This is a genomic window from Psychrobacter sp. PL15, from assembly GCF_035984995.1.
Classification (GTDB): domain Bacteria; phylum Pseudomonadota; class Gammaproteobacteria; order Pseudomonadales; family Moraxellaceae; genus Psychrobacter.
This window is the reverse complement of record NZ_JAXCIB010000003.1, coordinates 115,343-173,013: the sequence shown is the minus strand read 5'-3', so window position 1 is coordinate 173,013 and position 57,671 is coordinate 115,343. Positions and strand designations below refer to the sequence as shown.

General features: G+C 43.8%; 44 protein-coding genes and 1 riboswitch (2 of these 45 running past the window's edge). Of the genes, 33 read left to right on the top strand and 11 right to left on the bottom strand.

Annotated features, from left to right (window positions below; all coding sequences use genetic code 11):
* A protein-coding gene (gene pnp / locus RCH20_RS03760; protein WP_327192757.1) for a polyribonucleotide nucleotidyltransferase crosses the window boundary here: on the top strand, positions 1 to 692 show its end. 1,405 nt of this gene lie to the left of the window's left edge; the window shows 692 of its 2,097 coding nt (coding positions 1,406-2,097); the start codon falls outside the window, past its left edge; it ends in the stop codon at positions 690 to 692.
* Positions 693 to 1,217: 525 nt separating this feature from the next.
* Here the strand turns inward: pnp and RCH20_RS03755 are convergent.
* Together RCH20_RS03755 and RCH20_RS03750 are read right to left on the bottom strand one after the other, a co-directional pair.
* The gene (locus RCH20_RS03755; RefSeq protein WP_209955928.1) at positions 1,218 to 1,475 is read right to left on the bottom strand and encodes a YheV family putative metal-binding protein; all 258 of its coding nucleotides are present in this window, start codon (positions 1,473 to 1,475) and stop codon (positions 1,218 to 1,220) included.
* Positions 1,475 to 3,676, bottom strand: coding sequence for a M3 family metallopeptidase (locus RCH20_RS03750; RefSeq protein ID WP_327192645.1), 2,202 nt, complete (start codon positions 3,674 to 3,676; stop codon positions 1,475 to 1,477). Before RCH20_RS03750 ends, RCH20_RS03755 begins: the two co-directional genes overlap by 1 nt.
* A gap of 602 nt (positions 3,677 to 4,278) precedes the next feature.
* On the opposite strand from RCH20_RS03750, the gene RCH20_RS03745 reads away from it, so the two are divergent.
* From RCH20_RS03745 to RCH20_RS03730, 4 genes are all read left to right on the top strand, one after another.
* On the top strand, positions 4,279 to 5,391 hold the full coding sequence (locus RCH20_RS03745; protein ID WP_327192644.1) for an AOC03_06830 family ribosome hibernation factor: 1,113 nt from the start codon (positions 4,279 to 4,281) through the stop codon (positions 5,389 to 5,391).
* A gap of 268 nt (positions 5,392 to 5,659) precedes the next feature.
* Positions 5,660 to 6,472: a glutathione S-transferase N-terminal domain-containing protein gene (locus RCH20_RS03740; protein WP_327192643.1), complete on the top strand. Its 813-nt coding sequence runs from the start codon at positions 5,660 to 5,662 to the stop codon at positions 6,470 to 6,472.
* Positions 6,473 to 6,880: 408 nt separating this feature from the next.
* Positions 6,881 to 7,639 carry an endonuclease/exonuclease/phosphatase family protein gene (locus RCH20_RS03735; protein ID WP_209955922.1) on the top strand — a complete coding sequence of 253 codons (759 nt, stop codon included), beginning with the start codon at positions 6,881 to 6,883 and terminating at the stop codon, positions 7,637 to 7,639.
* A 141-nt stretch (positions 7,640 to 7,780) separates the two neighbouring features.
* Entirely contained in the window at positions 7,781 to 8,788 is a 1,008-nt protein-coding gene (locus RCH20_RS03730; RefSeq protein WP_327192642.1) for an NADP-dependent oxidoreductase, read from the top strand.
* A gap of 286 nt (positions 8,789 to 9,074) precedes the next feature.
* Here RCH20_RS03730 and RCH20_RS03725 read toward each other — a convergent pair whose 3' ends face one another.
* The 3 genes from RCH20_RS03725 to RCH20_RS03715 are packed head-to-tail and all read right to left on the bottom strand — an operon-like array spanning position 9,075 to position 12,733.
* Positions 9,075 to 9,815: an alpha-ketoglutarate-dependent dioxygenase AlkB family protein gene (locus RCH20_RS03725; protein WP_327192641.1), complete on the bottom strand. Its 741-nt coding sequence runs from the start codon at positions 9,813 to 9,815 to the stop codon at positions 9,075 to 9,077.
* Entirely contained in the window at positions 9,815 to 10,768 is a 954-nt protein-coding gene (locus RCH20_RS03720) for an alpha/beta fold hydrolase (protein ID WP_327192640.1), read from the bottom strand. The genes RCH20_RS03725 and RCH20_RS03720 overlap by 1 nt, the downstream gene beginning before the upstream one ends.
* A 48-nt stretch (positions 10,769 to 10,816) precedes the next feature.
* The gene (locus RCH20_RS03715; RefSeq protein WP_327192639.1) at positions 10,817 to 12,733 is read right to left on the bottom strand and encodes an ABC transporter ATP-binding protein; all 1,917 of its coding nucleotides are present in this window, start codon (positions 12,731 to 12,733) and stop codon (positions 10,817 to 10,819) included.
* A gap of 304 nt (positions 12,734 to 13,037) precedes the next feature.
* Between RCH20_RS03715 and RCH20_RS03710 the strand changes: the two genes are divergently transcribed.
* Positions 13,038 to 13,982, top strand: coding sequence for an EamA/RhaT family transporter (locus RCH20_RS03710; RefSeq protein ID WP_327192638.1), 945 nt, complete (start codon positions 13,038 to 13,040; stop codon positions 13,980 to 13,982).
* A 240-nt stretch (positions 13,983 to 14,222) separates the two neighbouring features.
* Positions 14,223 to 15,113, top strand: coding sequence for a fructose bisphosphate aldolase (locus RCH20_RS03705; protein ID WP_327192637.1), 891 nt, complete (start codon positions 14,223 to 14,225; stop codon positions 15,111 to 15,113).
* A gap of 109 nt (positions 15,114 to 15,222) precedes the next feature.
* Here RCH20_RS03705 and thiC read toward each other — a convergent pair whose 3' ends face one another.
* Positions 15,223 to 17,190: a phosphomethylpyrimidine synthase ThiC gene (gene thiC / locus RCH20_RS03700; protein ID WP_327192635.1), complete on the bottom strand. Its 1,968-nt coding sequence runs from the start codon at positions 17,188 to 17,190 to the stop codon at positions 15,223 to 15,225.
* A 335-nt stretch (positions 17,191 to 17,525) separates the two neighbouring features.
* Positions 17,526 to 17,650, bottom strand: a riboswitch (TPP riboswitch).
* A gap of 505 nt (positions 17,651 to 18,155) precedes the next feature.
* Here thiC and pstS point away from each other — a divergent pair.
* From pstS to phoU, 5 genes are all read left to right on the top strand, one after another.
* Positions 18,156 to 19,310, top strand: a complete 1,155-nt coding sequence (pstS, locus tag RCH20_RS03695; RefSeq protein ID WP_327192634.1) for a phosphate ABC transporter substrate-binding protein PstS — start codon at positions 18,156 to 18,158, stop codon at positions 19,308 to 19,310.
* Between the two features lie 117 nt (positions 19,311 to 19,427).
* On the top strand, positions 19,428 to 20,384 hold the full coding sequence (gene pstC / locus RCH20_RS03690; RefSeq protein ID WP_209955907.1) for a phosphate ABC transporter permease subunit PstC: 957 nt from the start codon (positions 19,428 to 19,430) through the stop codon (positions 20,382 to 20,384).
* Between the two features lie 178 nt (positions 20,385 to 20,562).
* A complete protein-coding gene (gene pstA / locus RCH20_RS03685; protein WP_327192756.1) occupies positions 20,563 to 21,411 on the top strand; it encodes a phosphate ABC transporter permease PstA in 849 nt (282 codons plus the stop codon).
* 210 nt (positions 21,412 to 21,621) lie between these two features.
* Positions 21,622 to 22,539 (top strand): phosphate ABC transporter ATP-binding protein PstB, encoded by a 918-nt coding sequence (gene pstB / locus RCH20_RS03680; protein ID WP_327192633.1) that lies wholly within the window; start codon positions 21,622 to 21,624, stop codon positions 22,537 to 22,539.
* Positions 22,540 to 22,767: 228 nt separating this feature from the next.
* Entirely contained in the window at positions 22,768 to 23,490 is a 723-nt protein-coding gene (gene phoU / locus RCH20_RS03675) for a phosphate signaling complex protein PhoU (protein WP_209958819.1), read from the top strand.
* A gap of 32 nt (positions 23,491 to 23,522) precedes the next feature.
* Here the strand turns inward: phoU and RCH20_RS03670 are convergent, their stop codons facing one another.
* Positions 23,523 to 23,819 (bottom strand): oxidative damage protection protein, encoded by a 297-nt coding sequence (locus tag RCH20_RS03670; protein ID WP_327192632.1) that lies wholly within the window; start codon positions 23,817 to 23,819, stop codon positions 23,523 to 23,525.
* A 443-nt stretch (positions 23,820 to 24,262) separates the two neighbouring features.
* Positions 24,263 to 25,636: an argininosuccinate lyase gene (gene argH, locus RCH20_RS03665; RefSeq protein WP_327192755.1), complete on the bottom strand. Its 1,374-nt coding sequence runs from the start codon at positions 25,634 to 25,636 to the stop codon at positions 24,263 to 24,265.
* A gap of 131 nt (positions 25,637 to 25,767) precedes the next feature.
* On the opposite strand from argH, the gene RCH20_RS03660 reads away from it, so the two are divergent.
* From RCH20_RS03660 to RCH20_RS03635, 6 genes are all read left to right on the top strand, one after another.
* The gene (locus RCH20_RS03660) at positions 25,768 to 26,919 is read left to right on the top strand and encodes a histidine kinase (protein WP_327192631.1); all 1,152 of its coding nucleotides are present in this window, start codon (positions 25,768 to 25,770) and stop codon (positions 26,917 to 26,919) included.
* Positions 26,920 to 27,067: 148 nt separating this feature from the next.
* A complete protein-coding gene (locus RCH20_RS03655) occupies positions 27,068 to 27,805 on the top strand; it encodes a LytR/AlgR family response regulator transcription factor (RefSeq protein ID WP_209955896.1) in 738 nt (245 codons plus the stop codon).
* A gap of 252 nt (positions 27,806 to 28,057) precedes the next feature.
* Positions 28,058 to 29,086, top strand: coding sequence for a hydroxymethylbilane synthase (hemC, locus tag RCH20_RS03650; RefSeq protein WP_327192629.1), 1,029 nt, complete (start codon positions 28,058 to 28,060; stop codon positions 29,084 to 29,086).
* 122 nt (positions 29,087 to 29,208) lie between these two features.
* Positions 29,209 to 30,303, top strand: a complete 1,095-nt coding sequence (locus RCH20_RS03645) for a uroporphyrinogen-III synthase (protein ID WP_327192628.1) — start codon at positions 29,209 to 29,211, stop codon at positions 30,301 to 30,303.
* Between the two features lie 156 nt (positions 30,304 to 30,459).
* Positions 30,460 to 31,500: a hypothetical protein gene (locus tag RCH20_RS03640; protein WP_327192627.1), complete on the top strand. Its 1,041-nt coding sequence runs from the start codon at positions 30,460 to 30,462 to the stop codon at positions 31,498 to 31,500.
* 84 nt (positions 31,501 to 31,584) lie between these two features.
* Positions 31,585 to 32,085: an acyl-CoA thioesterase gene (locus RCH20_RS03635; protein ID WP_327192626.1), complete on the top strand. Its 501-nt coding sequence runs from the start codon at positions 31,585 to 31,587 to the stop codon at positions 32,083 to 32,085.
* A gap of 233 nt (positions 32,086 to 32,318) precedes the next feature.
* On the opposite strand, the gene ribBA is transcribed toward RCH20_RS03635, so the two are convergent.
* The gene (gene ribBA / locus RCH20_RS03630) at positions 32,319 to 33,428 is read right to left on the bottom strand and encodes a bifunctional 3,4-dihydroxy-2-butanone-4-phosphate synthase/GTP cyclohydrolase II (protein ID WP_209955886.1); all 1,110 of its coding nucleotides are present in this window, start codon (positions 33,426 to 33,428) and stop codon (positions 32,319 to 32,321) included.
* A gap of 288 nt (positions 33,429 to 33,716) precedes the next feature.
* Positions 33,717 to 35,006, bottom strand: coding sequence for a replication-associated recombination protein A (locus tag RCH20_RS03625; protein WP_327192625.1), 1,290 nt, complete (start codon positions 35,004 to 35,006; stop codon positions 33,717 to 33,719).
* Positions 35,007 to 35,242: 236 nt separating this feature from the next.
* Here RCH20_RS03625 and RCH20_RS03620 point away from each other — a divergent pair, with 236 nt between their 5' ends.
* Entirely contained in the window at positions 35,243 to 35,770 is a 528-nt protein-coding gene (locus RCH20_RS03620) for a type IV secretion protein Rhs (protein WP_327192624.1), read from the top strand.
* Between the two features lie 185 nt (positions 35,771 to 35,955).
* Complete coding sequence (locus tag RCH20_RS03615; protein WP_327192754.1) at positions 35,956 to 36,903, top strand: hypothetical protein; 948 nt, start codon at positions 35,956 to 35,958, stop codon at positions 36,901 to 36,903.
* Positions 36,904 to 37,034: 131 nt separating this feature from the next.
* Here the strand turns inward: RCH20_RS03615 and gltA are convergent, their stop codons facing one another.
* Positions 37,035 to 38,315, bottom strand: a complete 1,281-nt coding sequence (gene gltA, locus RCH20_RS03610) for a citrate synthase (protein ID WP_327192623.1) — start codon at positions 38,313 to 38,315, stop codon at positions 37,035 to 37,037.
* 1,072 nt (positions 38,316 to 39,387) lie between these two features.
* Here gltA and sdhC point away from each other — a divergent pair.
* The 13 genes from sdhC to RCH20_RS03545 all read left to right on the top strand — a co-directional run.
* A complete protein-coding gene (gene sdhC, locus RCH20_RS03605; protein ID WP_209955879.1) occupies positions 39,388 to 39,774 on the top strand; it encodes a succinate dehydrogenase, cytochrome b556 subunit in 387 nt (128 codons plus the stop codon).
* Positions 39,775 to 39,794: 20 nt separating this feature from the next.
* Positions 39,795 to 40,181 (top strand): succinate dehydrogenase, hydrophobic membrane anchor protein, encoded by a 387-nt coding sequence (gene sdhD / locus RCH20_RS03600; RefSeq protein ID WP_327192753.1) that lies wholly within the window; start codon positions 39,795 to 39,797, stop codon positions 40,179 to 40,181.
* Between the two features lie 396 nt (positions 40,182 to 40,577).
* Positions 40,578 to 42,428 (top strand): succinate dehydrogenase flavoprotein subunit, encoded by a 1,851-nt coding sequence (gene sdhA, locus RCH20_RS03595; protein WP_209955874.1) that lies wholly within the window; start codon positions 40,578 to 40,580, stop codon positions 42,426 to 42,428.
* 197 nt (positions 42,429 to 42,625) lie between these two features.
* Entirely contained in the window at positions 42,626 to 43,336 is a 711-nt protein-coding gene (locus RCH20_RS03590) for a succinate dehydrogenase iron-sulfur subunit (RefSeq protein ID WP_209955872.1), read from the top strand.
* A gap of 1,255 nt (positions 43,337 to 44,591) precedes the next feature.
* Positions 44,592 to 47,459, top strand: coding sequence for a 2-oxoglutarate dehydrogenase E1 component (locus RCH20_RS03585; protein ID WP_209955870.1), 2,868 nt, complete (start codon positions 44,592 to 44,594; stop codon positions 47,457 to 47,459).
* A gap of 131 nt (positions 47,460 to 47,590) precedes the next feature.
* The gene (odhB, locus tag RCH20_RS03580) at positions 47,591 to 48,862 is read left to right on the top strand and encodes a 2-oxoglutarate dehydrogenase complex dihydrolipoyllysine-residue succinyltransferase (RefSeq protein ID WP_209955867.1); all 1,272 of its coding nucleotides are present in this window, start codon (positions 47,591 to 47,593) and stop codon (positions 48,860 to 48,862) included.
* A 298-nt stretch (positions 48,863 to 49,160) separates the two neighbouring features.
* Entirely contained in the window at positions 49,161 to 50,609 is a 1,449-nt protein-coding gene (lpdA, locus tag RCH20_RS03575) for a dihydrolipoyl dehydrogenase (protein WP_209955866.1), read from the top strand.
* Positions 50,610 to 50,744: 135 nt separating this feature from the next.
* Entirely contained in the window at positions 50,745 to 51,911 is a 1,167-nt protein-coding gene (gene sucC / locus RCH20_RS03570; RefSeq protein WP_209955864.1) for an ADP-forming succinate--CoA ligase subunit beta, read from the top strand.
* Between the two features lie 137 nt (positions 51,912 to 52,048).
* A complete protein-coding gene (gene sucD, locus RCH20_RS03565; protein ID WP_209955862.1) occupies positions 52,049 to 52,924 on the top strand; it encodes a succinate--CoA ligase subunit alpha in 876 nt (291 codons plus the stop codon).
* A gap of 134 nt (positions 52,925 to 53,058) precedes the next feature.
* Positions 53,059 to 54,096, top strand: a complete 1,038-nt coding sequence (galE, locus tag RCH20_RS03560; RefSeq protein ID WP_327192622.1) for a UDP-glucose 4-epimerase GalE — start codon at positions 53,059 to 53,061, stop codon at positions 54,094 to 54,096.
* Between the two features lie 130 nt (positions 54,097 to 54,226).
* Positions 54,227 to 55,141 carry a UTP--glucose-1-phosphate uridylyltransferase gene (locus RCH20_RS03555; RefSeq protein WP_327192621.1) on the top strand — a complete coding sequence of 305 codons (915 nt, stop codon included), beginning with the start codon at positions 54,227 to 54,229 and terminating at the stop codon, positions 55,139 to 55,141.
* Entirely contained in the window at positions 55,134 to 56,855 is a 1,722-nt protein-coding gene (pgi, locus tag RCH20_RS03550; protein WP_327192620.1) for a glucose-6-phosphate isomerase, read from the top strand. The genes RCH20_RS03555 and pgi overlap by 8 nt, the downstream gene beginning before the upstream one ends.
* A gap of 69 nt (positions 56,856 to 56,924) precedes the next feature.
* Positions 56,925 to 57,671, top strand: partial view of a UDP-glucose/GDP-mannose dehydrogenase family protein gene (locus RCH20_RS03545; protein WP_327192618.1) — the 5' portion only. Its footprint extends 663 nt past the window's final position; 747 of the gene's 1,410 nt are visible here — the first part of the coding sequence; the start codon lies at positions 56,925 to 56,927; the stop codon falls past the right edge of the window.

Genomic DNA, 57,671 nt, shown 5'->3' with positions numbered 1-57,671 from the left:
TGGGTCTGGTTAAAGAAGGCGAGCGCTTTGCCGTATTGTCTGACATTTTAGGTGATGAAGATCATCTTGGCGACATGGACTTTAAAGTTGCTGGCTCTAAAGACGGTATCACTGCGCTACAGATGGACATTAAAATTGAAGGCATTACCCCAGACATCATGGAGCAAGCGCTCAAACAAGCCCATGCTGGTCGTATCCATATCTTAGATGCGATGAATAAAGTACTGCCCGCAAGCCGTACTGAAATCAACGCACATGCGCCTAACTATGCAGTGATTGAAATCAACCCAGATAAAATTCGTGAAGTTATTGGTAAAGGCGGCGCAACCATTCGTCAGCTAACCGAAGAAACAGGCGCGGTTATCGATATTGATGACGGCGGCACGATTCGTATCTTTGGTGAAAATAAAGCCGCGACTAAAGCTGCTATTAGTAAAATCGAAGCCTTAACTGCAGAAGTCGAAGTAGGTAAAATCTATGAAGGTACGGTTGCTCGTATCGTTGACTTCGGTGCTTTCGTTAACGTCCTACCAAATACTGATGGCCTAGTCCATATCTCTCAAATCGCAGAAGAGCGCGTAGAGAATGTGTCTGATTATCTCAAAGAAGGTCAAATCGTTAAAGTATTTGTCCAAGACGTTGATAACCGTGGTCGCATTAAATTGACTATGAAAGGCATTGAACAGAGCTAAGTGACTATTCTATTAATGTAGCACTAGAATGTCGCCTCAATAAAAAGAACCGCTTTGAATCACTTATTATTAGTGCTCAAGGCGGTTTTTTTATGGGCTTAAAATTTGAGTATGATCCGTCATTTAAAAACAACTGAGACATGTTAATAATTTACAAGCTGATATCTAAAGTGGAATACTTTATGGGGGCATGAGTGAATTGTAGAGCTGCCATAATATAGTTAAAATACCTCAAAAACACTACGGTACTGCTGGTATAAGCTTTTTACAGCCTCTGTCCGCGTAGGCACAGCAAGTAAGAAAAGCTTATACCAGCAGTAGGTTATGTATCGATATTACTTTTCATTGACTATAGATATCTCGTGACAGTAAGTGGTATAAAAAACAGTCTAAGACCTTAAAATCCAAAATAAAAAACCTATCTATAACAAAAAGCCTATCTATTGATAGGCTAATGTCTTAAATATTATTTAAGGGTCAACATAAGAACTCAGGTTTTGATTTTAAGTATTCTGTCTGGAAACTTTAGATTTTAAATTTCACAGTACCGCTTGTGCCGGTCGCCATGACATCACGCGCAAGCTGGTCTTCTGCATGGTTTTTGGCACTAATTTCATCAGGGTCAGGACGATGTTCTGTATGCCCACATTGGGTACATTCAATATATTCATCAGGCTCAGGTGTCACGATATTGACTTGCACTACCGCATCTGCCGCTTCACATTTAGGGCAGCGAACCCCTGCTAAAAACTGCCGTTTTGGGCGCGGAGACTTATAGCGCATTAGCTGACCTCGCGTTTGATCTGCGTATTAGCCGCCTCATTTTGAGTCGCGTTACTAAAGCCACTATGGCGTAATAAGGCATCAATACTAGCACTACGACCACGAAAATTCTCAAAGTTAGTCTTAGCAGGTAAGCTGCCACCCACGGATAAAATAGTGTCACGGAAAGCTTTACCCGTTATAGGATTAAAGATGCCTTCTTCTTCAAACTTACTAAAGGCATCTGCAGATAGTAGCTCCGCCCATTTGTAAGAATAGTATCCCGCTGCATAACCACCGGCAAAGATATGACTGAAGCCATTAGTAAAACGGTTGTAGTCAGGGGTTTCCATAATAGCAATATCACTGCGCACATTATCTAAAGTCGCGAGAATACCGTCATAATCTAAAGCTGGCGTGTGCGCGTGAATCAGTAAGTCAAAAAGTGAAAATTCTATCTGACGTAGAGTCTGCATACCACTTTGGAAGTTTTTGGCTGCTAATAAGGCGTCAAGCTTGTCTTTGGGTAATGGCTCACCGGTCTCTACATGACTACTGATGAGTGCAATGCCTTCAGCATCCCACGCCCAATTTTCCATAAACTGACTGGGTAGCTCGACTGCATCCCACTCTACGCCATTGACACCGGCGACATCACCAACAGTAACCTGGGTTAATAAATGATGCAGACCATGACCAAACTCATGAAATAAGGTTAACACTTCATCATGGGTGAGCAAGCTTGGTTTGCCGTCAAGCGCTGGGGTAAAGTTGCCGACCATGAAACAGACCGGTAGCTGATGATGGTTCAGCTCCTCATGACTATAACGGGACTGAAAACCACTCATCCATGCGCCGCCACGCTTACCACTGCGAGCAAATAAATCAAAGTAAAAACCACCAATCAAGGTGTCTTTTTCATCAAATAACTGGTAAAAACGCACATCGTCATGCCAGCGTGATACGACAGTTTCACTAGCGTTAGAAGCACTTTGTTCACGCACTGTAATACCGTATAGGCGCTTAACAATGGCAAATAAACCATCAATGACTTTTGGTAATGGAAAGTAGGGACGAATCTCTTCTTGCGATAAGCTGAACTTATTTTGTTTGACCTTTTCGGCAATATAGGCGCTATCCCACGGTTGCAAGTCTGTGATGTCATAATCGCGTGCGCATTCTTGTAGTTGTGTTAAGTCTTGTTTGGCAGTTGGTGTTGCTTGCGCCGCTAGACTGCGTAAAAAGGTTTCAACTTCCGGTACATTGTCTGCCATCTTAGTCGATAAAGACACCTCAGCGTAATTAGCAAAGCCTAGTAATTGGGCTTTTTGCTCGCGCAGTTGCATGATTTGACTCATGATGTCAGCATTATTTAGTGATTCACCTTTGCTATTAGTATGATTATCAAATTCCGAGGCACGAGTGACATAAGCACGGTATAACGTTTCGCGTAAACTGCGATCATTTGCATGAGTCATGACTGCTAGATAAACAGGGATATTTAAGGTAGCCACATAATAAGGGGTAGGCAGGGCATCACTCTCAGCTTGCGAAAGTGAGCCATTGGCCAACTCGCGTACTTTATATTGGGCACCAGCATCGGCTAATAGCGCTAAACCACCGTCAGTCAAGCCTGCCAACTGTGGTTGTTCAATAGGTAGCACATAAGCTTGGGTGGCATCCAAAATATGGTCTGAGAATGTCGCAGACAAGGTCGATAGCTGGCTTTGAATAGCGGCAAACGTATCTTGCTCAGATTTTGGTAACGCCACCCCTGATAACTCAAAGCTTTGTAGAGCCAGTTCAAGCGCCCGCGCTCGAGCAGGTTCCAGCTGCGCTAAAAATGCCTTATCATTAATAATGGCTTGATAACGAGTAAATAGGGGTTGATGTTGCCCGACCCGAGTGCCATAAGCAGATAGCTTCGGCAGCAGCTCATGATGCACATGACGAATATCATCATTGCTCATTACGCCATTAAGATGCGACAAAATACCCCAACTGCGATCCAATGCCAGATTGATATGATCAAAGGCCATGACATCCGCTAGTGCCTGCTTGGCGCTGATGCCAACAGCACCTTCATCATTATTCGTTATCGATGCCAGCTCATCTAAAAAGGTATTAGCCTGATCAATAGCCGTGGTTACTTGCGTCTGTAGGTCGCTTGGATTAGTAGCGGCAAAGTCAACAAGGTGCAAATCCGAATTAAGAGTAGTCATAAAGAGATCCAATATTAATAAATGGTGTTATTTATAATTAAAATTTTGTAGGTCGTGGCTGCAGATTGCTAAGAATGGTCTAAATATTAACGGCTACTTAAAAGATGGGTATAGAGGGGTAAGAATGCAAGCCTAGGCCTACTGCACATACATATTATCTATACTCTCAAGTACTCAACGCCTAACTACTGAGATTCTCTAGTACTTATACTTTCAAATCCTAGTTTTTAAGTTGTACAAGTCATAACCTGCCTAAGTATTCTGCCTGAATAGCAGAAGCCTAAGCAAATGAATTTATAAATACCCAATATTGACTAACTTGCTTACAAAGTGTCATCATTTGCTTGCAAACTAACCCTACAGCCAGCAGGGTGAAATTGGTAGGATGAACACAGTGGAATATAAATATTATATTACTGAGAATATTACGCTGATGAGTGTTACATTAATAACAGGCCGTTATTAATTTAGGAGGTTAATTCTATTATCATCTTAATCCCTAGCAAAAAAAGTAAATAATAAATATTTAATAAAGCTAACTTATCATGTTAGTAATCAAATATGATTAAGTCTCAAAAACAATAAAATATGGAGAACTATTTATGAAAGCAACTCTAAAAAGTTTACGTGAAACCAAAGCCAATCCAGCGGTAAGTATCTTTGTGAAGACTCACCGTGAACATCCTGAAAATGAAAAAGATCCTATCGCGCTAAAAAATCAGCTAAAAGTAGCCGAAGAACGCTTAATTAAAGAATATGATAAACGTACTGCGACCACCATCTTAGATAAAATTCATGCTGAAATTAAAGAGTTAAATCATAATTATAACCTCGATACTTTAGCTGTTTTTGCAAGTACTGACGATGTGCAAATTGTTCGTATGCCTATCGATACTGTAGAGCGTGTGGTAATTTCAGATCGTTTCGCTACTCGTGACCTAGTACGTGATATGGCCAGTGCCGTGCATTATTATACTGTGGTGCTTACTCGTGATAAGGCCCGCTTAATTGAAGCGTCGAACGACCGTGTCGTGGTTGAAATGGACAAAGATTCTAATAGCCAAAACCATATGGAAAGTATCCCATTCCCTATCGAAAATAATAGCTTATACACGACTGGTGATGGCGGTTCAGATCGTTCAGCAGACAACGAAAACAGTTATCTAAAAGAGTTCTTTAACCGTGTTGACAAAAGTGTACAAGAACTGTGGGGCGAACACAAAATGCCGCTAGTGATCGTCGGTGATGCGCGTAATATTAGCTATTATCAAGATGTATGCGACCGTCCAGATAATATCATCGCTACTGTTTCGAATCTGACTGAACTTGAAGAAGGCAACGCCCAACATATTATTGATGGCGTGCAAGAAGCGGTAGAAAAATATCGTACGTCACTACATGAAGCGGCATTGAGCGAAATTGACAAAGCCCGTGGTGCTCAGATGTTACGCACTGACCTGCAAGAAGTTTACCGTGCTGCTTATCAAGGTGCTGGCGAGACTTTATACGTTCGTCGCGGTTATATGCAATCCGCCAAGATTGACGAAACAGCGCAGACCTTGATCATGGCGGATGACACTGCCACAGAGGGCGTAACCGATGATGCCATTGGCGAAATTATCGAACATGTGATTCATAATGGTGGCAAAGCGGTATTCATGCCTAAAGACATTATGGGCGAAGACCAACCTATTGCGTTAGTTACTCGTTATTAATGATTGGTAAAGAATAAGCAGTAAGCATTAAGCACGTCATAAGGGCATTGGTTCGTTGAGAGTCAATGCCCTTTTATATTGGTCAGTCTAAAAACAGTCCAAAAATAATTTTTAGCAGATACCACTGAGAATAAATAGGCGGTACTAAAATCAATAGCAATCAGCGCTACTAAACATACATCACTTGAATGCTAATAATATAAAAAATAATACAAATAATAGCCTTGAGTCGCAATTACAAACAACAGTTATGACAATAAGGACACTGATGATGGGTTTTTCAAATAATATGATCGGGTATAAACTAAAAAGCCTACAAGCCACTACTTCGACATTACTACGAGGTGGGCGAGGCAATATGGGTACCGCAGCGCCGATGCAGCCTGATGAGTCTCTCATCTTGTATGAACATGAAGCTTGCCCGTACTCGCGCCGAGTACGTGAAGTCATGACTCATTTGAACCTCGATTATGAAAGTCGTCCTAGCCCGTGTAAAGGTCATGTTTATCGTGATGAGCTCAAAGAACTGGTGGGTAAAGCGCAAGTACCGTTTCTAATCGATGACAACACGGGTGATAAAATACTAGACTCACAAGCCATCATCGATCATCTATTTACCCATTACTCTAAAAAAAGCGCTACCCCTGAGAACTATCGAGCCTCTAATGGAGACAGTGCCACTTTGAGCAATAAAGCGACTAGTATTGCCTCGATGATGCGTGGTGTTAAAGCGGACCATCCGAAAAAGAACTTAGCGCGTGGTAAACCTAAAGAACCGCTACAGTTATATGGTTTCGAAGCCAGTCCATTTTGCCGTTTGGTACGCGAAAAATTAAGCGAGCTTGAAATAGGTTATATCAACCACAGTGTTGCGCGCGAACAAATACAGGATATCGGCGGCTTTGGGATGCGTTTAAATCTTGGCGAATACCATCCTATTAAAGGGGGTAAACGCGAGCGCATCATGAATCAAGTAATGGACGGTAAGCTACAGTTTCCTTACCTGATTGACCCTAATACTGACGCTAAGATGTATGAATCAGCAGATATTATTGATTATTTAGATAAAACTTACGGCTAGTATGGATAGGCGCAAATGCTAGTTTTACCTAGCAATCGACGGTATATAGCAAGACTAAATCGCCGAAAATGCAGTCATAGGGCAGTCAGTAATCAGGGGCGAATAGTGAGACTTAGTTTTAATGTCTGATTTCTCACTCTTTTGATAGACATAATAATTTAATAGGATTAGTAGACGGGGTCGTTTGATCAAGCGGCTTGTTATTAAAATTCTAGTAGTGACGGTTTGTTACTTTTTATTGGTTAGCCTGATTGTTTTGCTAATGATGGTCTATGATAGTCATAAGTTCAATGTTAGGTAATATCGTTATGGCTCTTTTATGAGTGCTTTTATGAGTACTCTCATGAGTACTTTATTAAAATTATGATGATAACTATCTCCAATCCTTATTCCATGAATACTGAGTATATGAATACTACAACCTCTTTGGTCCTGACCAGCTATAACATCCACAAAGGTATGTCGCCACTGAACCGCCAAGTAAAAATACAAGGCATCGCCCAAGCGTTGGAAGCAGTGGGGGCAGATATATTGTGTCTACAAGAAGTGCAAGGGCAAAATCTTAGGCGTAACATACAATACAACGAATATCCTGACCAGTCGCAGCACGAATGGTTCGGTGAGTTCTTACAGCTACAAAACAGCTACGGTAAAAACTCGGAATACGAAAACGGTCATCATGGTAATGCCGTACTTAGCCGCTTTCCATTAGACCCCAAACATAACGTCAATATCACGGTTAATAAGTTGGAGCAACGTGGGGTCTTGCACTGTGAGGTGCAACCAATAGGCTGGGATATGCCAGTAGTGGTCTTATGCGCGCATTTAAATCTGTTTGAGCGTGACCGGATCAAGCAATATCAGGCAATTAGTGACTATGTGCGTAATGCGATTGCCCCTGACCAACCGCTGATTCTGGCCGGTGATTTCAATGATTGGAAGAAGATGTCTTGTGATAAGCTAGCAACTAGCCTTGGCTTGACAGAAGCATTTAAATCCTGTCATGGTAAACTACTACCGACCTTTCCAGCAAAGTTGCCCGTTCTGAGCTTAGATCGCATCTATGTACGCAATTTGATTGTAAAGGATGCCTGGGTACATACGGGCAAGCCGTGGTCTACGCTATCAGATCATTTGCCTATTAGTGCAGAGTTGGCTTTGCCATAAATACATTACTGGTACCCATTTATTCAAGTCTATTTAAGAAAAAAGCCCGTTTAAATAATTGAAACTATTTAAAAGGCCTGCAAAGCAAACAATAACGCTTAATAAATAACCCCGATATATAAAATATAAGGATGTATTACTATGTCTAACGCTTCTAATCAGCAGCTACCAAGCAGTCAACATGCGGTCGTTATTCTTGAATTTGGCGAGCCTGAAGTTATGAAATACCATGACGGTGTTGCTATGCCAGAGCTTGCTGAAGGACAAGTACTAATAAAGGTAGCTTATGCAGGTATCAATCCGGTCGACTACAAAACACGCCAAGGCAAAGGCTGGGGCGCGGATAATATTCGTAAAAATAAATTTGATCATAATGAGCCTGCCATTTTAGGCTTTGATGTTGCAGGTGAAGTAGCCATCAGTAATAGCGATCAGTTCGCTGTTGGTGATAAAGTTGCTGCCCTTACCTTTGATGGCGGTTGTTATGCTGAATATGTGGCGGTAGACGCCAAGCTACTGGCTAAAGTACCAGAGGGAGTGACTCTAAAACAAGCTGCTGCGCTACCTTGTGCTGGCCAAACCGCGCTACAGTTTATAGCGTTTGCCGATATTAAAAAAGGCGAGCACGTGGTGATGAATGCGCCAGCGGGTGGGGTCGGTCATTTATTAATTCAGCTATTAATGGAAAAAGTGGCGCAAGATGATATTAAAGTAACCGTTATTTGCTCACCAGAAAAATATCATAAACTGGCTGATCTAATAGACAAAAATCAGCTTGCCGGTTGGATTGACTACACTAAAGACGAGGCATTCCCTGACTTGCAAGCCGACGTATTACTTGATTTAGTCGGTGATGAAGCAGGTGTACGTGCGCTTGGTGTCCTCAAATCAGGTGGACGGGTTAATGTGTTACCCACCATTTGGGTGGATAAGCTTAAAGGTGCAGGCAATGAGAAAAACCTAATTGTGGCCGGTTACGCTGCTCAGCGCAGTGGTGAAGATATGGCGCGTGTGCTACAGCAAGTCGCTGATGGCAAGTTAACCTTACATATTCAGCAAAGCTATCCATTGTCAGAAGTCGTTGCGGCTCACCTTGAGCTACAAAAAGGTGGTACCTTTGGCAAAATCGTCTTAGAAGCCTCTGTATAAAAACAGCAAAAAGGGTATGCTGACCAATTTCAGTATATTACTACAGCTGCATACTTTTACCCTTTGTGCGTGGGTGCTGTACATGCCCTATTATTACCTTGTTAGCCTTATTGACCCTCGTTGTTTTAGTGTAGCGGTTAATACGGCAGTATAAACGACGGTAAAACTAGGGCTAGTCATCCATTAGATGGATCTCAATTATAGTGATTTCAATTATAGCGATTTCAATTATAGTCATCCAAACCTGTGCTATCTAAACTTGTACTATCTAAAATGGCGAGTTTTGTTAAGCTGTAATCATACGCCGAAAAGTAAGGCTAATCCGACCTTCATTAACTTTTTTAGTTTTAGTAATACTGTGTTTCCAATACTGCTGAGTAACGCCTGCCATCAAGATAATCTGTCCGGAGGTAAGATACAGCTCTACTTTGTCTTGTCTCTCTTCACCTGTAACTGGTTTATGCTTAAATAACATTTTACGAGTTGCCCCCAAAGACAGGGCTGCTATTAAAGGCTGCGGGCCAAGCTCTTTTTCATCGTCTGCATGATAGCCCATACCCTCATCACCTGAAGGATAGTAATTAAGCAAACAAGCATTAAAATAGGGACGATGGTCTTGAGTGATATGATCTTGACCATTAGTGCTAACCATATCAGCCGCACCAACCACATCAAGATTTAGAGCGCGTATTTTGTCTTCGATAAGTTGTTTCACGTGAAACACTACAGGATGCCAACCTGTGGCCTGTCGGGTATGCCCAGCGTAGCGATAGCTCAAACCCTTATCACCCATCCAAACAATTTGCCGCTTAGTGATATGAGTCTTGCCAAACAAGGTAACGACATCAGATTGCCAAGGCAGGGTGGTTAATAACGTCTGGTATAGCTCATCAATATTATCAACCACTGCTTCTGAAGGTAGCGATCTTAAAAGTCGCTGTCCTATTTCTATCCGCCCTAAATCGTAAAGCTGGCCATCATAAGGCAATAAATTCTCAGTAGGATGGGGCGCAAATAAATCGTCCATTAGTTCGACTTTATCTTATTGTGCGCCGCTGTTTTACTCTTTTGAGCTTGAGCGCCTTTATTATTATCATACTGGTCATAGCCATTTAAGATAAGACGAGCACATTCTATAGGCGCTTCCATGGGTAGCAAGTGGCCGTAATCGGGCAAAGAGATAATGCGCTCAGCAGGGACAAATTTTTGCCACTGTTTTCTGACTTTATCATTAATAAATAGCGTGGGCTTGCCAGTAATAAGCGTATAAGGGCAACGTAGCTTTTTGAGGGCCGCATCAATATAAGGGGTGCCAAAATAGTTGGCCAGCTCTTGCTCAGGAGTAAACATCAAGGCATAACTGTCATCTGTCTGTGCGACTAAGCTTTGTTCAGCGAATACTTGTAAATGCTCATTGCTAATACGACGATAGGCACGCAGCGCACGCAGGTACTCATAAAAGGCTTGCACACTTGGCCAGGTGGTTTGTTTGGTTAATGTGCTTTTGAAAGGTTCACGAGTCATTTTGAGGGCGCGTGGCATTAGGTCATACAGTAGCGTTTGCGCCTTGGTGAAAGTCACTGGTTCTATGAGATATAACTGTGAAAACAAGTCAGGACGCTTGGCCGCAGCAATAGCGGTGGCAGTTGCCCCTTGCGAATGACCAATACCAACGATAGGAGCCTCTTGGGTCTTTTCTAAAAACTCAATCAGCATATCGGCATCTTGGGCGCGAGTGAGTCGTCCACTGGTCGGCTTATCGTACCAGTAACCACGCATCGCCAATGATGAGATGTCAAAACCTGAACCCAGCGCCTTTAATAACGGTGTATAGGCACCGACTGTGAAACCATTGCCAGCATAAAAGTGCGCCGGCACCCGTAAGTTGGCATCTGAATCAGCCGTCTCATCAAGTTCACTCAAATCGTAATAGCGCGCTTGTTGCCCGTTAATAGCAATACTTTTTGCAAGTTCTTCCATAATGATGCCACATCCTTGTGTTGTTTAATTCAGCGAAGTTCTGGCCGTTTAGCTGTCTTCCCCTAAGAAGCCACCACTTTGACGATGCCATAATCGGGCATAAACGCCATTTAATGCCAGTAGTTCATTGTGGCTGCCTTGCTCAATGATACGCCCTTTATCCATCACTACCAATCTATCAAGTGCTGCAATAGTCGATAAACGGTGGGCGATAGCAATCACAGTTTTGCCGGTCATGATATCGTTTAAGCTTTCGGTAATGGCAAATTCAATTTCAGAATCAAGGGCACTAGTGGCCTCATCTAGTAATAGAATAGGCGCGTTTTTGAGCATGACCCGTGAGATAGCAATGCGTTGACGTTGACCGCCAGAGAGCTTGACCCCACGCTCACCGACTTGAGTATCAAGGGCAGTGTTGCCTTTATCGTCATATAATTCTTTGATAAAGTCCCATGCCTGTGCTTGCTTGGATGCAAATATGATTTCATCATCGGTAGCATCAGGGCGGCCGTAGGCAATGTTCTCACGGACAGTGCGATGCAGTAGCGAGGTATCTTGGGTCACCATACCGATTTGTCGACGTAATGACTCTTGGGTAACCTCATTAATCGCTTGCCCATCGATATAAATTTTGCCGCTATCCACATCAAAAAAGCGCAGTAGTAGATTAACTAAGGTTGATTTACCGGCACCTGAGCGTCCAACTAAGCCTATCTTTTCGCCTGCTTTGATATTTAAATGAAAGTCATCCAGCAGTCTTACGCGTGAGGTTTCTAGCGTTGTTTCTGCTGTCTTAACCACATCAACTTTTGCACCTGTTTGGATCGCAGCCACACCATTCTCACCCTCGTAGCTGAAGTCCACATGATTAAAAACTATATTACCATTAGTGACTTTTAGGGCTGGGGCGTTGGGTTTATCCACGATGGTTTGCGGTGCAGACAAGGTACGCATGCCGTCTTGAACGGTACCGATACTCTCAAACAAACTTGCCGTCTGCCACATGATCCAGCGGGTCAGGCCATTTAATCGCAAGGCCATCGCTGTTGCAGCTGCAATAGCACCAACACCGACCGCACCTTGCTGCCATAAATATAAGGCAATGCCAGCCGTGCTGCTAACCAAGATCACACTGATAAGGTGGGTGGAGACTTCCAAATAGCTGACCCAGCGCATTTGTGCGTGGACGGTTCCCAAGAACTGGCCCATAGCATTTTTAGCATAACCCAGCTCACGGCGTGAATGACTGAACAGCTTGACGGTCATGATATTGGCGTAAGCATCGGTGATACGTCCCGTCATCAAAGCGCGCGCGTCAGCTTGGACAACAGCGGTCTGCTTGAGCTTGGGGATGAAGTACCACATGGTCAGCCCAACCAGCACAAACCAAACCACAAACGGTATCAATAACAAGCTGTCTAAATTAAATAGAATGACGCTTGTCGTTATAAAGTAGACGGTGACATACATAAACATATCAGCGACCGTCATCACAGTCTCGCGTACTGCTAGAGCCGTTTGCATCACTTTGGCAGAGACCCTACCCGAAAATTCATCTTGATAAAACTGCATGGATTGACTAAGCATGCGCTGATGAAAACGCCAGCGCATTTGCATTGGAAATACGCCTTGTAGGGTTTGAAAATGAATAAAGGAAGATAAGGCAATCCAAAAGGGACTAATAATTAGTACGGCGAGCATCAGCAGCATCGTATCGCCTTTTTCGGCCCATAGATTCTGCGGCGTATAAGTACCGAGCCAATCGACTATATTGCCAATCCATGCAAACAGCATGGCTTCATAAATCCCGATACCCGCGGACAAAATCATAAATAGCAATAGCCAGCCACGTAAACCTTTAGTACACGCCCAAAGAAATTTTACCAGGCCCTCACGAGGCAGGGGCATTGGCGTGTCAGGGAAGGCCGAGAGACGCGATTCAAAAAATCGAAATAGAGAATTCATAGGCAGTAGCAATACGCCAAGATAAACGTTACCTGGCGCTGTGACTTTTATTAGTGGGATAGCCGTGTATTTTACCAAAAATTCGCAATCGCGCCTGCATGGTAATTGTAATTTGAACGGAGCAGGCACTTATTGCTAATTGATTGAATAGTGCGCGACTTATTAGACGAGAATAAATAGATTGCTGAAAATGAAATACTTTGTTACATTCCATATTTTGTCTTAATTAAGCAGTGCTGGTTTACGAGTGCTGAATTAAATAACAATGGATGAAGAGCATAGCAATTCAATAAGGTAGAAGTTCATGATGTATTTAACGATTGCGGTGCTATGCAGTGTTGCCGTCTCTGTACTGCTTAAGGTATTAAGACAACAAAATATAGATATCCGCCAAACCATTGTTGCCGGCTATCCGGTGGCCTTTTTGCTGACTTGGGTATTGCTCAAACCTGAGCTTAGTGGCGTTGCTGAGCTTGGCGGTGCCTGGGCTATTATCATTGCACTTGGGGTACTATTACCAGCGGTATTCGTGATTCTTGGTCGAGCCATTGCAGCGGTCGGTATGGTCGCCACTGATGCGGCCCAACGCTTGTCATTGATTATCCCTATTATCGCTGCGTTTATCTTATTTGGTGAAGTATTAACGGGCACGCGTATTTTTGGCTTGGCTTTAGGGTTTTTAGCGCTTGGGGCACTGGTCTATCGCCCGCAGCAGCCAGCTACTGTTAATGATACTGCTAGTGTAAATATGAATGGTGCAAACTTGAGTAGTGCCGGTACAAACAATACCAGTATCAATAACCCGTCTAATAATGGGATCAATAAAAATGTACTTCGCACGCCTCTGTGGCTGTTTGGCGTGTGGGTAGGCTACGGTATTATCGACATTTTATTCAAACAGGTTGCTAAACAAGGCGCTGCGTTTCCACTGACGTTATTTGTCAGCTTCGGGCTGGCCGGCTTACTATTGTTTCTCTATTTGCTTATCACCCGTGTACGCTGGCAAGGTCGAGCATTAGTTGCTGGATTACTGCTCGGCGCGTTAAATATGGGAAATATTTATGCTTATATTCGCGCGCATCAAGTATTGTCTGACTCACCCAGTATTGTCTTTACCGGCATGAACGTCGGTGTCATCGCTGTGGCTACCCTGATTGGGGTCGGCGTATTCAAAGAGTCGCTCAACCGTATCAATGTGCTAGGACTAGTATTAGCAATGAGCTGTGTCGTGGTACTGTTTTTAGCCTGATGGTTTTAATATAAAGGTAAGTTTTTATGATTTCTCAAATTTAGCTGCTTTAACTTATCAGATATAGGCACCGCGCGTGTCCTATGGTAAGGTTATCTACAAACGGCTAGCCTTATATGATCAGGCTCGTATAAACTGACAAACGACTAGCCTTATATGATCAGGCTCGTATAAACTGACAAACGACCGTTTACCTTTGTAACATTTGATCTTTATTAATAAAAATAGGACGCTCATTCAATGGAATATCAACAGCAATTACAACGTATAAAAAATGGTTCAGGATTCATCGCTGCACTTGATCAAAGTGGTGGCAGCACGCCCAAAGCGTTAGAAAATTATGGCGTTACTGGCGACGACTATGATAATGACGAGGCCATGTTTGACCTTGTGCATGAAATGCGTGCGCGGATTATGACTTGCGAGTGCTTTGATGATAAACGTGTCCTTGGTGCGATTTTGTTTGAAGACACTATGGAGCGTGAGGTTAATGGCAAGCCTACCGCTAACTATTTATGGGAAGACAAAAATATCGTGCCTTTTTTAAAGGTAGATAAAGGCTTAGCAGAACAAATGAGCGGCGTGCAAGTGATGCGCCCAATGCCCAATCTAGACTTATTATTAGACAAAGCCAAGAACTATCCGGTATTTGGTACTAAGATGCGTTCGGTCATTTATGAGCCCAATGTTGATGGGATTGAGTTAGTCGTACAGCAGCAATTTGATGTCGCTAAGCAAGTTATCTCAAAGGGCCTGATGCCAATCGTCGAGCCAGAAGTTGATATCAACAGTACCAAAAAGCATGACTGCGAGCTGATACTTAAAACCAATATCTTACATAATCTTGAGCGTTTAGATGATGGTAAACAAGTGATGTTAAAGCTGACCTTGCCTGAAGAAGCTGGGTTTTACCAAGAGCTGATTGACCACCCAAAAGTGCTTAAAGTAGTGGCTTTATCTGGTGGTTATAGCCGTAATGACGCTTGTGCTAAGCTCAAGAAAAATCCAGGTATGATTGCCAGTTTCTCACGTGCCTTTACTGAAGGCTTGAGCAAACATCAAAGTGATAAAGATTTCGCTGATACTATCAATACTTCGATTGATGAGATTTATCAGGCGTCAAAAGTGTAAAGTCAAAGAGCAAGCTAGAAACATAAAAAAGCCCCGCCAAATAAGTTCTTTTATACTTAAATTGCGGGGCTTTTTCTGTATTGAACTAACGTAGCGCTAATCAATTAGCTTACGCTTCTTTACTTTTTAGCCCCGCTGCATATTCACGGACGTTTTGGGTGATTTTCATTGAGCAAAATTTAGGGCCACACATCGAGCAAAAGTGAGCAGATTTGTGCGCGTCTTTTGGCAAAGTCTCATCATGGAACTCACGCGCCGTATCCGGATCAAGCGCCAGATTAAACTGGTCATCCCAGCGAAACTCAAAGCGTGCTTTTGATAGGGCATTATCACGCGCCTGTGCTCCGGGATGGCCTTTGGCAAGGTCGGCCGCATGAGCCGCAATCTTATAAGTGATGATACCGTCTTTGACATCCTTTTTATTGGGCAAGCCTAAATGCTCTTTAGGTGTGACATAACACAGCATCGCCGTACCAAACCAGCCAATCATTGCCGCGCCAATGGCACTAGTAATATGGTCATAACCGGGTGCAATGTCGGTGGTTAACGGCCCTAGGGTATAAAATGGGGCATCGTCACACAGCTCAAGTTGTAAGTCCATATTTTCTTTAATACGGTTCATAGCCACGTGACCTGGGCCTTCAACCATTATCTGCACATCGTGTTTCCATGCAACTTTAGTCAATTCACCCAATGTCCTAAGCTCGCTAAATTGCGCTTCGTCGTTGGCATCTTGCAAGCAGCCAGGGCGCAAACCATCACCTAAGCTAAAGGCCACATCATAGGCTTTCATAATCTCGCAGATATCTTCAAAATGAGTATATAAGAAGTTTTCCTGTTGATGTACCAAACACCACTGCGCCATGATTGAGCCACCACGCGAGACAATGCCCGTCAAGCGTCCGGCTGTCAGTGGCACATAATCTAATAACACGCCAGCATGAATAGTGAAGTAGTCAACGCCTTGCTCAGCCTGTTCAATGAGCGTATCGCGGTATATTTCCCAGGTTAAATCTTCAGCGACACCATCGACTTTTTCTAACGCTTGATAAATAGGCACGGTACCAATCGGCACTGGTGAGTTACGAATCAGCCATTCACGGGTTTCGTGAATATGGTTGCCGGTGGATAAATCCATGATGTTATCCGCACCCCAACGCGTCGCCCAGGTCATTTTGGAGACCTCTTCATCAATAGAAGACCCTAATGCCGAGTTACCGATATTGGCATTAATTTTCACTAAGAAATTACGGCCGATAATCATTGGTTCGGATTCAGGATGGTTAATATTATTGGGGATAATGGCGCGACCTGCCGCCACTTCACTACGCACAAATTCAGGCGTAATAACAGTAGGGGTACTTGCGCCAAAAGTCTCACCATCATGTTGGCGCATATCCGTTGATTCATGCTGCTTTTGGGTTTCGCGAATGGCGATATATTCCATTTCAGGGGTAATAATACCTTGGCGTGCATAGTACATTTGCGTGACATTGCCAGTTTTACCAGCGACATCTTTGGCACGGCGCGGTTTATCAATATGGGCGAATCTTAGATTGGCAGTGCTTATGTCGCGGGCACGCGTCTGTCCGTAGCTGCTTGATAGGCCAGCCAGCTGTTCAGTATCACCGCGTTCGTTTATCCAGCCTTCGCGCAGTTTTGGTAGGCCTTTAGTGAGATCAATAGTGGCGTTGGGGTCAGTATAGACGCCTGAGGTATCATAGACATAAAATGGCGGATTGTGCTCGCCTTCTTTGTCACCCGTACCGCCCACCGGCGTGTCGGCTAAGCTGATTTCACGCATCGGTACTTGAATATCGGGCCTTGAGCCTTCGATATATACTTTACGGGAAGCGGGGAGAATACGGTGTAAGTCGCGGGCGTCTTCTTCAAAACGGGCATCAGTAGCAGCACGATGAGCCGGGGTTTTTAGGGCATCTGCTTTTTTATCCGCTTTATCTTTAGTCGCGTTAGCGGCATTTGAGAGGTTAGCTGGGATATAGGTATCGACGGCGTGTGCGTCTATCTGTGCATTAGCGTTTGGCGTGTTTTTTAAGGTATCTATTGCAGTAGTCATATGCTGTCCTAGCGTGTTGTGTTGTCCATTGTTAAAGGCAACACCGCCAGAATCTGCGGGGGTAAGCGATAGCTACGTAGGCAAATTCAATCATAGATTTAAAGTCACTGCGCTAACAAACATAATGATAGGGCATAAATCTAACTTGATTGTTGGGCGCTACTTATTATTAACCGCCATACTCTTTATCAGTCAGTTTATCAGCCGGTTTATCAGCCAGTTTATCAGCTGGTGAGTTATTTACTGGCTTATTAGCCAGCGAACGCTAGCGACTGAACTTGGGCTAAAAAGTGATTCTAATAATAAGGCATTTCTGCGCGCCCTTTGCAAGACGATAACATCAGCTTAGACTTCCCTGCGTCGGTACTAACCGCATCAGGTTCGGCGGGTGATCTCTCAGCGATGTATTAATGACTGCTTATGAATCAGTCATTGATACATCGCACCCCGAGTCTGTCAGTGTTGTAAATCAACTTTATACTAACAAACTTCTGCTATGACTGCTAATGATATTTAGTCTTATAAAAAATCCTCTCAGGCTGTGTTACTTCCTTAAAATATTCTATTCCTACTGTTTAGCCATTCAATTTAGTCATATAGTCAATGAAAAGTAATATCGATACATAACATACTGCTGGCACAAGTTTTTCTTGCTTGCTGTGCCTACGCAGACAGAGGCTGCAAAAAGCTTATACCAGCAGTACCGTCGCGTTTTTAAGGTATTTTAACTATACCATTCAATTTAGTCATGCCATTCAGTGCTATGCAATTTTAGACTGGTTATTAAAAACGGGTTTAGTCACAGCAAAAATCTTCTAACTTGACGGTTATTGTTTTTTTACAGTTGCTATTACGGTTGTCATCAAACTGTCATCAAAGCTTGGCACACTGCAACGCATGTCAGGGATCATACTATCTAGTGCAGTTATTAAACCTTTGCAGTTGTCATACTTCAGGAGTCTTATATGCGTTATTCATTATTAGCAGTGGCCGTCAGTTGTACCTTAGTGCTTACGGCATGTGATAAATCAACCGACACCACTGTAGCACCCGCGACTGACAGTAGCGCAGCCGCGAATAATAGCGCTGATAGTAGCGGATCAAATAACGCCAGCTCTGCTAGTAGCGATCAAGTATCCATGAATATCACTGGCGCCGGTGCGTCGTTTCCACAGCCTATATACGCCAAATGGTCAGCCGATTACAACGGTGCTACCGGTGGGCAAGTCAATTATCAATCTATTGGCTCGTCAGGTGGTATTAAGCAGATAGTCGCAGGTACTGTTGATTTTGGTGCTTCAGATGCGCCAATGACGCCAGAAGAATTAACGAAAGAAGGTCTAATTCAATTCCCAATGGTCATTGGTGGCGTGGTGCCAGTGGTTAATATTAAAGGCATAGAGCCTGGTGCATTAAAGCTTGATGGCAAAATGCTAGCCGATATCTATTTGGGTAACATCAGCAAGTGGAACGATCCTGCTATCGTGCAGTTGAATCCAGATTTAAGCCTGCCGGACAGTCCCATTACTACCGTATTTCGCTCAGATGGCTCAGGGACAACCTTCAACTTTACTGATTATTTAGCCAAAGTATCTCCCGATTGGAAAAATAATGTGGGGGTCGACAAGACTGTTAAATGGCCAACTTCTGATCGTGGTGCGGCAGGTAAGGGTAACGAAGGCGTAGCAAGCTATGTCAACCGAATGGACAATGCAATTGGCTATGTTGAATACGCTTATGCCAAACAAAACAATATGTCACATGTGGCACTCAAGAATGCCGCTGGTAATTTCGTACAACCTTCTATAGAAAGCTTTGCCGCCGCTGGCGATATTGATTGGTCGCAGCAAGCAGGCTTTTATAAGGTTATTACCAACTCTGAAACTGCCGAGGCATGGCCGATTGCCGCTGCAACTTTTATTTTAGTACATAAGCAGCCGCAAGATCCCAAGCAAGTTGCTGGTGTACTGAACTTCTTTAGCTGGGCTTATGATCAAGGTGATGATGCAGCAACTGCGCTTGATTATGTCCCGTTTTCTGATACCGCTGTTGCTTTATTCAAAGACAGCTGGCAGCAAGTAGTGGGCAAAGACGGTAAGCCGGTATATACCCCACAATAATCTCTGATTCATTTGCCCACACGCCTATGGTTTTCTGATAAGCAGATCATAGGCGTCGCTCATATCTAAATTGTTTATATCCAAATCACACCTATTAAAGCAACTATTGAGGTGGTCATGGCAGGATTTAATTTGCAGACACAACTGAACAAACAGAAACGTTGGGATGCAATATTTGTCAACACTACCAAAGTGGCGGCACTCTTTGTGTTGTTAAGCTTAGGGGCAATTTTATTGTCGCTGGTTATTGGTGCTTGGCCAAGTATGCAGGCGTTTGGGCTAGATTTTTATACTAGTAATAACTGGGACCCGGTCGCGAACGAATACGGGGCTTTAGCGCCAATTTATGGCACCTTGGTCACCTCAGCCATGGCGCTGGTTATAGCAGTTCCTATCAGCTTTGGTATTGCGATATTCTTGACTGAACTGTGTCCACCATTTCTCAAAAAGCCGCTAGGCATTGCTATTGAGTTATTAGCGGGTATCCCTTCTATCATTTACGGTATGTGGGGATTGTTTGTATTTGCCCCCTTCTTTGGTAATCATATCCAGCCATGGCTAACAGAGAACCTAGGCGGTCTACCGATCATCGGCAAGCTGTTTGTCGGTGTCCCGATGGGTATTGGCTTATTTACCGCTTCCTTAGTACTCGCCATTATGATCATTCCTTTTATTGCCGCCACTATGCGCGACGTATTTGCGGTCGTACCGGCGCTGTTGAAAGAATCTGCATACGGTATGGGCGCTACCACGTGGGAGGTAATGTTCAAGATTGTCTTACCGTACACCAAGGCGGGTGTGGTCGGTGGCATTATCTTAGGGTTAGGGCGCGCACTGGGTGAAACCATGGCCGTAACGTTTTTGATTGGCAACACCTTTAATATTAGTCCCAGTATGTTCGCTTCGGGGGTTTCTATTACCTCAGCGTTGGCCAACGAATTTGCTGAAGCATCCGATCCGCTGCATCTATCGGCGTTGCTACATTTAGGACTAATATTATTTATGATTACCTTTATCGTTCTAAGCATTTCGCGATTATTACTACGCGGCATGGATAAGCGCGCTGGACAGTAAGTTTTGGATGTTTTAAAAGTAGCTTTGCCATCTTAGCGTAGGCATCCACATTCAAACGTACCATAAAAAATTTGTCATAGAAAATCGTCATATAAAAAGCCTAGAAGGTTAAAAATAACAAGGAATCTGCTGCATGACCGCATTGTCTGCCATTACTTCAGCCTCGACTAAGCCCATTATGGCCAGTGACCAAGGTCTATATCGCCGCCGTAGGCTATGGAATAAGGTAGGGCTAGGTTTTGCGGCTTCAGCCATGATATTTGGCTTGTTTTGGCTGTCATGGATTTTGATTACTTTGGGTATTGAAGGGTTTAGCGGTCTGGTGCAGATGCCAGTGTTCACGGCCGATACGCCACCGCCGATGACTGATGGTGGTTTGCGTAACGTCATCGTCGGCTCGCTAATGATTGCCAGTACTGGATTATTTATTGGGGCGCCGATTGGCATGTTAGCAGGGATTTATTTAGCAGAATTTTCCCACGGCAATTGGCTGGGACAAGTCATACGTTTTTTAAATGATATTTTATTGTCTGCACCATCGATTGTAATTGGTCTATTCATCTACGCATTATTGGTCAAAAATTATAGCTTTTCTGGCTGGGCAGGCGCGTGTGCACTGGCCTTAATTGTCATTCCGGTAGTGGTAAGAACTACCGAAAGTATGCTGCTACTGGTGCCCAATACTTTACGTGAAGCGGCTTATGCACTAGGAACACCAAAATGGAAGTTGGTGCTGGGCGTCACTGTTAAAGCCGCAAGGGCCGGTCTAACCACTGGCATATTATTAGCGTTTGCGCGTATCACGGGCGAGACGGCACCTTTGCTATTTACTGCTTTGAACAATCAATATTTCAGCTTAGATATGGGCAACGCGATGGGTAATATGCCCAATACTATTTATCAATTTGCCATGAGTCCTTACGACAACTGGCACACCTTAGCATGGGCGGCCGCATTATTAATTACTTTGACTGTGCTCACTTTGAACGTAGCCGCACGCTATATCGGCGGCAAAGAATATAACTAATACTTACCTAATTTCTTAACTTATACATTTAATTTAGAAACGGAACAGGGTCACTGGAATGAATTTTTTGCAGCCTCTGTCACGCTTGCGAACAGCACGCCAGAAAAATTTATACCAGTGGCACGTTGCTATAAGTGACTCTCTTTTATTTTGAACTGACTGTATTTCACATTAAAGAATTTCATATTAAAGATAATAAGGAACATGACCATGACAGATACTGCTACCCGACCAGCAAAAAACAAAATTAAGACTCCTACGCCTGTCCCCACTTTGAGCGACCCGCGTGTGCATGTTCTCGCGCCAGTAACCACTGCCCGTACAGCAGGTGAACAGGCATCTGCTACATTTAATGAATTTGCAGCCACTGTGCCTGCTGCAAAACTCCAAGTCCGTGACTTAAATTTTTATTACGGGGACTTTCGCGCTTTAAAAGACATTTCCCTTGATATTCCCGAAAAGCAAGTAACGGCATTTATCGGACCTTCTGGCTGTGGTAAGTCAACGCTACTGCGCACTTTTAATCGCATGTATGACCTATATCCTAATATGCGTGCTGAAGGTCAGATTTATTTGGATGGCAATGACGTATTGGCCAAATCAATGGATGTCAACTTACTGCGCGCTAAGGTAGGCATGGTTTTCCAGAAGCCCACGCCGTTTCCGATGTCCATTTTTGATAATGTGGCTTTCGGGGTGCGGTTGTACGAAAAGATGTCGAAGGCAGAGCTTGCCGAGCGGGTAGAATGGGCTCTTAAAAAAGCGGCACTGTGGAATGAGGTCAAAGACAAGCTGTCTGCTTCAGGCCTATCTTTATCCGGTGGTCAGCAGCAACGATTGTGCATTGCACGCGGCGTGGCAACCAAGCCCGAAGTTTTATTATTAGATGAGCCAACCTCAGCGCTCGACCCCATCTCAACGGGGGCCATCGAGGCTTTGATTGAAGACTTGAAGCAGGACTATACCATTGCCATCGTGACCCATAACATGCAGCAAGCGGCGCGAATTTCTGATTACACCGCTTATATGTATTTGGGCGACATGGTAGAAATGGGCAACACCGACCAGATTTTTACCAACCCTACCCAGCAAGCGACTGAAGACTATATTACTGGGCGTTATGGCTAATGGTCTTATTTATTATGGTTTTTCTACTTATATAGTTAATCCAGTTTAAAAACGACCCAATGCTACTGGGCTACTGGGCTACTGGGCTACTGGGCTACTGGAATGAATTTTTTGCAGCCTCTGTCACGCTTGCGAACAGCACGCAAGAAAAATTTATAGCAGTAGCAGGTTGTCATAAATATACCTTTTTCATTGAGTTTTTATCGTGTTTTTACTGAGACTTTTATTATGTCCAATCAAATGTCACATACCTCCAAAAGCTTTAACCAAGACCTAACGGAAACCACTGACTTATTTTTAGAAATGGGTGAACTTGCGGGCAAGCAGGTGGCGCAGGCGATGCACGCCTTGATAGAAGGCGACGTACATTTAGCGCATCAAGTGGTAGAGCAGGACAGTGCGGTCAATCAGCTTGAAGTGCAGATTGATGAGCATATTTTACTGTTGGTTGCCAAGCGCCAACCGGCTGCCCGTGATTTACGCTATGTGATGGCGGTTAGTAAAGGCGTGGTGGATATCGAGCGTATTGGCGATGAGGCTGCCAAAATTGCCCATATGGCACAGCAAGTGGCGGCTGATAATAGCAGCAATACCTATTGTTATCACGAAGTGCAGCATCTGAGTAATCAGGTACGTATGATGCTACATAATGCGTTAACCGCCTTTGAAAATTTGCAAGCTGAGCGTGCTTTTGAAGTCATGCGCAGTGATGGCAATGTAGATTTTGAATACCAATCTGCTATACGGGCATTGATGACTTATGTCATGGAAGATCCGCGGCAGGTGAGCCAGGTGATTAATATGATGTGGGTACTGCGAGCGCTTGAGCGCATTGGTGATCACGCTCGTAATATTGCTGAGTTAGTGATTTATATCAGTAGCGGTACCGATGTGCGACATAGCGATTTTGAAACTGTACAACAAGCCATTGACGCTACCAAAGTAGGCTAGCGCCCGGTCTATTTTGCTCAATAACCCTTAGTTTAGCTTTTGGTTTCTGGGGTCCAGCCCTGAGCACGTTCGTAGTTTTCATTATCCAAAAATTTATCACGTTGTTCTGTCAAAAACTTCTTGGCTGCAGGATCCATCATGCTCAAATGGTTTTCGTTAATCAGCATGGTTTGATGCTCAAGCCATTCTTTCCATGCTTGGTCTGACACGGTTTCTTGGAGCTCTTGGCCTTTTTTGTTCGGAAAGGGCGGGTGCACCATTTTAGGTAAATCTTGTTGATATTTACGGCAAAATACGGTGTTGGCTTGGGGATTGAAATTCTCGGTCATGAGTTGTTCCTTATTATTGATATTGAATATATTATAGTCAATGAAACGTAATATCGATACATAACATACTGCTGGCATAAGTTTTTCTTGCTTGCTGTGCCTACGCAGACAGAGGCTGCAAAAAGCTTATAGCAGCAGTACCCTAGCGTTTTTAAGGTATTTTAACTATAGCAGTTTGCTATTAACCTAGGATAAAGGTCTTAGTGCACTTAGCAAATACTAATAGGTTTGAGAGTGTTAACCGGTTTAAGGGTATTAGGTTTAAGGGTATCAAATTTAAGGGTATCAAGCTTAAGGGTATCAAGCTTAAGGGTATCAGGTTTATAAAGGGTAACCACAAATCTATCTAAATATGGTAACAAAAACACCCGCAACAATGGCGGGTGTTTTGATATTAATCGCTGTAGCCAGCGAAGGCTATCAAGTTAATAAAAAATACTAGATTAAGCAAACACCTCTAAACGGGTACGTCCACGGCTTACCGCTTGCTTAACTTGATTGGGCGCAGTGCCGCCCAAATGGTCACGCGCTGCCAATGACCCTTCTAATGTTAAGTAGTCAAACACGTCATCACCGATGGCATCGCTAAACTGCTGTAGTTGTGCCAATGATAGATCGCTCAAGTCCACACCTTCTTTAATGCCCAAAGCAACGGCATTACCCACCACTTCATGGGCATCACGGAAAGCCACGCCATTGCGTACCAAGTAATCAGCCAAGTCGGTGGCAGTGGCATAGCCTTTCATAGTGGCGGCGCGCATGTTTTCTTTATTAGGCGTAATATTTGGCAGCATATCAGCAAAGGCTAGTAACGAACCCGTTAAAGTATCGACGCAGTCAAATAGCGGCTCTTTGTCTTCCTGGTTGTCTTTATTGTAGGCTAGCGGCTGACTTTTCATCAAGCTCAATAAGGTCATTAGTTGTCCGAATACCCGTGCTGCTTTACCACGTACCAGTTCAGGCACGTCAGGATTTTTCTTTTGCGGCATGATGGATGAGCCGGTACAAAAGCGATCTGGTATCTGTACGAAGTTAAATTGTGCGGACATCCATAGAATAATCTCTTCACTCATGCGCGACATATGCATCATTAAGATAGAAGCTGCTGCAGTGAACTCAATGGCGAAATCGCGATCGGATACCGCATCAAGCGAGTTTTGGCAAATGCCTTCGAAGCCAAGCAATTCGGCAGTAATTGTACGATCTATCGGAAAGGTGGTGCCCGCAAGAGCGGCGCTACCAAGTGGCATCTGATTAATACGGCGACGTGCGTCGACCAAGCGTTCAGTATCACGGAATAACATCTCAAACCAGGCCATCACGTGATGACCAAAGCTGACTGGCTGGGCAGTTTGCAGATGGGTAAAGCCCGGCATAATGGTATCGGTATGCTGCTCGGCCAAGTCTAATAAGCCGCTCTGCAAACGTACCAACAGTGCGATGATATTATCGGTTTCTTCCCGTAGCCACAGGCGAATATCGGTTGCGACCTGATCGTTACGACTACGTCCGGTATGTAGTTTTTTACCTACTGGGCCTATGATATTAGTCAAGCGCGACTCAACATTCATGTGCACATCTTCTAGTGCAATCGACCATTGGAACTCGCCTGCTTCAATTTCAGCCAGTACTTGCTTTAGACCGTCAATAATAATGGCGACATCATCAGCGCTCAAAATATCGCACTCTCTGAGCATGGTCGCATGAGCGATTGAACCTTCGATATCGTGACGGGCAAAGCGTTGATCAAAACCTACGGAGGCGGTAAAAGCGGCAACAAAGCTATCGGTCGCTTCACTAAAGCGCCCACCCCACATTTGTTGGCCTGGACTACTTGAAGGGCTATTTGATGAAAGGCTATTTTGCACAGTGTTGTTGTCCGTGTTAGAAGCATCTGTGCTAGAATCAGACACACGTGAATTTTTACTTTGCTCGGGATTACTAGGATTTGAAGAGTTGGCGTTCATATCGGTCTAAGGCAAGTCAAGAGAATAAGAACTTAAGTATAGCAAATGATGAGGTTGCCTTACTAGATGAGCGCTTAGAGTTTTTTATACCCAAACTCATGCAGGTCATGAAGCCTTGGCAATGGCTGCTGTATATCTTTTTTTGGTCGCTGTTTGTGACGGTGGTTGACCGCCATAATCTAGCTACCTTGCCAGAATTTTTGATTAAGTTCATGAGTAGGGTCATTCAAAATAGCTTAACCATCATGCCGTCACTATACTTGATTGATTATTTACGTCCTATTTTTAAAAGTACCAGCATACTCAACGTTAGCATGCATGTTTTTTTGCTGCTGACGATTGGCTCTGTGGTAGCCATAACCTTAGTTAAGCTAGTGATGATCAATATAGGCTGGCTTGAATATGACCCTCAAGCGTTTGTCCTAGATATATTATTCAATGCGGTAACTACTGGCAGCTTCACTTTAGTGTTTTTACTATACTTTGTACACCACCATCGTGAGCTTAATGCCCTTAAGCTATCCTTTGAGCATAAGCTAACGGCTCAAAATGACTTAATCAAAGCCCGTATCGCCCCGCATTTTTTCTTCAATACCATCAATACTTTAATTTCTCTCATCGAGTCCAATCCACCGCGTGCCTCTGATCTATTGCAGCATGTTTCAGCGCTATTTCGCGCTAGCTTTAATGGCGCACGTGAGATTAGCTTTGAAGAAGAAGTCGCGCTCTGCGAGCATTATCTAGTGATTGAGTCGAGCCGTTTGGGCGATAAACTCGCTGTAAATTGGCAGCTGCCTGATGAAGATGTCATGTATGACATGGTTATTACTGCTTTGACATTACAAAGCGTGCTTGAAAAAATACTGCTCAGTGTTGTCGAAATGACTATTGAAACTATATATATTGATATTATAGTGACTTGGCAACACCACCACGTTGCTATTGTTGTCACGGCTCAACTCCCCAAAAAAACCCTAATGATCAGCCATGATTTACGCCGTCATATGGACTTTCATATCCAAACTGAACGCTTAAGAACCTACTTTGGTCAAAGCGCAGATATCCAAAGTACCGTCACTAGCAAGCAAATAGTAACCACCATTGATTATCCTCTACAGGATGTAGGCTTGTAATCGTCTATTTGTGTTTAAGTGCTGGTAGAACATTAATCGTGGCATATTTATTGCAGTATTCATTGTATCAGTACAGTCATCAGGTTATATGATTAGATATTAATACTGTTCAACAACTTGTTGAATACGCTATGACAAAGGAATTTACATGCGCATTATAGTTTGTGACGATGAGCCATTAGCACGCGAGCGCTTGGTTAGAATTGTGCAGGAGTCGGGCCATCAGGTGGTCGCACAAGCAACGACTGGCTTAGAAGCCATTATCGCAGTAAAAACTCATCAGCCAGATATTATCTTATTAGATATCCGCATGCCCGAGATAGATGGTGTGCGCTGCGCGCAAGAGCTTAATAAACTTAAGCATCCGCCGGCCATTATCTTCGTTACCGCCTATGATCATTATGCGATTGCTGCGCTTAAAGCCAATGCTATTGGCTACTTATTAAAACCAGCAAATAAAGACGAATTGTTAGAGGCTTTGGGCAAAGCCAAAAATTTAAACGCGGCGCAATTAAATGAACTCCGTAAGCTCGAAGATCCAACTGCCCGGCCGTTACGGGAGCATATCGCTGCTCGTACTCATCGCGGGGTTGAGCTGATTGAGCTAAAAGATATTTATTATTTCAGTGCTGACCAAAAGTACGTCAAAGTACGCCATAAAGAGGGCATTGTCTTAATTGACGAAACCTTAAAAGAGCTGGAGCAAGAGTTTGGCGATCGACTGTTTCGTGTGCACCGCAATGCTATTATTAATCTGAGTTTTTTAGATTTTTTAGAGACCATAGACGCCGGGCAGTATCAAGTACGCTTTAAAGGCATCAATGAGACCTTAGCGGTTAGCCGCCGTCACTTACCCGCGTTACGTGATAAAATTCAAAGTATGTAGCCTAATTAATGCCTGTAGGGGAGTGGCGCTTGTACTTCTTCAATAATCATTCCATATCATCAAACCCTTATTTATGCTTAAATAGGGGTATTTTTTGCGCCATTATATGTAGTGAATCAAATATACCACTGGGACAAAAAAGACGAGTGACAAAGGTAGCTGGCTTATTAAAGCAGATACTTAAACTGAGTCTGACGCCGTAACAGGTTGGTAGTTGGTTTTACTATAGTACTAATCCTATTGAGGCCTCTTATGAGCAACTTGCAACAACCTGCTTTGACTACCTTAAACATCGCTACCCGTCAGAGTCCATTAGCATTATGGCAAGCCGAGCATATTCGTGATCGCTTGCTAGCGCTGTATCCCAATTTAACCATCAATTTACTAAAAATTGTCACTAAAGGTGACAAAATTTTGGACACACCGTTGGCCAAAATTGGCGGCAAGGGACTGTTTGTCAAAGAGCTCGAGCAGGCAATATATGATAAACAGGCTGATATTGCAGTGCATTCGTTAAAAGACGTGCCGATGCAGTTGCCTGAGGGATTGATGCTGGGAGTGTATTGCAAGCGCGCTTCCCCAACCGATGCCTTCGTGTCTAACACTTATAATAATCTTGATGAGTTGCCAGAAGGTGCGGTAGTAGGCACCTCAAGTTTGCGCCGTCAATGTCAACTCAAAGCCTATCGTCCAGATCTGCAAATCAAAACCCTTCGCGGTAATGTTGGAACCCGCCTAGGCAAGCTAGATGCTGGCGAGTACGATGCGATTATTCTAGCTACCAGCGGGCTACAGCGTATTGAGCTTGACGCGCGCATTCGCAGTGAATTGGATATTGATGTTTGCTTGCCTGCTGTCGGACAAGGGGCATTGGCTATTGAATGTCGTAAAGGCGATGCTGAGATTCTTGCTCTATTAGCCCCGCTTAATGATGACCAAGCTCGCATTCGTTTAATTGCTGAGCGCGCTCTAAACCGTCATCTAGAGGGTGGTTGCCAAGTTCCGATTGCTGCTTATGCGGTGCTACATGCGGCTGATGACAGCATCGATATTGCAAACAAATATATCGAAAACGACGATGCTGGCAATATGTTGTGGTTACGCGGTCGGGTTGGACAAGAAGACGGCAGTGAACTGCTAAAATCTGAAAAACGTATTATCTTAAGTGGTAGCCAAGCCGAACGAGAAGGGCAGGCCAGTCAGCTCGGTATTGAAGTGGCTGATATGCTGCTTGCTAATGGCGCTGGTGCTATTTTGTCGGCGATTTACCATCCTGAATAGTTCGCAAGTGTTTAATAGGTTTCATTGGACCCTAACCATAGAAATCAGTAGTAGAGACCAATAATTGATTAGAATACTTTGTGGTTGATCTAATCTTATAAGCCTTATGTCGGGGTATTTTTATGTCATTGCTCCAGTCCACTCAGTCAAATCAGCCATTAAATACCTCGTCTCCGCCGCAACAAGTGGTGATTAACACTCGCCCAATAGAGCGCGCAGCACCACTTACGCGTCATCTTCAAGCAGCGGGTCTGACGGTGATTGATATGCCAATGTTGGCCCTACAAGCGCTCGCGATGACAGAGGCAGATATGCAGCTGATGCGCCAGTGGTTTGCAGGTCATTATCAAGCACTGGTCATAGTAAGCCCAACCGCCGCCGCCGCTGGCTTAGCGGTTTGGCAAGCGCTTGAACATGAAGCCAATGCTCAAGACAGTAATGCTCAAGACAGTAATTTTCAAGACAGTAATTCTCAAGATAGCAATTCTCAAGATAGCAATGCTCAAAACAGTAGTGCCCAAGATAATAAAAATCAGAATAAAGCCGCTATACAGCAAAATTCAAGTGTCGAGATATCAAGTGCTCCCAGTCATTTAATTGCTGTTGGTGAAGCGACCGCTGCCGTATTGCATAAAGCTAGGCTGCAAGCCGCAAATTATCAAGTACTACAGCCTACCATTGCCAACAATGAAGGTATGCTGGTCATGCCTGAGATTGAGAGTCTGCAAACAGGTGACAAGCTGTTAGTCTGGCGTGGACTCGGTGGACGGCGCTTATTAGCCGATACTTTACAAGCGCGCGGTGTGCATATTGATAGTATTGCATGGTATGAGCGGGTTATGCCAGCCGATGCAAAAGCTCACTATGAGTACTGGCTACAATCGTTCAGTAGGCAACAGGCAGCACAAGGCATAGTGCTATCACCGCAGACAAAACCTATTGTTATTATCAGTAGTGGCACGGCTTTTGAGTACTGGGTAACTATAGTCGGTCAAGTACCAGCAGTTGCTGCAGAATCAAAGTCAGATACCAATTTAAATGAGCGCCTGGCTGTAAGCTTGAATAATACCGTGCCACTCAAACTAGCAGACTTTGCTTATTTGGTACTAGGCACACGCTTAGCTCATATGGTTGCTGAACAGCAGCTGAACTATTACCGAGTAGAAGACTTGGCGCCTGAGACTATTCTTGCGGCTATTGAACACATGACTAGATAGTCGTTTAACTCTAAAACAGTTGCACGGGTCTATCAGTGCGTTTATTTGCTGTTAATTATAGCTATTAGCGGTAACTTTCACTCAAGGCACAGCGATCAATTGGTCTTATCCGCTTATGTTAAGTCCGTTTAAACCTAACAACAATGGTGCTGCTTTATGTCAACTAAGTCTGAGTCGTCAGCTAACGATCCCTCTGCCGGCCAGCAGCGCCGACAAGCAAATATCTTGTTATTGCGTTTGCAATGGCTACTTATTTTACTGCTTATCGCAGCGCTATTATGGTTATATATTAGCCAACAGCGTTTTCAGATTTATGTTAATGAGCGTTTGCAAACTAATGAGCAAGTGGTCAGCCGACTAAACGAAATGGACGATCGCTTATTTGCTATCAGTCAACAAAGCCTGCCACCGCCAAGTGCTACTGTCGGTAGCCAGGCACAAAATCAGTTGGAATTATTGCGTATTCAGATACATGCAGCGGATAGGTTGCTGGCAGATAATAACGATACAGCAGCGGTCGACTTACTGCGCAGCCTACAATGGCAGCTATCACAAAATAACAATGAAATTGCGCCAGCCCTGACGATTGTCATTAAAAAAAGTTTAACCAAGGATATCGAACGCTTGCAAGCGCAAAGCTCTCAGCCTAGCCCGTGGCAATTACAAAATTTAGCGATTCAAAATATCCAAGAATTTTTGTACAGTTATGAGCGCGTAAACCGTTTTGAGCCTATAAACAACCGCAAAAATCAAACCCCCATTAACAGTAGTGCTGCACAGAAAAGCCCTAAACAATTAAGTGTATTCGTCAACCCAGCTGCCAGCGCTAATGTCGCCTTGATCCGCAAGCAACTAACGATTCACGAAGTTATCATGACCCTGAATTTAGCCAGTCAAGCCAGTAATATGCGTGAGAAAGATCAGCTGGTTGCCTATTTAAGTCAGGCTCGAAACCAATTGCAAACGTTAGTTGCCGAAGTATCTAGTACGTCAAAGAACAAAATAACCGACCACGCGACATCGCAGTCAGCTACCAAAAATAATACAAAAAATTATGAAAAACCAAGCAATCTAGAGACCACTACTGCGCCAAAAGATATCTCAGAAGTGATTTTATGGTTGGATAAGCTGATTGCTAATTCTCCGACTCCAACGACCTTATTGACTAATCAGATTTTGGATAGACCCAAGCGTTGATTGGGAGTCACCTATTTTAAGTGCTATGGTCGAATGTTCAACACGCCCTAATACATTTTAAAAATAAAAAAGCGACAGTAAGTTATGAATAACGCCAATCAACCCTCACATTTAAAAGCTGATCCTCAAACTAAAAGCGGCGCTGATGCCCCTATCGAATTGATACACTATCCCATTATTCACCATCAGCCAATCCACTGGGGTGAAATGGATGCTTTTAATCACTTAAATAATGTGGTGTATTACCGTTATGCTGAGACCGCGCGTATTGTCTATTTGCAGGCGCTAGGAATGTTCGATGGCAGTATGGTGACCATGCTAGCGCAGTCGAGCTGTCAGTATCTACGTCCGGTAACTTTTCCCGATACGTTATTGTTAGGCGTGCGTTGCCGGCGCCTTGGTAACACCAGTATCGTCATAGAGTACAGTTATTATAGCTGCACGCAGCAAGCAATCGTTGCTACTTCTGAATCAGTAATAGTACGTCTGGACAGCCTTGGCGAACAAAAGCTACCGTGGACAGCAGAGGAGCGCACGCGTCTATTGGCGTTAGAAACAAAGGTAGGTCATACGCCTGAGCTATAGTAGATTCAAGGTCAAAGGAATACTCTAACTGCACTTTTTATGTCCTATTACTCACTCTCGAAAGTTCCTTAAAGTGATTTTAATTTTTGAGTTAGCAATAAAAAGCAAAAAAGGCACGCTAACCAATGCTAGCGTGCCCTTTTTTATTATTCACTTTAAGTACTTCTCAAAATAGCTCGTTCAGCGTCACAGTCAATATTAATAATTTATAGTTAATCCTAACAGCTCTAGTCTTATTTAGTAGGAGCATGTACAAAGTCTACTACATTCAGATCAAAACCTGACAGTGCATAAAACTTCATTGGTGATGATAATAAACGCATGTCGCGCACCCCTAAATGCCGTAAGATTTGGGCACCAACCCCAATACTGCGATATGGTTGTTGAGTAATGGTAGATATTGACTGATTGTCTGACGCTTTATCTAAAGCCTCTCCCAAGTCAATCGGTTGGTGGTTACCAACCCACACTAGTACGCCGCGCTCTGAGGCATTAATTTCTTTTAGAGCGGATTGCACACTCCAGCCACCGCGTCCTGTTGCATCATTTTTGGCTGCGAAGAGGTCACGCAAGGGGTGAAAACCATGGACACGCACGGTGCTGACACCTTCGCTAACATCGCCTTTCACTAACGCTAAATGGGTCTCGTCGGCACCAAACTCGCGGAAACGGTGCAAGGTAAACGTACCATATTCGGTCTCAAAAGGATGCGACTCGATCTCTTCTACTGTTTGCTCGTTAGCAATACGATAGTTAATGAGATCAGCGATAGTTCCGATTTTGAGATCATGCTCTTGTGCGAATATCTCAAGGTCATCACGACGTGCCATCGTACCATCGTCATTGATAATCTCTACGATGACAGCTGCTGGCTCAAGTCCTGCCAGCCGTGCTAGGTCACAGCCCGCTTCAGTATGGCCAGCGCGGTGTAGTACGCCACCATTTTGGGCCATTATCGGGAAGATGTGCCCAGGTTGAACGATATCCTCAGGCTTAGCGGCTGACGCAACGGCTGCTTGTACCGTACGCGCACGGTCTGCAGCAGAAATACCAGTAGTGACGCCTTCAGAAGCTTCGATAGATACCGTAAAGTTAGTGCTAAACTTGGCTTCATTACGATCAGACATCAACGGTAGTGCCAGCTGCTGACAACGTGTTTGTGATAGCGTCAAGCACACCAAACCGCGGGCATGGGTAATCATAAAGTTAATATCTTCAGGGCGCACATGGGTTGCCGCCATGATGAGATCGCCTTCATTTTCGCGATCCTCATCATCCATTAGGATGACCATTTTACCTGCGCGAATATCTTCGATAATCTCAGGAATCGTATTTAAACTCATAGTAAGTCTCAATGTATTATTATTGGTGAGTATGTCAGTGGCTAAGTATAAAAATTTATTTGGCTATTGTAACAGCAGATGAGAGCAAGCGCTGTAGCTGTTAGGAAAAGCAGGTAGTAACTGAGTATATGGGGTTATTAACTCATCGTTTGTACCAGAAAATTATAACCATCTTATCATTTTAACGGTTTTTACCATCACATGCTGCTTCATTGCTAGACAATAGCGTCTAGTATCCCAAAAAATAGTTATGAGTATTATAAATAGTAAGCTTAAATAATACGCAAATTACTCATTGCTGGCCGCTTGGGTTTTTAGCCATTCTATAAATTGCTTGCTGTGCTGCTCACGCTGATTGTCTGCATATTCATAAAAGTGTGTGCCTACTAAGTTATCTGGTAAATAGGGCTGCGCATAATAATGATTGGGATAATTGTGTGGATAAGCGTAACCGACCCCATAACCTTCATGACGCATCAATTTGGTCACGCCGTTACGCAGATGTAGTGGCACTGGTGAGGCGTCTTTTTCTGCTAAAGTCATAGCAGCGTTAATGGCTTTATAAGTACTATTACTTTTGGCACTGGTGGCCAAATAAACCACCACTTGCCCTAAAATAATACGCGCCTCGGGCATACCGATAGAGTGCACACTACGTAAGGCAGCATCAGCAAGTAGTAGCGCATTGGGATTGGCATTACCAATATCTTCACTCGCCAAAATTACCAATCGCCGTGCGATAAAATCTGCCGACTCACCGCCAACCAGCATCCGCGCCATCCAGTATAGAGCTGCATCAGGGTCTGAGCCACGTACTGACTTTATCATCGCTGAGACAATATCGTAATGCCGCTCACCATCTTTGTCATAGCGCACTAGCGCAGTCTGTGCCACCCGGGCTATTAACTCATCATCGATTACTATAGGCGACTGTTTCGGATCTGCGCTCTGAACGGCAAGCTCCAGTAAGTTAAGCGCCTTACGGGCATCGCCATGTGCTAATTGATTAATAGCATTCTGCGCTTGCAAGTCGATGGTGAGCTTGTTTAGAACGCTGTCGTCTAAGAGTGCGCACTGCAATACCGCCGTAATTTGTTCGCTACTGAGTGGCTCTAAGCGATATACCTGGCAGCGTGATAACAGCGCATTATTGACACTGAAAGACGGATTTTCGGTGGTCGCGCCAATCAACGTAATATCACCTGATTCTACCGCTCCTAATAAGGCATCTTGTTGCGCCTTATTAAAACGGTGAATCTCATCAATAAAAACCACCGGCGATTCAAAGCTTAACGAGTCTTTATTGTCTAACACCTCGCGCAACTGCTTGACCCCAGTATTTATTGCTGACAGCGCATGAAAAGGTCGCCCAACGGCATCCGCTAATAACATCGCAATAGTGGTTTTGCCAATACCCGCCTCACCATGTAAGATAATTGAGGGAAGATGACCTTGCTCGACCACACGTCGTAGCGGTGCGTCTTCTGCCAGTAAGTGTTGCTGACCAATAATGGCATCAAGAGTAGCAGGGCGCATACGCTGAGCAAGTGGGGTGTCGGCGTGAAAGGCAGGGGGCATAAGAACAAAACTCTCTGTTTTAAAAAATAAACTAAAGTTGGAAAATTTACTGATATTTCAATAAACATTGTATAAGATAGGCTAACGCAGTTGTACGTCAAGAAAAGTCCTGTAAGTGTACAGCTTATGTCTTATACACTTTGCTTTTAATGTATTTGACTCTATTAACAGCTTAATATTAGTGCAACACGCTCTAGCCGTTCAATAAAAAATATCATGCTCAAGGTAAAATAGTGATGACACACCACCGAAATCTTCAGCAGCTCTTCAAGAAAAACTTGCGTCTACACTGTGCAAATAGAAAGTCACGACCCTTAAGTGCTGGCGAGATTGTGCTGGCACGGTCAGTTTTTGGTGACAGTATCAAACTTGAAGAAGTGACTGTTAAGACCGCGTGGTGGGTACTCAAAAATTATGCCGTCAGTCCTAATGGACATATATATTTTCATCCAGCTGATTGGATAGCGGACTTTAGCGATACTTCAATTAGCAAACAAAGCTGGTTGATCCATGAGCTTACTCACGTTTGGCAATTACAGCAGGGGCTAAAAGTTGTACGTGGTGCCCTTATTAATCGGCGCTATGACTATGTCTTAGAGGCCGGCAAGTCATTCTTTAATTACGGTATCGAGCAACAAGCTCGCATGGTACAAGACTACTTTATACGACGGGCATGCAGACAGGACTGTCAAGCGTTAGAGGCCTGCATTCCCTTTCTAGGCAATCACTCTACTCAGCACCATGACCGCTCGTTTACGGTTTAGCTATCAATGCTCACTCAATAACGCTAATGGCAAAACAGGCTATACTTAACAATGATTGTTCTATGGTTAATAGTTTTATAGGTAACATAGACTATCTGAATCGCCATCAAAAGCAGGTGGGTTTATTCTAAATTTAAAACGCTTCCATTTTCACTTTTAGTTTTTAAAACAGGAACTGTGCCGTGATGTTTAAATTTCTAACACCGAAGCTCGATGCTGATCTCTACAACATAACGATAAGCCATAACAGCCCTGCTGCGCGTCTACGTCAGACGTCCAACTTACTAGCGGCAACTTTAATAGGGACAGTATTGTTAACGGGTTGCCAGCAGAAATCTGAATCTGTGCCAGATAGCAAGGACAGTCAGACTATCGAACAAACGACCGCTGAAGACAATAAACCTAGCGTGCAAAGTGACTCGGCCGCTGCGCGCGTAGAGCAATTTCAGCCGATATATGTGGCTCAAGCACAAAGTTTACAGCGACGCTTGCAAGCAGAATATGAGTCGCTACAAGCTGCTGATGCGCCAGACAGTGACAACTCTTTATTATTGAACAGTGCTACTGACACTTCTGATGATGCTTCTAGTAGTGACAATAAAAGGGCTATTAATAACAACCCTGCAGCCAGTCCTACTGTCAATACTGATAATGCGACCGCCGATGCGGCAGAAATTGATCCTGAGATTAATACCAGCACTGAAGTTGGCGAACGCGATTTAACAGTACTAAAGCGCATTAGCCTTGAGCCCCGTAAACCTATCATACTGAACGAAGAACAAATTATCGAACGCTATCAGCTGGCAATGGAAGCGCTTTATCAGCCTGTGGCGACGCCATTTACTGACCAAGACGTCGATACTCTTCTTAATATAGCCACTTTAGTACCGCAGCTGTTCGAGCATGCGGAAATTGCTGGCAGAGTCAGTGCCAAAAGCCCAGCACTAGCTCGGTTGATTATTCAGCATCAAGTTTGGGAGCAAATAGAAGCGCAGCAGGTTAAGGATATGCAACAAATGAAGGTGGACCAACAACAAGAGTTTGAAAGCCTCATGACTAAGTTCAACGACACCATCAAAGACTATGATGAGCAAATCGCTAAATATGAGCAAACTCTAAAAGAGTTTCAGTAGTCTATTATAAAAGATAGCGATCATCATTCAATAGGAGCTAAGCTTGCAGTATGACCCAAACCTGCATAAAAAATCCCGCACAGTGGCGGGATTTTTTATTGAATCAATGGTCAAGTTTTAGCATAGCGGACCTATTTGCGGTCTTCGATTTTGACAAATTCGCGATGGGTTTCGCCGGTGTACAACTGACGAGGACGACCAATTTTGAACGGTGCACTGTGCATTTCTAACCAATGGCTGATCCAACCTGAGGTACGAGCCAATGAGAAAATTACCGTAAACATTGAGGTTGGGATACCAATGGCTTTTAAGATAATGCCAGAGTAAAAGTCAACGTTTGGATACAGGTTACGCTCGATGAAGAAGGGGTCTTCTAAAGCGATTCTTTCCAGTTCCATAGCAAGTTCAAGCTTAGGATCGTTGATACCTAATGCTTTTAGAACTTCATCACAAGTTTCTTTCAAAACTTGTGCGCGTGGATCAAAGTTTTTATAGACCCGATGGCCAAAGCCCATCAGCTTCACTTCACGGCTTTTTACTTTTTCCATAAATGCAGGAACGTTTTCAACCGTACCAATTTCATCAAGCATTTCAAGCACTGCTTCGTTGGCGCCGCCATGTGAGGGACCCCAAAGGGCTGCGATACCAGCAGCGATACAAGCATAAGGGTTCGCACCAGTAGAACCTGCCAAACGTACAGTAGACGTTGAGGCATTTTGTTCATGATCGGCATGCAAGGTAAAGATTTTGTCGAGTGCTTTGGCAATTATTGGGTTTACTTTATAATTAACATCAGCAGGCGTGGCAAACATCATATAGACGAAGTTTTCAGCATAGTTGAAGTCATTACGTGGATACATGAACGGTTCGCCCTGTGAGTATTTATAACTCATCGCAGCAAGCGTTGGCATTTTAGCAATCAGGCGAATGGCGGTGATTTCGCGATGCAGCTCTTCACTAACATCTAAGCCTTCGTGATAGAACGCAGACAAAGCACCGACCACACCGACCATAATAGCCATTGGATGTGCATCACGGCGGAAGCCTTCAAAGAATTTACGCAGTTGGTCATGAACCCCTGAGTGTTTGCGGACTTTTTCATAAAAGTCTTTCTTTTGCTCAGCGTTAGGCAGTTCGCCATGAACGAGCGCATAGGCCACTTCTAAATATTCAGCGCTATTTGCTAATTGATCGATAGGGTAGCCGCGATATAATAACTCGCCTTTACCACCATCAATGTAGGTAATCTTCGACTCAACAGGCGCAGTGACTTTAAAACCAGGGTCATAAGACCAGTAGCCGGCTTCTTGTAAAGCGGCTACGTCGATAACTGGGCGTCCTAAAGTACCTTTAGTTATAGGAAGTTGATATTCTTCACCATCTACGGTTAGTGTGGCTTTATTGTCAGCCATAAGTTCCTCTCCATTGGTTTTAGCTTGTTAGAATAAAAATGCTATCGACGCATACCCTCGCGTCATTACTAGTCAAACTGTCAAACATGAGCTCAACTAATTCAATATTCCGGCTATACTAGCAGTAATTAGAGAGGTTTTGAAAAGACTTTTAGTAGCAATGTCCCTGATTCACGTGGTTTCAGGGCATTTATCTATTGTAATTTTTGTATCAAAATATGTCTGCTTGGTTATTCAGGGTAAAAATAGCCTTTTTGCAAGAATAGAAGAAAGCCGCTTATCCTGATAAGATTTAAATCTTTTTATTAATGCAGCACCGTTTTTATTTTTATTTATTCGATTAGCAACTGACAGTACATGAGTAGTAGATGAATCAAATTAGATTTAGGAGTGAGTCACATTGAGAATATAATATTGCTGATTCTTAATGTTTTGTTAAAGCTTTTCCTATATCCACTATTTAGGGGATAAATTTGTAATTGTCGGCCAGTCATTTTATAATGATAGGAATTTAACTGGCACTGGCTTGTGTGAAACGATAAGTGGTCATAATATTTCAGCAATTAGAGTATGATATGTTCATATTTTGTTACGATTGAAGCGCTATTTTATAGACTGGACCTAAGCTTATGGCTTGAATATTTTTATTATCTGTTCTATGTTTAGACAGTTGATAGTGAAGCTTACCTTAATAGAGATGACTCAGTAGCGTTATCTTTTTTTCGTTAAGGGACTTTATCAACGATACAGTGCTTAATCTAACAATAGAGTCGCCAATCGATCTCATTGGTTTAAGCAAGGACAGTTCTCAATACTGTTCATTGTTAATACTGTCAAACAGCTATCGAATTAGTAACTTGTTATATGGATAAGTCTATTTGGTTAATTTTACATATTAAATAGTCTATCAATACCTTGTATGACCGACATGACCCGTTATTCAGATTTGGCGCAAACTGGAAGAAGTCAGCTAGCTCTTCCTTACTTTATTAGTCTCATGTGTTGCTCGATGCTGAGCGTAAATTAGTATTACTAGGCATTTCAGCAGTCACAGGAGTATAACCGCAAAAGGATGCCCGCTGTGAAAAGCAACCGACCTATAAATCTGCCTCTGAGCCAAGTGATTAGCGTTAACAGCTCACCGATCGCGATAGCCTCAATTTTGCATCGCATATCTGGCATTATGCTATTTTTACTTATTCCTGTCATGCTTTGGATACTACAAACCTCTTTGGCGTCGCCTGAGAGCTTTGAGACCGTGTTCGATAACATCTTTATCCGCTTTGTAGCGTGGGTATTCGTCGCCTTCATTGCTTATCACTTTGTGATGGGTGTCAAGCATTTAGTTGCTGATTATGGCAGTAATGAAGAGCTGAAATCTGCACGTACGGTGACCATAGTCAGCTTCGTGATTGCAGCGATCCTAATTGTCGCGTCATTTATATGGGTGATGTTCTAATGAGTAGAAATAATTCAGGAATAAAAAGCGCTACCGGTCTCACAGGGTCAGGCTCACGTGACTGGATTGTCCAGCGTATTAGTGCTGTGGTCTTAGCGGTCTATAGTGTGGTACTACTGGCTTTTTTCTTAATCCACGGTAATGTGACCTTTATCGAATGGTCAAGCTTTATGACCAGTTTGCCAATGCGCTTGCTCAGCTTGGTGACTATTATTGCGCTCGCTGGACATGCCTGGGTCGGTATGTGGACGGTATTTACCGATTACATTACGACTAGCAAAATAGGTCCCAAAGCCGCCGGCCTACGTTTGGTGTTACAAGCATTTATGATTATCGCTATTTTAGTTTTTCTAATTTGGGGCATTATGATTTTTTGGGGTAACGGCTTTGGTGCCGTCGCTGTTTAACGTCTAAACCTTATGAGTCATTAGCTACAGCTAATAATTTATTATCTATAACTGATAGCTCATAAATAATAACGAACTGCTCAGTCAGATTTATCGACTGTTGATGTGTTTAAAAGCAGTTTGTTGATAGCCATATAAGGTTCATGAGTTTATGTTGTGCTGGCTTTTTCACACAGTAACGAGCTACGCCCTATATAACGATGAATATGCAAATTTTAGTAAGTGGTTGAGGGTTGTTTGAGTCACTCATACAATAACTGGACATGCAAAATAGCTAGTAATTTGGCCTGAGCAAAATAAACCCGGCAATGTAGGGTCGTTAATTTAGACCCAGTGGCTCATTAGACAATTTTTGTATTTACTTCGCAAGCATCAACAGGCATTAGGAAAATCGTAATGGCAACAAGACAAGATAATACCATCAGTAACATCAAGACCCTCAACTACGACGCGATTATCGTTGGCGGTGGTGGGTCAGGTATGCGTGCCTCACTACATCTAGCCGAAGCGGGTATGAATGTTGCGGTACTTACCAAAGTATTCCCAACTCGTTCACACACTGTTGCCGCTCAGGGTGGCATTGGTGCCAGCCTTGGCAACATGAGTAATGACAACTGGCATTTTCACTTTTATGACACCGTCAAAGGGTCAGATTGGCTAGGCGATCAAGACGCTATTGAATACATGTGCCGCGAAGCACCAAAAGTGGTGTACGAGCTTGAGCACATGGGCATGCCATTTGACCGTAATGAAGATGGTACGATTTATCAGCGTCCGTTTGGTGGTCACACTTCAAACTACGGTGAAAAAGCCGTTCAACGCGCTTGTGCTGCTGCTGACCGTACGGGTCATGCAATGCTACATACGCTATATCAAAAAAACCTTGAACGAGGTACGCAGTTTTTCATCGAGTGGATTGCGCTTGACTTAATCAAAGACGAAGCCGGCAACATTAATGGCGTTATCGCTTTTGAGCAAGAAACTGGTACGGTCGCGGTATTCCAAGCACCGATTACTGTCTTAGCAACCGGTGGTGCAGGCCGTATCTTTGCCGCATCCACTAATGCTTATATCAATACTGGTGACGGTATTGGTATGGCGGTGCGTGCTGGTGTACCGCTACAGGATATGGAGTTCTGGCAGTTCCACCCAACGGGTGTGGCAGGCGCTGGTGTACTATTGACTGAAGGTTGCCGCGGTGAAGGGGCTATCTTACGTAATAAAGATGGCGAAGCCTTTATGGAGCGTTATGCGCCTACTGTAAAAGACTTGGCACCACGCGATTTAGTGTCACGTTCTATGGACCAAGAAATCAAAGAAGGCCGTGGTTGTGGCCCTAACGCTGATTATATCGTTATGGATATGACTCACTTAGGGGTTGAAACGATTATGAAGCGCTTGCCATCGGTATTTGAGATTGGTAAAAACTTTGCAAACGTTGACATCACTAAAGAGCCTATTCCAGTTATCCCAACCATTCACTATATGATGGGCGGTATTCCTACCACCATTCATGGTCAAGTGATCACGCCTGATCTAGAAGCAGGTACTGATGAAGACGGTATATATAACGAAGGTACTGTGGTCAAAGGTCTGTATGCGATCGGTGAATGTGCCTGTGTTAGTGTCCATGGTGCTAATCGTTTAGGGACTAATTCATTGCTTGATCTATTGGTCTTTGGTCGCGCTGCTGGCAAACATATCGTTGATGAATATCATCATGCTGATCATACTTACAAACCGCTTGATCCACAGGTGCTCGACTTTACGGTCAATCGTTTAGACAAGTTGCAACAGTCTACTGAAGGCTACAATGCGCAAGATGTGGCTGATGAGATTCGCGAAATCATGCAAAAGCATGCGAGCGTATTCCGCACCCAAGCTATGATGGATGAAGGGGTTGCAAGAATTATAGCGCTAGGCGACAAGATTGATCAAATTCATCTTACTGATAAGTCACAAGTATTTAATACTGCACGTATTGAGGCTTTTGAAGTGGCCAACCTTTACGAGGTGGCGAAAGCGACTATGGTATCGGCAGCCCATCGTCATGAAAGTCGTGGCGCGCACAGTGTAGCGGACTATGATCGTCCAGAAGATGATGATTATGCACCAAACGGTCGTAACGATCACGACTGGATGAAGCACACCTTGTGGTATTCTGAAGGTAACAAAATTGTCTATAAGCCGGTACGCAAAATTCCATTAACCGTAGATTATATTGAGCCCAAAGTCCGCGTCTACTAATCAGTTTTATGGTTAGTAAACAATCGCGTATTTTAGGTGTACAAATAGCTTAAACGTTTTATCCCTTATTAATTTATTAAAAAGGTGACTGCCAGCGACAAACCCATGCCAGCGCTAGTATAAACCAGAGTGATTTTAGCGCTGTTATGATGCCTCTTTTGTCAGCCCGCCATCACCTATGTGTGGAGTTTAGCATTATGAGCCGAGGTACTCGCACCATCGAAATCTATCGCTACGATCCTGATCAGGACGCAGCGCCGCGTATGCAAACTTATACGGTTGAGCTACTTGAGTCAGACCGTATGTTACTTGACGTTTTATTGCGCCTAAAAAAGCAAGACGAAACCATCACTTTCCGTCGCTCATGCCGCGAAGGTATTTGCGGGTCTGATGGGATGAATATTAATGGTAAAAATGGCTTGGCATGTCTAATCAACATGAACACCTTGCCTGAAAAAGTGACCATTCGTCCGTTACCAGGCTTGCCAGTCGTTCGTGATTTGGTTGTCGACATGAACCAGTTCTATGAGCAATATGAAAAAGTGCATCCTTACTTAATCAATGATCAACCAGCACCACCAACTGAGCGCTTGCAGTCTCCTGAGGAGCGCGACAAGTTAAATGGTCTGTACGAGTGTATTTTATGTGCGTGCTGTTCGACCAGCTGCCCATCATTCTGGTGGAACCCTGATAAGTTCTTAGGGCCAGCTGCACTGCTCGCCGCAAATCGCTTTGTGGTCGACAGTCGTGACAACGATGTCCAAGCTCGTTTGTCACGTTTGGATGATCCGTTTAGTCTATTCCGTTGCCGCGGTATTATGAACTGTGTGTCTGTTTGTCCAAAAGGTCTAAATCCGACCAAGGCAATTGGTAATCTACGTAGTATGTTGCTTGATGAAGCAGGTTAAGCCAGCTGATCATTGACAGAATGTAATAAAAAACACCGCCCAATCATTGGGCGGTGTTTTTTATTTATTATCGTTAAAACAGAAATAGGGTGGAGACAAGCATTGGTTACTTTTTTACTATTATTTAACAAAGCTATAACGACTCATTATCTCAAGGTAAAACTATAGTAGAGATACGTTAGTAGTGAGCAACAAGGGCCATATTAAGGAGCAGCTAGCTATATAGTTAAAATACCTTAAAAACGCTACGGTACTGCTGGTATAAAATTTTTGCAGCCTCTGTCTGTGTAGGCACAGCAAGAAAAACTTATGCCAGCAGTAGGTTATGTATCGATATTACTTTCCATTGACTTTAGTTGAGCTTAAACGAAAATAATTGAGCGTAAACGAAATAAAAAGAGGCGAAAGCTAAAGTAACGTCTATAAATGGCAATGGGCTCAACTGATATCATAATGTGATAACACAACATATTGAGACTATAGCTGAGTCCCTGCATTGCTCTTACTGTATAGCAACTTATAGTTTCACAAAACAATACCAATATCTATGACTTGAGATAAAAATAGGCCTGTAAAAATGCTATCATAGCAGCGGTAACTTTATCACCGTTCAATTATTATTTAACATTATCTTTATTATGACTTATTTACCATTCACTACTACTAGTCAGTAGATAAAAAATGAAGCTTGCTATAGATATTTATTACATAAATACCTAGTATTGAACAAACAAACTATGGCAGCTAATTTATGCATGCTACCCTAGACAGCAATTTATATTCAGCACAAAAAATAACAGATATTGGCCACAGAAAAATATCTTTGACTGGCCTGTAACACTACCGCTTATTAAAAATTTTTTACTAGACGGTGTCGTTATCAATATATTAGTTATGGTCGAATTGAGTATATATAAGTTAATGTTGTGAAACGAGGCTGTTAATAAGACTGGACGTTCACAAATAATTATCAGTGCGACATTGCTATTGTAATAACTGCTTAACGTCACTACCTATTGTTTAACTCGACGATAATCATAACGAAGTAAGTTATGAGAAAAAGTGAGCTTCATATTATGACTTATAGTAACTGTCTAATAGCAACTATCTACAACATCAACGATCAGCAATAGCATTCCTAGACGATAGTATCTAATAGTATAATCCAACCAACCTGTCCAAGCGCCTAGCATAGGACGGATTACACAAAAATAAGCTCGATTCCATTCATTTATCTATCAAATAGACGATCATTATGAATAGTATAACTAAAGAAGCAGCTGGCGTAGCCCATACTGAGCTTGCCGCTGATAACGCCCATTATATTGAATCTCTCTATGAACAATTCTTAAGCGACCCCAATAGCGTCGATACGGATTGGCAAGATTACTTTAAACAGTATCAAGCCCCTAATGACGTTAAACATAACGCGATTAAAGAACAGTTTTTACTGCTTGCCCGTAATCAAACGGCTAACAAAGGTAGCGCTGAGGCCAACACTACAGCAACTACCAGTTCAACCAATGCTTTCAATCCTAAGCAAATGGGTGTACAGCAGCTTATTTCTGCTTACCGTCGTCGTGGCCATCGTCGCGCTAAGCTTGATCCTCTAGAGCTGCACCCACGGCCCGAGGTTGAAGATTTAAGCCTTGCTTATCACGGTCTATCAGACACCGACCTTGACACTATATATCCCACTAGTGATTTAAATATTGGTAAGACTGAAGCACCGCTGCGTGAGATTATCGAAATCATGGAGCGTGTTTACTGCCGTTATATTGGCATAGAATATATGCACGTCACCTCCAGCACTGAAAAACGCTGGATGGAAAAATATCTTGAAACTAATTTAGGTTATATTAAGTTTGATCAAGAAAAACGCTTATCCATTCTTGAGCGCTTAACGGCTGCCGAAGGTCTAGAGAAATATTTAGCCCGTAAATATACGGGTGTAAAGCGCTTTGGTTTAGAAGGTGGTGAAAGCTTTATCCCTGCGCTTAATGAAATCATCCAACGTGCGGGTAGCTATGGCACTAAAGAGATGGTCATTGGTATGGCTCACCGTGGACGCTTAAACTTATTGGTTAACGTGTTGGGCAAAAATCCAGCCGATTTGTTTGACGAATTTGATGGTAAAGTCCAGCCAGAAAAAGGCTCAGGCGATGTAAAGTATCATAACGGTTACTCATCTAACGTCATGACCCCAGGTGGTGAGGCCCATTTAGCATTAGCCTTTAACCCCTCGCACCTTGAGATCGTATCACCTGTACTAGAAGGTTCGGTACGCGCCCGCCAAGTTCGTCGTAATGACACCGATGGTAATTTAGTATTGCCAATCGTGGTTCATGGTGATGCTGCATTTTCCGCCCAAGGGGTGGTACAAGAAACTTTCCAGATGTCGCAAACCCGTGCTTATACCACAGGCGGTACGCTACATATTGTGATTAACAACCAAGTAGGCTTTACCACCAGCCGCTTAGAAGACGCACGCTCAACTGAGTACTGCACTGACATCGCAAAAATGGTACATGCGCCTATTTTGCATGTCAACGGTGATGATCCTGAGTCAGTAGTATTCGCGGCGCAATTAGCATTAGATTATCGCCATGAGTTTGGCAAAGACATTATCATTGATTTATTTTGTTATCGCCGTAACGGTCATAACGAGGCGGATGAACCATCAGCGACTCAGCCTCTAATGTATGCAGTGATTAAAAAGCTACCGACTACTCGTGCCATATACGCCAAAAAGCTTATTGAAGAGGGCGTTATTAGTAGTGAAGAAGAAACCAAGTATGAGGACAATTACCGCGAGTCACTTGATCGTGGCGAGTATGTGGTTAACTCCTTAGTGCTTGAGCCCAATACTGAACTGTTCATTGATTGGGCGCCTTATTTGGGCCACGATTTAGTGGATGATTGGGATACCAGTGTCGATATTGAAATCCTAAAAGGCTATGGTCGTCGCATGGCAGAAATGCCAGAGGGCTACACGCTACAGCGTCAAGTACAAAAAGTTGTTGATCAGCGCTTGGCTATGCAAACTGGCGAAGAGCCTTTAAATTGGGGTGCCGCTGAGACTCTAGCCTATGCAACACTGGTAGATCATGATGACGTATTGGTCCGTATTACTGGTGAAGATGTGGGCCGCGGTACTTTCGCTCATCGCCATAGCGAGCTATACAATATCAATGACGGTAGCATGTACGTACCGCTCGCTCATATGAGCAATACTCAGGCGCGTTTTGCCATTTATAACTCATTGCTATCAGAAGAAGCTGTTCTGGCCTTTGAATATGGTTATGCGACCACAGTTCCGAATTCATTAATCGTTTGGGAGGCACAGTTTGGCGACTTTGTTAACGGCGCACAAGTGGTCATTGACCAGTTTATCGCTAGTGGTGAAACCAAATGGCAACGTGTTTGTGGTTTAACTATGCTATTACCGCACGGCTTTGAAGGTCAAGGCCCTGAGCATTCTTCAGCCCGTCTTGAACGCTTCTTACAGCTGTGTGCTGAAGACAATATGCAAGTCATTACCCCGACGACGCCGGCGCAAATATATCATGCGCTTCGTCGTCAAGCGGTACGTCCAATTCGTAAGCCATTGATTGTCATGTCACCGAAGAGTTTGCTGCGTCATAAGCTGGCGACCTCTCAGTTAGAAGAGTTGGCTAACGGTAAGTTTGAGACTATATTACCAGAAATAGATCAGCAAGATGCCGACAAGATCACACGCTTAGTATTGTGTGGTGGTAAGGTTTATTATGACTTACTTGAGCAGCGCCGTGCCTTAGGTCTTGACCATGTTGCTATCGTTCGTATTGAGCAGTTATATCCATTGCCAGAGACGCGCCTAGTCGCTGAGATTGAAAAATACAGCAACTTAGCTGAGATTGTCTGGACGCAAGAAGAGCCGTTGAATCAAGGTGCCTGGTATTACTTGGCTCCTGATATGTACCGTATTGTGGTGCCGCATCCAACCAAAGCCAGAGTATTAGAGCCAGTCGCACGTCCAGCTAGTGCTGCACCTGCAACGGGTTCTGCAAAACTACACCTTCAGCAGCAACAAGCATTAATCGCTGGTGGTCTTGGCGTTAGTGTCGATGAGTTGGCTAAATAGTTTATCTGAACCAAAGTTACCAATATAAGATATAGCAATCAGGCGGTGACAGTCAGCCCTTTATTACTTAAGCTGACTGCCTATCACGACTCAATAATAAATAGTAATATCTAAATCTAAGGAGTATATCGATGGCTGAAATAAAAGCCCCCGTTTTTCCAGAATCGGTTGCCGATGGCACGATCGTTGAATGGCATGTCACTGAAGGCCAACAAGTTAACCGTGATGACTTATTAGCAGAAATCGAAACTGATAAAGTAGTACTAGAAGTGGTTGCACCTGATAATGGGGTAGTCACTAAGATTGTCAAGCACGTTGATGACACCGTTTTGTCTGATGAGCTCATTGCAGAATTCGAAGCTGGTGCGAGCGCGGGTGCTGCTGAGACTAGCAGTGAACCTGCGGTAGATCCAGACCAACCTGCAGCTCCTGTGCAAGCAAAACAAGCAGCTGATGGCGGCGAGCCGGTACAGGCCACTGACAACAAAAGCACTGATACAAAAGACAGTGTTGAAGCGGATCATAAAGATCAAAGCCCAGCGGTACGCAAAGCAGCCAAAGAGTCTGGTGTCGACCCTAAAGATGTCGAAGGTAGTGGCCGTGGTGGTCGCGTTACCAAGACTGATATGACCAGTCCAACATTGAAAGCGGATAATAGCATCACTTCTGACAGTGGTCGTCCTGTTGCTGAATCAACTGGCGAACGCACTGAAAAACGTGTGCCTATGACTCGTCTGCGTAAGCGCGTGGCTGAGCGTTTGTTATCAGCCTCACAAGATACGGCGATGTTGACCACGTTCAACGAAGTCAACATGAAGCCCTTGATGGATCTTCGTGCCCAGTATAAAGACCGTTTTGAGAAGCGTCATGGTGTCCGTCTAGGTTTCATGTCCTTGTTCATACGTGCCGCAACTGAAGCATTGAAACGTTTCCCAGCGGTTAACGCCTCATTAGATGGCGACGATATCGTTTATCATGGTTACTATGATATTGGTGTGGCCGTATCATCAGATCGTGGCTTAGTAGTACCGGTATTGCGTGATACTGATCAAATGAGCATGGCGGATGTCGAAAGTAAGATCCGTGAGCTTGGCGGTCTGGCGCAAAAAGGCAAACTGGGTCTAGAAGACATGACTGGTGGTACCTTTACTATCTCAAACGGTGGTGTATTCGGTTCACTCATGTCTACGCCTATCTTGAATCCACCGCAGACCGCTATCTTAGGTATGCACGCTATCAATGACCGTCCAATGGCTGTCAATGGTAAGGTTGAAATTCTACCTATGATGTATCTGGCATTATCTTATGATCATCGTATGATTGATGGTAAAGAAGCGGTACAGTTCTTAGTCACCATCAAGGATCTAGTCGAAGATCCAGCATTGCTGTTACTAGACTTATAAGCTTGCAAGCTTGTATTGGCAACTGCTAATACAAGCTTTTTATCTCTATTATCTTGGTTATCCTAGTTATTTAGAACTTAGTCATCTAGATGTTAGTCATTTAGATCTTAGCTATTCTTCACATCTCATCACCGTGTAAGTAATACTTTAAGTAAATCTGGTAATCATTCATTATTATCAATCAATGATAAACGCATATAGCCTACTGAAGTAGCGTATTGACTATACGGTTGGCATGCGGCTTGTTTAAATGATCTGAACACTACATTAAACTATAAATAAATCGTGGAAACATATTATGAAAGACAATTATGATTTAGTCGTTATTGGCGGCGGTCCCGGTGGTTACGTCGCTGCTATTCGTGCAGCTCAACTAGGTATGAGCGTGGCTTGTATTGAAAAACGTATTTATAAGGGTGAGCCTGCTCTTGGCGGCACTTGCCTAAACGTGGGTTGTATCCCATCAAAAGCCTTACTTGATTCCTCGCATCGTTATGAAGCAACCAAGCATGACCTTGATGAGCATGGTATCAGTACTGGCGACGTTGCTATTGATATCGAAAAAATGATCTCGCGCAAAGAAGGTATCGTTAAGCAATTGACCGGCGGTATTGAAGGTTTATTCAAAGGTAATGGTATTGACTGGCTACAAGGTTGGGGCACGTTACTCGACGGTAAAGGTAGCGATAAAAAAGTCAAATTTGTCGCTGACGATGATGCTGAGTCTACTATTACTGCCAAAAATGTTATTCTTGCCTCAGGTTCTATCCCTATCGACATTCCTGTTGCCAAAACTGATAATGATCGTATCGTGGATTCAACTGGTGCGCTTGATTTCACCGAAGTACCTAAACGTTTAGGCGTAATCGGTGCAGGTATTATTGGTCTTGAGCTTGGTTCGGTATGGCGTCGTTTGGGTAGTGAAGTTATTGTTTATGAAGCCTTACCTAAACTCTTAGCGGCTATTGATAAAGACATGGCCAAAGAAGCGGGTAAACTGTTCAAAAAACAAGGCCTCGATATCCGGGTTGATACTAAAGTCACCAATGCCGAAGTGCAAGGTGATGAAGTGGTCGTTACTACCGAGCATAAAGGCGAGTCTTCAGAACAGCGCTTTGATAAGCTCATCGTTTGTGTTGGTCGCCGTGCTTATGCTGAAAAATTACTGGGCGATGATAGCGGTATCAAACTAACTGAACGTGGTCTAATTGATGTTGATGACCAGTGCAAAACCAACCTTGACGGTGTTTATGCGATCGGTGATTTAGTCCGTGGCCCTATGCTTGCCCATAAAGCATCAGAAGAAGGCATCATGGTCGCCGAGCGCATGCATGGCGAAAAAGCGCAAGTTAACTACGATACTATTATCAACGTTATCTATACCCATCCAGAAATTGCTTGGGTTGGCCTATCTGAGCAAGAAGCTGAAGAAGCAGGTTATGAAGTTAAAATCGGCTCATTTAACCTATCTGCTAACGGTCGTGCTTTAGCACAAAGTGAAGCACAAGGTTCGGTCAAAGTTGTGGCTGATGTTAAAACAGATCGTTTGTTAGGTATGCATGTTATTTCTGCGGGTGCTGGCGATATTGTCCATCAAGGTATGATTGCGATGGAATTTGTCTCTAGTATTGAAGACTTACAGTTAATGACCTTTGCACATCCAACCATATCAGAAGCCGTCCATGAAGCTGCTTTATCGGCAGATGGCCGTGCTATTCACGCCATCCAACGTAAAAAGCGCAAATAACGCCTCTGCTACAACCTGATCTCAGTAACCGCTGTCATTATTAGGCTGTTGCTGAGATCGCAAGTGCGCCAGACGGATATTGCGACGCACTTGTTTTCACTTTTTATTAATTGTAAAAAATAAAGGATACAATCAATGAATTTACATGAGTATCAAGCCAAAGAGCTATTAAAAAGCTACGGATTGCCCATTCAAGAAGGCATCATTGCCTATAGTGGCGACGAAGCGGCCGCGGCTTTTGATAAAACCCCAACTGACATCGCAATTATTAAAGCGCAAGTACATGCGGGCGGCCGTGGTAAAGCGGGCGGTGTGCAATTGGTTAAGACTCGTGAAGAAGCTAAGAAAGTGACTGACGATTTGATCGGTACTAACTTAGTTACCTTCCAAACTGACGCTGATGGCCAACCGGTCAACTTCGTATTGGTTGCAGAAGATATGTACCCAGTACAAACTGAGCTATATCTTGGCGCCGTTGTTGATCGTGCTACCCGTCGAGTAACCTTTATGGCCTCAACTGAAGGCGGCGTTGATATTGAAGAAGTCGCTAATGAGACCCCAGAAAAAATATTCAAAGTCAACGTTGATCCATTAGTAGGCCTGATGCCTTATCAAGCGCGCGATGTGGCGTTTAAATTAGGTATGGAAGGCAAGCAAATCAATCAGTTCGTTAAAATAATGACGGGTGCTTATCAAGCATTCGTTGAAAACGACTTTGCTTTGTTAGAGATTAACCCATTAGCCATTCGTGAAAACGGTGAGATTGTTTGTGTTGATGGCAAAATCGGTATCGATTCAAATGCGCTATATCGTCTGCCTAAAATTGCAGCGCTACAAGACAAGTCACAAGAGAATGAGCGTGAGCTAAAAGCGGCTGAGTTTGATCTAAACTATGTTGCTCTAGAAGGTAACATCGGTTGTATGGTAAACGGTGCCGGTCTGGCAATGGCCACCATGGACATCATCAAACTGTATGGCGGCAAGCCTGCTAACTTCTTGGACGTTGGCGGCGGGGCAACTAAAGATCGCGTTGTTGAAGCATTCAAGATTATCCTTGAAGACAGCAGCGTTGAAGGTGTTTTAATTAACATCTTCGGTGGTATTGTACGTTGTGACATGATTGCAGAAGCTATTATCGCTGCTATTAAAGAAGTCGACGTAAAAGTACCGGTGGTTGTGCGCCTAGAAGGCAACAACGCTGAAAAAGGTATTCAGATCCTACAGGACTCTGGCTTGAACCTTATTTCAGCCCAAGGTTTATCAGACGCTGCACACAAAATTGTCGACGCTGTTAAAGCCTAAGCGCTTAAACACAGGAGTCAAGGCGTAATAGCAGTAGCTTAGTTGTTGATACTTATTGCTGGATATGATAGCTAGCTTGATAAGTAATTCAATAGCTAAGCGGCTATTACAAGACAACCGAATACAAGGATAAAATAATGAGTGTATTAATCGATAAAAATACCAAAGTATTGGTACAAGGTTTCACCGGTAAAAATGGTACGTTCCATTCTGAACAAGCCATCGAATATGGTACTAAAGTTGTCGGCGGCGTAACCCCAGGTAAAGGTGGTCAAACGCATCTAGGTCTACCCGTATTCAACACCATGAGCGAGGCGATGGAAGCGACTCAAGCTGACGCTTCTGTTATTTATGTGCCGGCTCCATTCGTACTCGATTCTATCGTTGAAGCGATTGATGCTGGTGTGAAATTGATCGTTGTGATCACTGAAGGCGTACCAACTATCGATATGCTAAAAGCCAAACGCTATCTTGAAGAAGCAGGCGATGTGCGTTTAGTAGGTCCTAACTGCCCAGGCGTTATCACCCCAGGCGAATGCAAAATCGGCATCATGCCTGGTCATATCCATATGCCAGGTAAAGTGGGCATCATCTCACGCTCTGGTACTTTGACTTATGAAGCGGTCGCTCAAACTACTAAACTTGGTTTTGGTCAGTCAACCTGTATCGGTATCGGTGGTGATCCTATCCCTGGTATGAACCAGATTGATGCGTTGAAACTGTTCCAAGATGATCCCCAAACGGAAGCTATCATCCTAATCGGTGAGATTGGTGGTACGGCTGAAGAAGAAGCGGCCGCTTATATCAAAGACCATGTCACTAAGCCAGTTGTTGGCTATATTGCTGGTGTTACCGCTCCTGAAGGCAAGCGTATGGGTCATGCCGGCGCTATTATCTCAGGTGGACAAGGGACAGCTGAAGAGAAATTCAAAGCTTTTGAAGATGCTGGCATCGCTTATACCCGTGACCCATCAAAACTTGGCGACAAGTTGAAAGAAGTCACAGGTTGGTAGTATGGGCTTCGGCCTCTTGGCCAGTCTATTATTTGAGCTATTAGCTAACTAGTAAAACCGTATTGAAAAACATCAAGGACACCCCTACAATGGGGTGTCTTTTTTTTGTTTTAAAAACTGCTCTGGATGTTGGTATGAAGAATAAAATATTAGTGACGGGCGGCGCCGGATATATTGGCTCTCATACTTGTATCGCTCTGCATCAAGCCGGTTATGAGGTTGTCATCTATGACAATCTGTCTAATAGTAGTTATGAAGCTGTCAATCGTGTCTCGCAGATTATTACTGCCCCTATCGAATTCGTCGAAGGTGATATTCGTGATGCTAAGCGACTTCGAGAAGTGTTTGACGCCCATTCGTTCTTTGGCGTGATTCATTTTGCTGGATTCAAGGCCGTTGGTGAATCTGTCGCTAAGCCTTTGATGTATTATAATAATAACGTTAGCGGTACTGTCAATCTGCTGGAAGTCATGGCGGAATATAAGGTCAACAACTTCATCTTTTCCTCATCCGCTACCGTATATGGCGATCCTGAAAGCTTGCCTATCGATGAGAATTCTCCGCGCTCTTGTACCAACCCTTATGGCCAAAGTAAGCTAGTCGTTGAATATATTTTAGAAGACCTAGTGGTATCAGATAGCGACTGGAGTCTAATTACCCTTAGATACTTTAATCCAGTCGGCGCGCATCCATCAGGACAAATCGGTGAAGACCCAAACGATATCCCTAATAACTTAATGCCTTATATCTCCCAAGTTGCAGTTGGCAAGTTAGCTAAGCTCAGTATTTTTGGTAATGATTATCCGACTGTGGATGGTACCGGAGTACGTGACTTTATTCATGTCACTGATCTGGCACAAGGTCACGTGGCTGCGCTCAATTATTTAGAAAAACAGGCATCAGCTGTCGGTTTTTTACCCATTAATCTCGGTACTGGCAAAGGCAGCTCAGTATTAGAGTTAGTTACTGCTTTTACCAAAGTATCTGGACAAAATATTCCCTATCAGTTTGCCGATCGCCGCGCCGGTGATATTGCCAGCTGCTATGCTAGTGCTGATAAGGCGCAATCATTATTAGGCTGGCAGGCAAAGCTGTCCATTGCTGATATGTGCCAAGACACTTGGCGTTGGCAAAGCATGAATCCGGATGGTTACAGCGTATCTAAAAAGTAAGAAGACGCTAGGAAATAACAACCCTGAAAGTCTAAAACGTCCCGAAAATACAAAAAATATCGCAGCATATTGACTTAATAATGATTCATTATTGAGATTTACTTTATCCTTTTAATGTAGCCTTACCACTATGAAAAAAATCACTCATGCTGTTATTCCGGTTGCCGGCTTTGGTACGCGTATGTTGCCATTGTCGAAAGCGATACCTAAAGAGCTATTACCACTAGGCAATCGTCCTGCTATTCATTATGTGGTCGAAGAGGCTATCGCTGCTGGTATTAAGCATATCGTGCTGGTCGGTCACGCCCAAAAAAGCGCCATCGAAAACTACTTCGATATCAATGCTGAGCTTGACACTCAGTTGCGTCATAAAGGTAAAGATGTGCTGGCTGATAGCTTAAACTGGCTACCAGAGGATGTGACGGTCTCTATGATACGTCAAGGTAAAGCGCTTGGTCTTGGCCATGCCGTGTTAGCAGCGCGTCCCATCATTGGTGATAATGATTTTACAGTACTACTGCCTGATGTGGTGCTGGACCCCTTCATTACCGACCTGTCCACTGACAACTTAGCTTTTATGATTGCAGCGTTCGTCAACGACGGTCATTCACAGATACTGGTGGATAAAGTGGCTGATAAAGAGGTGCATAAGTACGGTATTGCTAAACTTAGTGACAGCTTTGATGGTAATAATAACAGCGACGCTGCCACCGCTAGCCAGTCAAATAGGGCTGACGACATGTCTGCCAATGCTAGCTTTAAGGTGGCAGGCTTTGTTGAAAAGCCCAATCTAGCAGATGCACCATCACGGCTGGCGGTAGTCGGACGCTATGTATTTAGTAATGCAATCTTTGATTATTTGGCAAATACGACAGCCTCTGTGGGTGGCGAGATTCAGCTAACCGACGCTATTGATGCGCTGATTAGCCAGCATGGTGTTAACGTCACTACCATGCGTGGTAACAGCTATGATGCTGGTGATATGCGCTCTTATATGCAGGCGTTTATTTATTTTGCTGAACGTCAATTAGAAACTGATGAATAATATGCCGCAAGTTCAAGTACAAAATAGTGCCCGAGATTCCAAATACTGGTCACAATTACAGCAGTTGGCCGACCAGTCGCGGCCGTTAACAACGTTATTTAACCAAGATAAAGATCGTACCCAGCGTTTTAGTGCCCAATCTGGTGCGCTATACATGGACTATAGCAAGCAGTGCATTGATGATACGGTACTGGCAAGTTTATTGGATTTGGCCACTAGCTGTGATTTGCAAGGGCATATTAAAGCGCTATTGCAAGGTGCTATGGTCAATACTAGCGAAGAGCGCGCAGCACTTCATACCGCTCTGCGTTTACCAGCTACTGCAACGTTGCAAGTCGGTGAGCAAGATGTGGTGGCTGATGTACATTATAGTCTCGCGCAAGTTGAGCGTTTGTCTCAGCGCATCCGTAGCGGTTCATGGCGCGGATTTTCGGGTAAGGCGATTACTGATGTGGTCAATATTGGAGTGGGTGGTTCTGATTTAGGGCCGCTAATGGCGACCACTGCGCTCGATGAATGGGCAGATACTGACATCATAGTGCATTTTGTTTCTAATATGGATGGCAGCCAGCTTGATAATTTGCTCAAGCGCTTGAACGCTGAGACCACGCTGTTTATTATTTCCTCTAAGTCTTTTGGGACCGTCGATACCCTGTCTAATGCCAAGACTGCGCTGTCGTGGTTGCTGGCTACTGCAACGTTGCGGGCGGGTACCCAAGACAGTGTACTGCGCCGGCATTTTATTGGTATCTCAGCCAATAGCGCAAAAATGAGCGCTTGGGGGATTCACCCTGAGCATCAACTACAGCTTTGGGACTGGGTCGGTGGGCGTTTTTCTTTATGGTCAGCGATTGGCTTGGCTATTGCTATCCGCGTTGGCATGGTACAGTTTCGCGAGTTGCTAGCAGGCGCCCATAGTATGGATGTGCATTTTGCCACTGCCGATTTTGCTGATAACTTACCCGTACTGTTGGGCTTGCTGGCGGTTTGGAACAGCACCTTTTTACACATTCATGCTCACACAGTACTGCCTTATGATGGGCGCTTGGGCTATTTGCCCAGCTATTTAACCCAACTAGAGATGGAAAGTAATGGTAAGTCTGTTACTCACAGTGGCGAGCATATTGAATATGATACCTGTCCAATTTTATGGGGAGAGGTCGGCTCTAACGCTCAGCACGCCTTTTATCAGCTGCTGCATCAAGGCACTCAGCATGTCTCTTGCGACTTTATTGCTTGCGTTCGTCACTATAGTGATGAGTTGCAAAATGCCTCATTGCAACAACAACATAAGCTATCACTAGCTAATTGTTTGGCACAAAGTCGCGTATTGGCCTTTGGTAATGCCGCTATTGTTGATACTGACCCCACTGACCCCACTGACCCCACTGACCCAACTGACCCAACTGACCCCACTGACGTAGCTGCAGTTTGTGAGTCGGATAAATATAAGCACTATCGTGGTAATCAGCCTTCAACTACCTTATTAATCGATGAGTTGACCCCACATAGTTTGGGGGCGTTGGTTGCGCTATATGAACACAAGGTCTACGTGATGGCTAGTATTTGGGATATCAACCCGTTTGACCAATGGGGCGTTGAGATGGGTAAGCAAATGGCAGAAACGGTTTATCAAGCGTTACAACAGGATAGCGACAGCCATTTTGATACGTCCACTAATCAGCTGCTCGCTCATATCAGACGTTTGTCTTAAGTTTTTTTAAAAAGATAAATAGTAACCGTTTGTCCGCTAATTGGTGGGTTAAAAAATAAAGGTAGTCCTATGTCTTCTGATTCTATGCATAGCTTTAAATCGTCTAATACTAAAAACCACGCTTATGCTCCCAAAAAAACGGCAATTTGCGTTATTGTTGGGCATGGCATTGAAGCCATTACTAGTGCGGTGGTGCTGGCCAGCTTAGGTCAACAAGTGCATTTATATGCCGATAGTACGCTACTCGAGCAGCAATTGCAGCAGTACGGTTTTGAGCATCATTTGCAGGCGTTGTGGCAGCTTTATGACCAGCAGCAGCAAATTATCAGTCAGCCGTTACCCACCAGCGCTGACCAGCTTATTCAAATTTATGAGTCAGTCAGCAATAATGATAGCTTGCCAGCAACTGAAAACTCTAAAGATATTGAAAACCCTCAAGTTGCGTTGTATTGGTTGTTTTTAGACAGTATTAAAACGACATGGTCGGATGACAGTTGGGTAACAGCATTTAATCACAGTCATCAGCAGACGCGCCCCATTATTATGAGCGGCATTGAGCAACTTGGCGGTATTTCGGTATTGGCACAGCGCTTACAGCGGGCTTGGGTCTATTATGTGCCGTTTGTATTCTTGCAGGACGGCGAGACTTATAGCTCGATGCTCACACCCTCATTATGGTTGCTGGGTGAAAAGACCCCTGATAGCAGTCACCACTTAACGGTATTGCAACCGCTAATGCAGCATGCACATGCTTGCCATCATGCTGATATTGCCACGATAGAATTTGCGCGCAGTAGTATTATGGCGATGTTAGCG

Coding starts and splice junctions, on each gene's coding strand:
- RCH20_RS03755 (WP_209955928.1), bottom strand. CDS start 1,475: ATGCGCTATAAGTCTCCGCGCCCAAAACGGCAGTTTTTAGCAGGGGTT.
- RCH20_RS03750 (WP_327192645.1), bottom strand. CDS start 3,676: ATGACTACTCTTAATTCGGATTTGCACCTTGTTGACTTTGCCGCTACT.
- RCH20_RS03745 (WP_327192644.1), top strand. CDS start 4,279: ATGAAAGCAACTCTAAAAAGTTTACGTGAAACCAAAGCCAATCCAGCG.
- RCH20_RS03740 (WP_327192643.1), top strand. CDS start 5,660: ATGATGGGTTTTTCAAATAATATGATCGGGTATAAACTAAAAAGCCTA.
- RCH20_RS03735 (WP_209955922.1), top strand. CDS start 6,881: ATGAATACTACAACCTCTTTGGTCCTGACCAGCTATAACATCCACAAA.
- RCH20_RS03730 (WP_327192642.1), top strand. CDS start 7,781: ATGTCTAACGCTTCTAATCAGCAGCTACCAAGCAGTCAACATGCGGTC.
- RCH20_RS03725 (WP_327192641.1), bottom strand. CDS start 9,815: ATGGACGATTTATTTGCGCCCCATCCTACTGAGAATTTATTGCCTTAT.
- RCH20_RS03720 (WP_327192640.1), bottom strand. CDS start 10,768: ATGGAAGAACTTGCAAAAAGTATTGCTATTAACGGGCAACAAGCGCGC.
- RCH20_RS03715 (WP_327192639.1), bottom strand. CDS start 12,733: ATGAATTCTCTATTTCGATTTTTTGAATCGCGTCTCTCGGCCTTCCCT.
- RCH20_RS03710 (WP_327192638.1), top strand. CDS start 13,038: ATGATGTATTTAACGATTGCGGTGCTATGCAGTGTTGCCGTCTCTGTA.
- RCH20_RS03705 (WP_327192637.1), top strand. CDS start 14,223: ATGGAATATCAACAGCAATTACAACGTATAAAAAATGGTTCAGGATTC.
- thiC (WP_327192635.1), bottom strand. CDS start 17,190: ATGACTACTGCAATAGATACCTTAAAAAACACGCCAAACGCTAATGCA.
- pstS (WP_327192634.1), top strand. CDS start 18,156: ATGCGTTATTCATTATTAGCAGTGGCCGTCAGTTGTACCTTAGTGCTT.
- pstC (WP_209955907.1), top strand. CDS start 19,428: ATGGCAGGATTTAATTTGCAGACACAACTGAACAAACAGAAACGTTGG.
- pstA (WP_327192756.1), top strand. CDS start 20,563: ATGGCCAGTGACCAAGGTCTATATCGCCGCCGTAGGCTATGGAATAAG.
- pstB (WP_327192633.1), top strand. CDS start 21,622: ATGACAGATACTGCTACCCGACCAGCAAAAAACAAAATTAAGACTCCT.
- phoU (WP_209958819.1), top strand. CDS start 22,768: ATGTCCAATCAAATGTCACATACCTCCAAAAGCTTTAACCAAGACCTA.
- RCH20_RS03670 (WP_327192632.1), bottom strand. CDS start 23,819: ATGACCGAGAATTTCAATCCCCAAGCCAACACCGTATTTTGCCGTAAA.
- argH (WP_327192755.1), bottom strand. CDS start 25,636: ATGTGGGGTGGGCGCTTTAGTGAAGCGACCGATAGCTTTGTTGCCGCT.
- RCH20_RS03655 (WP_209955896.1), top strand. CDS start 27,068: ATGCGCATTATAGTTTGTGACGATGAGCCATTAGCACGCGAGCGCTTG.
- hemC (WP_327192629.1), top strand. CDS start 28,058: ATGAGCAACTTGCAACAACCTGCTTTGACTACCTTAAACATCGCTACC.
- RCH20_RS03645 (WP_327192628.1), top strand. CDS start 29,209: ATGTCATTGCTCCAGTCCACTCAGTCAAATCAGCCATTAAATACCTCG.
- RCH20_RS03640 (WP_327192627.1), top strand. CDS start 30,460: ATGTCAACTAAGTCTGAGTCGTCAGCTAACGATCCCTCTGCCGGCCAG.
- RCH20_RS03635 (WP_327192626.1), top strand. CDS start 31,585: ATGAATAACGCCAATCAACCCTCACATTTAAAAGCTGATCCTCAAACT.
- ribBA (WP_209955886.1), bottom strand. CDS start 33,428: ATGAGTTTAAATACGATTCCTGAGATTATCGAAGATATTCGCGCAGGT.
- RCH20_RS03625 (WP_327192625.1), bottom strand. CDS start 35,006: ATGCCCCCTGCCTTTCACGCCGACACCCCACTTGCTCAGCGTATGCGC.
- RCH20_RS03620 (WP_327192624.1), top strand. CDS start 35,243: ATGACACACCACCGAAATCTTCAGCAGCTCTTCAAGAAAAACTTGCGT.
- RCH20_RS03615 (WP_327192754.1), top strand. CDS start 35,956: ATGTTTAAATTTCTAACACCGAAGCTCGATGCTGATCTCTACAACATA.
- gltA (WP_327192623.1), bottom strand. CDS start 38,315: ATGGCTGACAATAAAGCCACACTAACCGTAGATGGTGAAGAATATCAA.
- sdhC (WP_209955879.1), top strand. CDS start 39,388: ATGCCCGCTGTGAAAAGCAACCGACCTATAAATCTGCCTCTGAGCCAA.
- sdhA (WP_209955874.1), top strand. CDS start 40,578: ATGGCAACAAGACAAGATAATACCATCAGTAACATCAAGACCCTCAAC.
- RCH20_RS03590 (WP_209955872.1), top strand. CDS start 42,626: ATGAGCCGAGGTACTCGCACCATCGAAATCTATCGCTACGATCCTGAT.
- RCH20_RS03585 (WP_209955870.1), top strand. CDS start 44,592: ATGAATAGTATAACTAAAGAAGCAGCTGGCGTAGCCCATACTGAGCTT.
- odhB (WP_209955867.1), top strand. CDS start 47,591: ATGGCTGAAATAAAAGCCCCCGTTTTTCCAGAATCGGTTGCCGATGGC.
- lpdA (WP_209955866.1), top strand. CDS start 49,161: ATGAAAGACAATTATGATTTAGTCGTTATTGGCGGCGGTCCCGGTGGT.
- sucC (WP_209955864.1), top strand. CDS start 50,745: ATGAATTTACATGAGTATCAAGCCAAAGAGCTATTAAAAAGCTACGGA.
- sucD (WP_209955862.1), top strand. CDS start 52,049: ATGAGTGTATTAATCGATAAAAATACCAAAGTATTGGTACAAGGTTTC.
- galE (WP_327192622.1), top strand. CDS start 53,059: ATGAAGAATAAAATATTAGTGACGGGCGGCGCCGGATATATTGGCTCT.
- RCH20_RS03555 (WP_327192621.1), top strand. CDS start 54,227: ATGAAAAAAATCACTCATGCTGTTATTCCGGTTGCCGGCTTTGGTACG.
- pgi (WP_327192620.1), top strand. CDS start 55,134: ATGAATAATATGCCGCAAGTTCAAGTACAAAATAGTGCCCGAGATTCC.